A 57,671-nucleotide genomic window follows, 5' to 3' on the forward strand; every position below is an offset into this window, starting at 1 on the left:
TTCGATGCCTTTCTTGCGGAAGACTTCAAGGTGCGGGCTGTTCTTAACCTGAGCGTAGGATTCGCCGGTCAGGTAGTAGATCTTGTCCTGACCCTCCTTGGCGCGAGCCAGGTACCCGGCCAGGGAAACGCTCTGCTCGCCGCTCTCGTCGGAGGTAGACGCGAAACGCAGCAGGCCGGCGATCTTCTCCTTGTTGGCGAAGTCTTCTGCCGGGCCTTCCTTGAGGACCTGACCGAAATTCTTCCAGAAACCCTTGTATTGCTCGGGCTCGTTCTTCGCCAGCTTTTCCAGCATGTCGAGGACGCGCTTGGTCAGCGCCGACTTCATCGAGTCGATGATCGGGTCTTTCTGCAGGATCTCGCGGGACACGTTCAACGACAGGTCATTGGAATCGACCACGCCTTTGATGAAGCGCATGTACAGCGGCAGGAACGACTCGGCCTGATCCATGACAAATACGCGCTGCACGTACAGCTTCAGGCCACGTGGTGCTTCGCGCTGATACAGGTCGAACGGTGCGCGGGCCGGTACGTAAAGCAGCGAGGTGTACTCCAGCTTGCCTTCGACCTTGTTGTGGCTCCAGCTCAGCGGGTTCTCGTAGTCGTGGGCGACATGCTTGTAGAACTCCTGATACTCCTCGTCCTTCACTTCGGAACGGGAACGGGTCCACAGCGCGCTGGCGCGGTTGACGGTTTCCCACTCAAGCGCCGGTGCCTCTTCGCCTTCTGCCGCTGGAGCCTGCTCTTTCGGCAGCTCGATAGGCAGAGCGATATGGTCGGAGTACTTCTTGATGATGTTGCGCAGACGGTAGCCGTCGGCAAACTCATCTTCGCCGTCCTTCAGGCGCAGGACGATGCGGGTGCCGCGCTCGGCCTTGTCCAGGGTCGCGACTTCGAACTCGCCTTCACCCTTGGAGGACCAGTGCACACCTTCGCTGGCCGGCAGGCCCGCACGACGGCTGAACACTTCAACCTGATCGGCGACGATGAACGCCGAATAGAAACCGACGCCGAACTGACCGATCAGGTGCGAGTCCTTCTTCTGGTCGCCCGACAGGTTTTTCATGAAATCAGCGGTACCGGATTTGGCGATGGTCCCCAGATGGGTGATCACATCGTCACGGCTCATACCAATGCCGTTGTCTTCGAGCGTAACGGTCTTCGCGTCCTTGTCGAAGCTCACGCGAATCTTCAGCTCTGCGCCGCCTTCCAGCAGCTCAGGCCTGGACAGCGCCTCGAAACGCAATTTGTCGACCGCGTCAGACGCGTTCGAGATCAATTCGCGAAGGAAGATTTCCTTGTTGGAATACAGCGAATGGATCATGAGGTGAAGCAACTGCTTTACCTCGGTCTGGAAGCCCAGGGTTTCCTTTTGAGTTTCCACACTCATGGTCATCAAACTCCGATCTGGATGGCATAAGCCGCCACAGCGAGGCATGAGCCTGTGTAGCAGCGCGTAGTCATCAAAGTGGGGGCTGGGCGAGGGATTTCAAGAGCACAGGAATCAATCGATGCGTTCCGACTGTCGACCGGGCTGTGAACTTCTTTGTCGTCGCGGATCGGCACCGCGTATGCGTAATAGCATCGGCCGCTGCTTGCAAGCTGTTTCAGCCAGAAGAAACATGAATAAAACAGCGAGGTTAAATAATATACCGAACTGTCTGGAACTTAATTTACACGGGCATGCTCTTAGGCACGTGGATACTCAATAAGGAGAAATACCCCATGCGTAAATCTTTAGCCTATGCCTTGATGCTTTCTGCCACTCTGGGTCTTGCTGCCTGCGACAAAAAATCCGAAAACACTCAGCAAGATGCCAACAAAGCTGCTCAACAGTCCCAGGAGTCGATGGAGAAGGCTCAGGAAAAAGTGAACGACGCGGCCAAGGAAAGCCAGGAAGCTGCTCAGAAAAACGCTGAAGCCGCTCAACAGCGCGCGACCGAGAACGCCAACCAGGCTCCGGCCCCGGCGACTGAAGCAGCACCTGCAACCAAGTAAAGCCATCGGCTTGCAGAACTACACATAATAAAGCCCGCTTATGCGGGCTTTATTATTGCGCGTTTAGTTATATGATCGACTTCATGCCAACGCTTCGCTGCGTTTGCCTTTTATTCTGTCGACAATGATTGCACCCGCCAATGTTATAACCGACGGAATCAACCAGGCCAGACCCTGCTCACTCAATGGCAAGTTAGCCAACGCCTTTGGCAAAGAGTCGGTGAAGCCTGCGCCTTTTATCGCATCGATCAGCCCGAAGATCAGCGACACCAGCATGACCGGTGCCACCACTCGACCCTGACGTTGCCAGAATCCCTTGCAGAAGCTCAACGCAACCAGAACGATGCAGGGCGGATAGATCGCGGTCAGTACCGGGATCGAGAACAGGATCAGCTTGGTCAGGCCCAGATTCGACACCAGCAGCGAGAAGACAGCCAGCATCACCACCAGCGTCCTGTAGGACAGCGGCAGGATCTTGGCAAAGTATTCGGCACAGGCGCAGGTCAGACCTACCGCTGTCACCAGACACGCCAGGGAAATCAGCACCGCCAGAAAGCCGCTGCCCAGCGAACCGAAGGTGTGTTGCACGTAAGCGTGCAGCACCACCGCGCCATTGGTTGCACCCGCAGCCACCGAGTGACTGCCGGAGCCCAGGCGAAACAGACTGATGTACACCAGCGCCAGCCCTACCCCTGCAATCAGTCCGGCGATGATCGCGTAACGCGTGATCAGCCGCGGCGATTCGACGCCCCGCGAGCGAATGGCATTGACGATGACAATGCCGAAGACCAGAGCCCCCAGGGTGTCCATGGTCAGATAGCCATTGATGAAGCCCTGCGAGAATGGCGCTGCCGTATAAGCAGGCTCTGCGGTACCAATGTCGCCTGCTGGCAGAGCAAAGGCTGCGATACCCAGAATCGCCAGTGCGAGTATCTTGAGCGGCGCGAGAAAGCGCCCTACCGTGTCGAGCAGTCGCCCCGGATACAGCGACACCCAGAACACCACCAGGAAATACACGAGGCTATACAGGGCCAGCGCCATCGGACCGTCACCGGTCAACGGCGCAAGCCCGACCTCGAAGGAAACCGTGGCCGTGCGCGGCGTGGCGAACAAAGGGCCGACGGCGAGGTAACACACTGCAGCGAGAATACCGCCCGCGACCTTGCCGATCGGGCTGCTCAACGCATCCATCGCGCCACCGACCCTGGCCAGGGCAATTACCGTGACCACTGGCAAGCCCACTGCCGTAACCAGAAAGCCCAGCGCGGCGATCCATACATGGGGACCGGCCTGCAGGCCCACGATAGGCGGGAAGATGATATTGCCCGCCCCGACGAACAGGGCGAACGTCATGAAACCAAGTGCCAGGATGTCCTGGCCTTTCAACACTTTCATTGCGAAGGACCACACAAAATCGAGATAAGGGAAATGACGTCACCCGTGAATGAGGTGAACGCAGCCCGTCAGCGTAAGACGTGGCAGTACCTTGCGACGTGCCCCTTGTGAGGGCGACGCAAAAACGGTCGACAGGGTAGCGAATCCGGCCAATAAATGCACTATTGAAGGGCGAGCTTCCGATATACGCACTTTATAAGCGCAGGAATTTATAGCCACAAACACTCGATTGTGGGAGGCGCCACCACGCCTTCGACGTGACGGGTCTGTCACAAAAAAATCCTGTTTCTTTAGTAGCTTGCGAGTGGCGTGGCCGCGATTGATTTCCCAACCCCAGAATGCACAAAGGCCACCCGAAGGTGGCCTTTGCTGATTGCTCGAAAAAGTAAGCGAGGCTTACTTCACCGGCCAACCGGTCAGCTCGGCCAAGGCCTTGCCGATGTCTGCCAGGGAACGAACGGTTTTGACGCCCGCGTCCTGCAGTGCAGCGAATTTCTCGTCTGCAGTACCTTTACCGCCGGAGATGATTGCGCCCGCATGGCCCATGCGCTTGCCCGGAGGAGCAGTCACACCAGCGATGTAGGAAACAACCGGCTTGGTCACGTGTGCCTTGATGTAGGCAGCCGCTTCTTCTTCAGCCGAACCGCCGATCTCACCGATCATGACGATCGCTTCGGTCTTCGGGTCTTCCTGGAACAGTTTCAGGATGTCGATGAAGTTGGAGCCCGGGATCGGGTCACCACCGATACCGACGCAGGTGGACTGACCGAAACCGGCGTCAGTGGTCTGCTTCACAGCTTCGTAGGTCAGGGTGCCGGAACGCGACACGATACCGACCTTGCCTGGCAAGTGAATGTGACCTGGCATGATGCCGATCTTGCACTCGCCCGGAGTAATGACGCCTGGGCAGTTAGGGCCGATCAGGACCACGCCCAGTTCGTCACACTTGACCTTGGCTTCCAGCATGTCGATGGTCGGGATGCCTTCGGTGATGCAGACGATCAGCTTGATGCCGGCGAATGCAGCTTCCAGGATCGAATCCTTGCAGAAAGGAGCCGGAACGTAGATAACCGAAGCATCGGCGCCAGTGGTAGCAACCGCTTCTGCAACAGTGTTGAACACCGGCAGGTTCAGGTGAGTGGTGCCACCCTTGCCTGGTGTCACGCCGCCAACCATTTTGGTGCCGTAGGCAATGGCTTGTTCGGAGTGGAAGGTACCCTGCGAGCCAGTGAAGCCCTGGCAGATAACCTTGGTGTCTTTATTGATCAGGACGCTCATTATTTGCCCTCCGCAGCTTTGACGACTTGTTGAGCAGCGTCGGTCAGGCTGGTAGCCGCGATGATGTTCAAACCGCTTTCTGCCAGTACTTTAGCGCCCAGTTCAGCGTTGTTGCCTTCAAGACGAACAACAACCGGGATTTTCACGCCGACTTCTTTCACTGCACCGATGATGCCTTCGGCAATCATGTCGCAACGAACGATGCCGCCGAAGATGTTGACCAGTACTGCAGCGACGTTGGTGTCGGACAGGATGATCTTGAACGCTTCGGTAACGCGTTCCTTGGTAGCGCCACCGCCAACGTCAAGGAAGTTTGCAGGCTTGCCGCCATGCAGGTTGACGATGTCCATGGTACCCATGGCCAGGCCGGCACCGTTGACCATGCAGCCGATGTTGCCTTCCAGTGCCACGTAGTTCAGTTCGAACTTGGCAGCGTGGGCTTCGCGCGGGTCATCTTGCGACGGATCGTGGAAAGCCTTCAGCTTTGGCTGACGGTACATGGCGTTGGCGTCGATGTTGATCTTGGCGTCGAGGCAATGCAGGTCGCCGTCAGCCTTGATCACCAGCGGGTTCACTTCCAGCAGGGCCAGATCGTGGTCCTGGAACAGTTTGGCCAGACCGGTGAAGATCTTGGCAAACTGAGTGACCTGCTTGCCTTCCAGACCCAGCTGGAATGCCAGATCGCGACCCTGGAACGGCTGAGCGCCAACCAGTGGATCGATCGTGGCCTTGAGAATCTTTTCAGGAGTGTCGTGAGCGATCTTCTCGATGTCCACGCCACCTTCGGTGGAAGCCATGAACACGATACGACGGCTGGAACGGTCTACAACAGCGCCCAGGTACAGCTCTTTGGCGATATCGGTGCACGACTCGACCAGGATCTTGGTCACTGGCTGACCATTGGCGTCAGTCTGGTAAGTCACCAGACGCTTGCCCAGCCACTGCTGTGCGAACGCTGCAGCGTCTTCCTTGCTGCGAACCAGCTTTACGCCGCCCGCTTTACCGCGACCACCTGCGTGAACCTGGGCTTTGACGACCCACTCGGTTCCGCCGATCTTGTCGCAGGCTTCTGCTGCTGCTTCGGGGGTGTCTACTGCGTAGCCTTTGGATACTGGCAGGCCGTATTCAGCGAACAGCTGCTTACCCTGATACTCGTGAAGATTCATGCTTATTACCGTCTTCGTTTAGGTACTGCGCATTCGGTGCTGCACGTCAGCGTGCCGCACCACCTGTGACCGCTACTCCGGGTGGACTCCAGAAAGGCCGTCGGGCCTTCCTGAAGCCGCCTGAGAGGTCGAGTCCGACGCAGATTCCGCGGTGATTCCTGCTGGCAGGATTCACGACGGGCACTGCGTCGTGGTTTCTTGTTGTCTCAGCGTTTCTTGCGGTTCTGGATGTGGATGGCGCCGCCATTCACTGCCAGGGCCGCTTCGTGCAGCGCTTCGGACAGAGTCGGGTGCGAGAAGACCATCATGCCGATGTCTTCGGCGCTGGTGCCGAACTCCATTGCAATAGCACCCTGCTGTACCAGTTCGGCAGCGCTCGGGCCAATCACGTGAACACCCAGAACGCGGTCGGTCTTGGCATCGGCGATGATCTTGACGAAACCGCCAGTATCGTTGGCTGCCATGGCACGGCCGCTGGCTGCGAACGGGAAGGAACCGACGTTGACTTCAACGCCTTCGGCCTTCAGGGTCTGCTCGGTCTTGCCTACCCATGCAATTTCCGGGTGGGTGTAAATGACCGAAGGAACCAGATCGTAGTTCATCTGGGCCTTGTGACCCTTGATGCGCTCGACAACCATGATGCCCTCTTCCGACGCCTTGTGCGCCAGCATCAGACCACGAACCACGTCGCCGATCGCGTAGACGCCCGGAACGCTGGTGGTGCAATGGTCATCGACGAAGATGAAGCCGCGCTCGTCGATGTCGACGCCGCTGTCGGCTGCCAGCAGATCAGTCGTCACAGGACGACGGCCTACGGCAACGATCAGGCGGTCGAAAACGATCTTCTGTTCGCCGGAAGCGTCGGTGTAGGTGACTTCAACTTCTTCGCCGTTGACTTTCGAGCCGGTCACGCGAGCACCCAGCTTGATGTCCAGACCCTGCTTGGTGAAGGTCTTCAGCGCTTCCTTGGAAACCGCTTCGTCAGCTGCTGGAATGAATTTTTCCAGTGCTTCCAGAACGGTCACCTGAGCACCAAGACGCGCCCATACGGAACCCAGTTCCAGACCGATCACGCCTGCGCCGATCACGCCCAGGCGTTTTGGCACCTGTTGGAATTCCAGAGCACCTGTCGAGTCGACGATGACTTTCTGGTCGACCGGAGCCGGCGGAATATCGATCGGACGCGAACCGGAAGCCAGGATCACGTGATCTGCTTCGATGATTTCGACTGTGCCATCAGCACCGGTCAGCTCGACCTTCTTGCCGGCCAGCAGCTTGCCGTGGCCTTGCAGAGTGGTCACGCCATTGGCCTTGAACAGGCTGGCAACGCCGCCGGTCAGGCCTTTGACGATGGTGGACTTGCGACCGATCATGGCCGGTACGTCGATGCTCACTTCGGAGGTCGAAATACCGTGGACCGCAAAGCCGTTCTTGGCTTCGTAGAACTTCCAGGAGCTGTCCAGCAGCGCCTTGGACGGAATGCAACCCACGTTCAGGCAGGTACCGCCGAGGGCCAGTTTGCCCTCCTTGTCCTGGTATTTCTCGATGCAGGCAGTCTTGAGACCAAGTTGCGCAGCCTTGATGGCGGCAACATAACCGCCAGGGCCTGCGCCAATCACTACCACGTCGAATTTCTGGGACATAAAAAGATTCCTTTTTAGCTGCGAGCTTCAAGCTGCAAGCTGCAAGCCGCTCTGCCTTGCGGCGTCGCTGGCTTGCGACCAATTCATAAGATGCAACACACCAGCCTCAGGCTGCACATCGACCTGATCGCTCAAGCCCGACACGTGCAACCTGTGGCCGCTTCATCAGATATCCAGCAGAAGACGCGCTGGATCTTCCAGCAGGTTCTTGATGGTAACGAGGAAGGTTACAGCTTCTTTACCGTCGATCAAACGGTGATCGTACGACAGTGCCAGATACATCATTGGACGGATCACGACCTGACCGTTGACTGCCATGGGACGCTGCAGAATGTTGTGCATGCCCAGGATGGCTGCCTGCGGCGGGTTGACGATCGGCGTCGACATCATCGAACCGAAAGTACCACCGTTGGTGATGGTGAACGTGCCGCCAGTCATCTCGTCGATGGACAGCTTGCCGTCGCGCGCCTTCTTGCCGAAGGTGGCGATGCCGCCTTCGATTTCAGCCAGGCTCATGTGCTCGGCGTTACGCAGAACCGGTACAACCAGACCACGGTCGCTGGAAACCGCAACACCCACGTCAGCGTAGCCGTGGTAAACGATGTCGGAACCGTCGATCGACGCGTTCACAGCCGGGAAGCGCTTCAGTGCTTCGGTAGCCGCCTTGACGAAGAACGACATGAAGCCCAGACGTACGCCGTTATGCGACTTCTCGAACAGGTCCTTGTACTTCGAGCGCAGCGCCATGACTTCAGTCATGTCCACTTCGTTGAACGTGGTCAGCATGGCCATGTTCGACTGGGCTTCAACCAGACGCTTGGCCACGGTTGCACGCACACGGGTCATCGGCACGCGCTTCTCGGTGCGGTCGCCAGCGGCGACCACAGGAGCGGCGGCAGCAGGCTTGGCAGCAGGCGCGGCGGCTGGAGCGGATTTCTTCGCTTCAATCGCAGCAACCAGGTCTTCCTTGGTGATACGGCCGTCTTTACCGGTGCCCTTGACGCTGGCCAGGTTGATACCGTTTTCTGCAGCCAGCTGGCGTGCGGCAGGCGCAGCAATCGGGTCTTCATCGTCAGCGGCGGGTGCAGCAGGCGTCGATGCAGCAGGAGCAGCGGCAGCAGCAGCTGGAGCAGCCGATGCAGTTGCACCGGCATCCAGGGTTGCAATCAGTTCATTGGACAGGACAGTGTCGCCCTCGCCTTTAACGATCGATGCCAGCACGCCGTCAGCTTCGGCCAGAACTTCGAGGACAACCTTGTCAGTCTCGATGTCGACCAGCAGCTCGTCACGTTTTACCGCTTCGCCCGGTTGCTTGTGCCATTTGGAAATGGTGCCGTCGGCAACGGATTCCGGGAAAGAGGGGGCTTTGATCTCGATAGCCATTATCTGTAATTCCTTAATTCGGTTTCTAATGCTCGAAGGCGTTAAACAGTGAAGGCATCTTGCAGGAGTTTTTCCTGCTGCTCGGCGTGCATCGAAGCGTAGCCACAGGCTGGAGCGGCAGAAGCATCACGACCTGCATACTCGAGAACGAGTTCGCGCTTGTGGTTACCCACACTGCGACGCAGATGATGCTGACTGCTGTACCAGGCACCCTGGTTCATCGGCTCTTCCTGACACCAGACTGCATGCTGCAGGTTGGTATAAGGCGCGATCGTTTCCATCAGGTCATCTTCCGGGAACGGATACAGCTGCTCGATACGAACGATGGCGATATCTTCACGACCTTCGGCACGGCGTTTTTCCAGCAGGTCGTAGTAGACCTTGCCGCTGCACAGCACCAGACGTGTGACCTTGGCCGGGTCGAGGGTATCGATTTCCGGGATCACGGTCTGGAACGAGCCTTCGGCCAGTTCTTCGAGCGTCGAAACCGCAAGCTTGTGACGCAACAGCGACTTGGGCGTCAGCACAATCAGTGGCTTGCGCAGCGGGCGGATCACCTGACGGCGCAGCAAGTGGTAGATCTGGGCCGGCGTGGTCGGCACACATACCTGAATGTTGTGCTCGGCACACAATTGCAGGTAGCGCTCAAGGCGTGCGGAGGAGTGCTCCGGGCCCTGCCCTTCATAACCGTGAGGCAACAGCATGGTCAGACCGCACAGACGGCCCCACTTGTGCTCGCCGCTGGTGATGAACTGGTCGACAACCACCTGGGCACCGTTGGCGAAGTCGCCGAACTGGGCTTCCCAGATGACCAGCGCGTTGGGCTGGGTGGTCGAATAGCCGTACTCGAATGCCAGCACCGCTTCTTCCGACAGGAACGAGTCATACAGGTCAAAGCGAGGCTGACCGGCGTACAGGTTCTGCAGCGGAATGTAGGTGCCTGCATCCTTCTGGTTGTGCAACACGGCGTGACGGTGCGAGAACGTACCGCGACCGATGTCCTGACCCGTCATGCGGATCGGGTGACCTTCGAACGCCAGCGTGGCATACGCCATGGTTTCGGCATAGCCCCAGTTGATCGGCAAGCCACCGGCCTGCATCTTCTGGCGATCCTCGTAGATCTTCTGGACCTGACGCTGCACGACGAAGCCTTCCGGCAGCTCCATCAGTTTGGCGGACAGTTCCTGCAGGGTCTTGAGATCGAAACGCGTGTCGTGACGCGCAGTCCAGGCGTGGCCCAGATACGGACGCCAGTCGACGAACAATTCCTTGTTCGGCTCCTTGACCAGGCTTTTCACCACGTGCAGACCATTGTCCAGCGCGCTGCGATAGTCGTCGACCTTGGCCTGAACACGGGCCTCGTCGAGAACGCCGGTCTTGATCAGACGCTCGGCATACAACTCGCGGGTGGTGCGCTGCTTGGTGATCTGCTGGTACATCAGAGGCTGGGTGCCGCTCGGCTCGTCAGCTTCGTTGTGACCGCGACGACGGTAGCAGACCAGGTCGATGACGATGTCACGCTTGAACTGCATGCGGTAGTCGATCGCCAGCTGGGTCACGAACATCACGGCTTCAGGATCATCGCCATTCACATGGAGAATCGGTGCCTGAATCATCTTCGCAACGTCGGTGGCGTACTCGGTGGAACGCGAGTCCAGCGGGTTGCTGATGGTGAAGCCTACCTGGTTGTTGATGACAATGTGGATCGTGCCGCCCGTCTTGAAGCCGCGGGTCTGCGACATCTGGAAGGTTTCCATCACAACGCCCTGGCCTGCGAAGGCAGCGTCGCCGTGAAGGGAGATCGGCAGAACCTTGTCACCGTTCGGATCGTTGCGACGATCCTGACGCGCGCGCACCGACCCCTCGACCACCGGAGATACGATCTCAAGGTGGGACGGGTTGAATGCCATGGCGAGGTGAACTTCGCCGCCTGCGGTCATGACGTTGGAAGAGAAGCCCTGGTGATACTTGACGTCACCGGAACCCAGTTCCACTTTCTTCTTGCCTTCGAACTCGTCGAACAAGTCGCGCGGGTTCTTGCCGAAGGTGTTGACCAGTACGTTCAGACGGCCACGGTGGGCCATGCCGATCACGACTTCCTTGGTGCCGTAGGAGCCGGAACGCTGGATCAGCTCGTCGAGCATCGGAATCAGGCTTTCGCCGCCTTCCAGGCCGAAACGCTTGGTGCCCGGGTATTTGGTACCCAGGTATTTTTCGAGGCCTTCGGCAGCGGTTACGCGCTCGAGCAGATGGCTCTGGATGTCAGCCGAAAAGACGGGACGACCGCGTACGCTTTCCAGACGCTGCATGAACCAGTTGCGCTGCTCGGAATCCACGATGTGCGTGAACTCGGAGCCGATGGTGCGACAATATGTCTGCTGCAACGCTTCGTGGATTTCGCGTAGGCTCGCTTCCTCTTTGCCGATGAACAAGTCGCCGGCGCGGAAAGTCGTATCCAGATCGGCATTGGTCAAGCCGTAGTGATTGATCGACAGATCGGCGGGTGCAGGACGCTGCCACAGACCCAGCGGATCGAGCTGGGCGGCCTGGTGGCCACGCATACGATAAGCCTGGATCAGTCGCAGTACTTCAACCTGCTTCTTCTCGTGCTCGCTGCTCACACTGCCGGCGGACACCGGTTGAGCGCGGCGCTGGTTTTTGGCCAGCAACACGAAATGATCGCGAATGGTCGAATGCGATACATCAGTGGCAGAGCTGCCATCAGCTGGCAACTTCTGAAAGTAGGTGCGCCATTCTTCTGGCACAGCGTTAGGGTCGTGCAGGTAAAGCTCATAGAGCTCTTCCACATAGGCAGCGTTACCACCGGATAGGTGGGCACTGTTCCACATGCGCTGCATCACGCTTTCTTGCATGCTTGGTCACCCTCGGTAAGGGGACACCACCGGCGAAGACACCAGAGCAATCCTGAAATAGTCGTGTGCAGCGACTGTATCAAGTCACCAGGGAATCACGCAGATAGTCCGGGTACCAGCCCGGATGCCCCTGCTGGTCTCATTTCTTCAAAATAAGAGCCGCAGCCTTGCGAGCTACTGCTCAGGTTAAAACCACGGCGCCGGTTGAAGCCTGCGCCGCGGCCATTTCAGTGCAACGGTGTTACAGGTAAAGCGTTGAATCAGACGCCGTTCTGCAGAAGCATGTTGCGTACGTGACCGATAGCCTTGGTTGGGTTAAGGCCTTTCGGACAAACGTTGACGCAGTTCATGATCCCACGGCAGCGGAAGACGCTGAACGGATCGTCCAGTGAAGCCAGACGCTCACTGGTCCGGGTGTCACGGCTGTCAGCCAGGAAACGGTAGGCTTGCAGCAGTGCAGCCGGACCCAGGAACTTGTCGGGGTTCCACCAGAAGGACGGGCACGATGTCGAGCAGCAGGCGCACAGAATGCACTCGTACAGGCCATCGAGCTTTTCGCGCTCTTCCGGAGTCTGCAGACGTTCGATGGCCGGAGCCGGCGTGTCGTTCTGCAGGAATGGCTTCACCTTCTCGTACTGCTTGTAGAAGATGCTCATATCGACAACCAGGTCACGAATGACCGGCAGGCCCGGCAGCGGACGTACGATCAGCTTGCCCTTGGCAACCACAGCAGACACTGGCGTGATGCAGGCCAGGCCGTTCTTGCCGTTCATGTTCATACCGTCGGAACCGCAGACGCCTTCACGGCACGAGCGGCGATACGAAAAACCTTGATCCTGTTCTTTGACCAGGGCCAGCACGTCCAGCACCATCAGGTCCTTACCACCGGTATCGACCTGAAACTCCTGCATGAACGGCGCAGCGTCCTGCTCAGGGTTGTAACGATAAACACTGACTTGCAACATATCGGCCACCCCTTAATAAGTCCGAATCTTAGGTTCAAAAGTCGGAACAGTTTTCGGCGAGAAGTTCACGGCACGCTTGGTTACGCGCTTGTCACCCGGGAAGTACAGGGTGTGGCACAACCAGTTCTCGTCGTCGCGATCTTCAAAGTCTTCACGGGCGTGAGCGCCGCGGGACTCTTTACGATGCTCTGCGGCAATCGCGGTAGCTTCTGCGACTTCCAGCAGGTTTTGCAGTTCAAGCGCTTCGATACGGGCAGTGTTGAACGCCTGGCTCTTGTCGTTGATCTTGACGTTGGCGATACGACCACGCAGGTCTGCCAACTGGGCAATACCCTTCTGCATGTATTCGCCGGTACGGAATACACCGAAGTAGTTCTGCATGCAGCTTTGCAACTCTTTACGCAGCGAGGCAACGTCTTCGCCTTCGGTGCGCTCGTTCAGGCCGGCAAGACGCGCCAGAGCGGCGTCGATGTCGGACTGGGAAGCACGGGCGTAATCAACACCTTCACGCAGGGCCTGCTCCAGGTGGATACCCGCAGCACGACCGAACACCACCAGATCGAGCAACGAGTTGCCGCCCAGACGGTTGGCACCGTGAACCGATACGCAAGCCACTTCACCTACAGCGAACAGACCCGGAATGATCTGATCCGTTCCAGCCGCGTCCTGAGTGATTGCCTGACCGTGAATATTGGTGGCAACGCCGCCCATCATATAGTGGCAGGTCGGTACCACAGGGATCGGCGCGGAAGCCGGGTCAACGTGTGCGAAGGTCTTGGACAGTTCCATGATGCCTGGCAGGCGGCTGTGCAGCACTTCCTCACCGAGGTGATCGAGCTTGAGCATCACGTGGTCACCGTCAGGACCACAGCCGTTACCGGCAATGATTTCCTTGACCATGGAACGCGCAACGACGTCACGACCGGCAAGGTCTTTCGCGTTCGGAGCATAACGCTCCATGAAACGCTCGCCGTGCTTGTTGATCAGGTAGCCGCCTTCACCGCGGCAGCCTTCGGTAACCAGTACACCTGCGCCAGCAATGCCGGTCGGGTGGAACTGCCACATCTCGATGTCCTGAACCGGCACACCGGCGCGCAGCGCCATGCCGATACCGTCGCCAGTGTTGATCAGGGCGTTGGTGGTCGAAGAGTAGATACGGCCTGCACCACCGGTCGCCAGTACAGTTGCGTTGGCGCGAATGTAAGAGGTCTCACCGGTTTCGATGCAGATGGCGATGATGCCGACGAACGCGCCGTCCTGGTTCTTCACCAGATCCACTGCGTAGTATTCGTTCAGGAATACGGTGCCGGCCTTCAGGTTGGCCTGATACAGGGTGTGCAACAGTGCGTGACCGGTACGGTCGGCCGCGGCGCAGGTACGTGCAGCCTGACCACCCTTGCCGAAGTCCTTGGACTGGCCACCAAACGGACGCTGATAGATACGACCCTGTTCGGTACGGGAAAACGGCAGGCCCATGTGTTCGAGCTCGAAGACCGCTTCCGGACCTACGGAACACATGTACTCGATAGCGTCCTGGTCGCCGATGTAGTCGGAACCCTTGACGGTATCGTACATGTGCCAGCGCCAGTCATCGTTCGGGTCGGCCGAAGCGATTGCGCAGGTGATGCCACCCTGTGCGGATACAGTGTGCGAGCGGGTCGGGAAGACCTTGGTGACCACGGCGGTCTTGTGACCACCCTGAGCGAGCTGCAGCGCAGCGCGCATGCCTGCACCGCCACCACCAATGATGATGGCGTCGAAAGAAAGCGTATTTGTGTTAGCCATGGATCAGATACCCCAAAGAATCTGCACGCCCCAGACGAAGTAGGCGAACATCAGAACGCCGCATACCGCCTGGAACAGGAAACGGACTGCAGTCGCGGACTTGCCCAGCGCCATCGGCGTCAGGTAGTCGGTCGCGATGGTCCACATGCCGACCCAGGCGTGAGCGCCGAGGGCAACGAGGGCCAGCAGACTGAAGATGCGCATCCAGTTGTTCGCGAACAGATCATGCCATTGGGCGTAGCTCAGACCCGGGTGAAAGACCATGTATCCGATCAGGAATATGAAATAAGCCGCGAGCACGACCGCAGAAACACGCTGCGCCATCCAGTCATAGAGGCCCGAACGTGAAAGGTTGGTGACGTTGGTTACCATATCCATACTCCTGCCAGAAGAATCAGTACCACGGAAACCGCGATAACGATTTTGGAGCCCAGCTTGCCGCCTTCCAGCGTCTCGCCCACTCCCGTGTCCATGATCAGGTGACGGATACCGGCCACCAGGTGATACAGCAGGGCAGACAGCAGCCCCCAGATGACAAGCTTGGCCAGCGGGCTGGTCAGACACGCCTTTACTTCACCGAAGCCCTCTTCGGATGCCAGCGACTTGTCCATTGCGTACAGCATGATTGCAATACCGACAAAGAGGATGACACCGGAGATACGGTGAAGGATGGACGTGTAAGCAGTGACTGGGAGCTTGATGGTCCTTAGGTCTAGATTTACAGGTCGTTGGCTATTCACGGCTTTTTTCACACTGAAGAGCCCCTAACAATCAGGGCAAGTTGTTGGGAAGTGCACTGGTCAGGTACCCACCACCCAGGAAGTGACGACCCCCTTCGAACAGGCCCAAAAGCCCCCGGCGGTCGGACGCCGAGTATAGACAGTTAGGTTACTAATGACAACGCACAGACTTACCGCCAATAGCGGATTGCGCTCGTCACGTAAAAGGCGTAAACGGCAGGAAACGGGCCTTGAAAAATATGCAGGAAGGCCTTCTGGAGCGCGACTTTAGCCAAATTGACTTTAGAATTTATCTCACTATAGTGATGCGGGCCCTGCGTGGGGGGCCTGTCTGATGATTTGAAGCATAAATAGGAGGCCACATGGCTGACAAAAAAGCGCAGTTGATCATCGAGGGCGCTGCCCCCGTCGAGCTGCCAATTCTGACCGGTACAGTGGGTCCGGACGTGATCGACGTACGCGGTCTCACCGCCACCGGCCGCTTCACATTCGACCCTGGCTTCATGTCGACCGCCTCTTGCGAGTCGAAGATCACCTACATCGATGGTGACAACGGAATCCTGCTGCACCGCGGCTACCCTATCGAACAACTGGCCCAGCACTCCGACTACCTGGAGACCTGCTACCTGCTGCTCAACGGCGAATTGCCGACCGCCGAGCAGAAAGCCCAGTTCGTCGCCGTGGTCAAGAACCACACGATGGTCCACGAACAGCTCAAGACCTTTTTCAACGGCTTCCGTCGCGACGCCCACCCGATGGCCGTCATGTGCGGCGTGGTCGGCGCGCTTTCAGCGTTTTACCACGACTCGCTGGACATCAATAATCCGCAGCACCGCGAGATTTCCGCCGTGCGCCTGGTCGCCAAGATGCCGACCCTGGCCGCCATGGTTTACAAGTACTCCATGGGCCAGCCCATGATGTACCCGCGCAATGACCTCAGCTACGCCGAAAACTTCCTCCACATGATGTTCAACACCCCGTGCGAGATCAAGCCGATCAGCCCGGTGCTGGCCAAGGCGATGGACAAGATCTTCATCCTCCACGCCGACCACGAACAGAACGCCTCGACGTCCACAGTGCGTATGGCGGGCTCTTCGGGTGCCAACCCGTTCGCCTGTATTGCCGCAGGCATTGCAGCGCTCTGGGGCCCCGCTCACGGCGGCGCCAACGAGGCTGTACTGACCATGCTCGATGAAATCGGCGATGTTTCGAACATCGACACCTTCATCGCCAAGGCCAAGGACAAGAACGATCCGTTCAAGCTCATGGGCTTCGGTCACCGCGTCTACAAGAACCGTGACCCACGCGCCACCGTGATGAAGCAGACCTGCGACGAAGTGCTGAAAGAACTGGGCATCACCAACGATCCTCAGCTCGAACTGGCCATGCGCCTTGAAGAGATCGCCCTGACCGATCCGTACTTCATCGAGCGCTCGCTGTACCCGAACGTCGATTTCTACTCGGGCATCATCCTGAAAGCCATCGGCATTCCGACCAGCATGTTCACCGTGATCTTCGCCCTGGCGCGGACCGTCGGCTGGATCTCGCACTGGAAGGAAATGCTCTCGAGCCCTTACAAGATCGGCCGCCCACGCCAGCTGTACACCGGCAACGTGCAGCGCGACATTGTCGAGCTCAAAGACCGCAAGTAAGCCGTACTGCAAAACGAAAAAGGGCTGCCAATGGCAGCCCTTTTCAGTTATCGCATCAAGACCGTGACGTTATTGCGCTGCCCTCTCCCGCAACGCCTTCAGAGTGTTGAAAGGCGCGTCGACCACGAACTTGTTGGCCAGCATGGACGGCACGCTGCCGCCGGGCTCGGTGTGCACCTGATACGTTACCTCAGTCTGGTTGGGCCCTTTGGGCACCAGCTTCCAGAAACCTTCGACCTCCGCCACACGTACATAACCTTTCTCTTCGGGGATGTAGTCAGGCTGTTCCTGAATATTTCGGGTAAGACTGCCGTCAGCCCCCTCTTGCGTGGTAATCAGCAGCACCGAATCACGCGGCGTAACAGGCCAGGGCGTATTGAAACGCGTATAAGTCCAGGCCTTGTTGCCTTCATGCTTGAGCACCTTCTGTGACTGGCACTCATGGATCCAGGCACAGGCACCCGCCACGTCTTCCTGCAGCGCGCGCAACTTGCTCACGCTGGCATTGATGATCGCCACCCCGCGATACGCCTTGTACTTGGAGCCCGGCACATCACTGAGCGAAACCTTGATGCCGTCTTCGTCCTTGGCGACCTGCCAGTCTTCAGCCTGAACAGCCCCCACCAGCATTACAGTCAAGCCACAAGCGACAGCCATGCGATACAGCGGACCCATTGTCTTATTCCTTATTGTTGAGATGCCGACGAAACCATCATGTAGAACAGCTTGTTCAGGCAACTGCGGTCATTTTTTCCCACCATCCGATCAGACGGATCGCATCAGCCTGATCGACGCCACACACATCCTCCGCCGCCTTGAACTGACTGCAGACCGCTGGCCGTTCGGGATTACCGAACAACCCGCAAAGAAGCTCGATGGAAAGATGCAGACAGCGCTCCCCTGCCGGCTTGCCGTTCGGCATGCCCGGTATGGGAGACGTGATGGAAGGCGCGATGCAGCAGGCACCGCAACCAGAGCGGCAGTCCATGACCCGAACCCTTGCTGAATGATTGAAAGAAGCAGGATAGTACTCATCAATACGCCCGTTTGAAAACTGCGTTCCGGACGATGATGATGCCTTACTGGTGAAATTTGAAGTCCAGCGCTGCACCTTCGACGTCGCGACGGTTGTCATTACGCATCTGCAGCTGCATTTCATTGGACAGCAGTCGGCCATTCAACTCGAAGGCCCCTGAGTCCGAAGGCGAATCCTTGCCGCCGAACATCTGCGGCAATATCGGCTTTCGTTTGGCCGTGATGACATTGGCAGGTGGATCGAGCGCCTTGACCATCTCGGGAGGCAGGCTGAGGTCCAGCTTCGGCGGATTGAGACGCACGTCCCTGGCCTTGACCTCTTTGCCAGTCTTGGCAGCCACCTCACGCTTCACGGCTGTCGACTTTGTCGCCGCCGCTTTCACAGTCGGCCGGGGTTTTTCAACTGCCTCGAGGATAGGACGGGGTGCCACGGGCTGAGACGACTCCTTGCCAGCCACCACCGGCTTCACCGGAATATTGGGCATCAACTCGTGCATCGTCACGGGCGACTTCTCGGATGCCGAATCGGTGACCACAGACTCGCGTGGCGAATCGACCGTGGAACGCGCCTCGGCAGCGACTGGAGCCTGCGCCGCCGCAGGCGCGCTACTTTCGGTCTTTGGTTTGGGCACCGGCGTTTCCCGAGCGTCACACGCGCTCAGTAAAACGATCACGCAAAGCCCCAGACAGCGAAACATATTCATAGGCAAAAATCAGACAAGACAGTGGCAAAGCCGAAAGAGCTACATGCTGTGCTTTTGAGGCATGCATGACAAGCCAAGAGTTCCGAACATTTGACGAAAATCGGCTGGCATTCAGTAGGCTGGCGAAACTTCCTGACACAACTGTCTGGCCAACATTCCCAATGTCATCAATGCACGCTCCGCCTCCCTGTTCCAGGGCATTCCGCAATTGAGTCGAATACAGTGGTTGAATTGCTCGGTGTTACTGAAAATAAGCCCCGGCGCAATACTGATGCCCTGCTCCAACGCCCGGACATGAAGTTCCTGAGTATTGACCCGTCCAGGCAGGCTGACCCAAAGAATAAAACCGCCCGCCGGCCTGCTCATCTGCGTGCCTTCGGGAAACGATTGCTGAACCGCAAGTTGGTAGGCACTCAGATTCTTGCGGTATTCCAGCCGTATAAACCTGAGGTGCCGGTCGTAGCCGCCATTCTCCAGGTACGCGGCAACCGCCATCTGCGTCACACTGCAGGCCGAATGGGTGCTGAAGGTTTGCAGGCGCTGGATTTCGGCCTGGTACTTGCCGGCGATCATCCAGCCGACGCGCACGCCCGGTGACAGCGTCTTGGAGAAACTCGAGCAATAAATCACCCGCCCCAGCCGATCAAAAGCCTTGAGCGCCTTGGTGCGCCCCACCTCGAACATCAACTCGCCATAGACATCATCTTCGACGACCTGAATGTCGAAATCCGAAGCCAGTCGCAGAAGATTCTTCTGCCGCTCCTCAGGCATGGTGCCACCCAGCGGATTACTCAGCCGGGAGGTCAGCACCAGCGCCTTGATCGACCACTGATTGGCGGCAAGCTGCAAGGCCTCAAGACTGATGCCGGTGGCCGGATCGCTTGGAATCTCGATGACTTTCAGGCCGAGCAGGTCAGCCAGTTGAAGCAGGCCGTAGTAGGCTGGCGACTCGGCGGCAATCAGATCGCCGGGACGAGTCAGGACGCGTAATGCCATCTGCAGCGCATCGACACAACCGTGTGTGATCACCACTTCAGACGGATCGACCACCACGCCCGCATCACGCATTCGAATAGCCACCTGCCTGCGCAACGGCTCGAAACCCGGGCTGAACATGTAACTGAATGCCCGCGGACTGTGAAAACGCGTGACCTTGGCGAGCTGCTGATGCAGCGCGCGAACAGGCAGATAGTCCACATGAGGCACCGCTGCACCCAGCGCGAAGACCCCTTCTCGGCGCGACTCCTCAAGCACTTGTTGAATGATGCTGCTACGCGTGACCAGACCCGGACGCTCGACGCGGGCGATGTCAGGCGTGGAGGCCGTCAACGCAGGCGTCTGATGCACGTAATAGCCGGACTGCGGCCTGGCCCGGATCAACCCTTGATCTTCAAGGTTCGCGTAAGCCTGCAAGACCGTGGCATGACTGACGTTGAGCTGCGAACTCATCTTGCGCACCGACGGCACACGCTCGCCGGGCTGATAAACACCACGACGAATGTCTTCAGCCAGTTGCTGAGCGATGCGCTGATAAAGCAAAAGATTGGTCATGACCACAGCCTCATGAGGGTCGGCCATTTTTTTATAAAACAGATTGGTGGTGGCCGACCATTGTCATGAAGTGTACTGGAACAGTTTGAGCACGGGCCAGCGAATGCGTGGGGTGCGAAAAATTAATGAGCGCACGCTCAAGCCAGCCACGCTCGAGAGCGGACGCGGAGCGTCCTGAGCGGCGTTACCACTCAGGAGCGTAGGCATGTCGCCCGTGACGCTCCGCGTCACAAATGGCACAGACTGCGGATTCCGTAAGCCGAGCGCACGACTCAGGTCATCCTTCCCCCTAGGCAACTTTGACGGAGCAAAGCCAGAACCCAGCCTTAACGAGCCGCGCCAAGCTGACCCTTCTCGTCGGAAAAGACGATTTCAACGCGACGATTCTGAGCGCGCCCACGTTCGGTTGCGTTCACGTTGACCGGGAATTCCTGACCATAACCCTCGACCTTGATTCGCTTTTCATCGATCCCAAGGTCCATCAGCACGTCAGCAACGGCCTGTGCCCGATCACGGGACAGCTTGAGGTTTTCCTGACGATCACCGGTGCTGTCGGTATAGCCCTCGATCCTGACGATCCGGCGCGGGTTGATCTGCAGGAACTGCACGACCTTGAGCACGGTGCGACTCGCAGAATTCTTCAGCTCGGCATGGCCCGCATCAAACAGCACATCGCCCAGGGTCATGACCAGCCCACGATCGGTCTGGGTTGTGGCGAGGCTGAGGATCTGGTCTTCAAGCCACCTGCCCTGCTGCTGGGCGCTGGCCAGCTTGGCTTCGCGCAAACCCAACTGCAGGCGCTGACGTTCCATTTCCATTTTCGCCAGACGCTCCTGGCTCAGCATGAGATTGCTGTGCTCACGGGCGATTTCGCTGTAGCGGCTGCTCAAATAGGCGTAATGATTCACGTCGGCGCCGCTGCCCAGGTAACTGGAGAGTCGCTCGGCACGAGCCAGTGACTCACCGGCACGAATCACGTCTTTCGGCGCACTGCGCAGCACATCGGTGTCTTCCTTGACCTTCTGGAAGTCCGCACTGGCCTGCTGCAGGGCCTGATCACTGTTCTGGTGGCCGGCGCAACCGTAAAGACCCGCAGAGCCCAGCAACAGGCAAACGCTCAGCGCACGTGGAATGCGGTTCATTGGGCGTCTCCCAGTTGCTTGCGCAAACGATTAAGGCGGGTGTTCAACTGCGTGATCTGCTCCTGGCTTTTCAGCGTCAGGACGCGCGCCTCTGCCAGACGGGCATCCAGCTCGGCCTGCTCGGCTTTCATGCGCGCGTCCTTGTAGGACTTGTCAGCCATGTCGGTACGGGCATCGGCGAACTTGGCCTCGGCCGTTTCCAGCTCGGGTTGCTCGTCAGCACCGACAGCCTTGGCCTGCTCAAGCGCCTGCTCGGTCAGCTTGAATTGCTCGGTCGGAACCGGATCACTGGCGCAACCGACCAGCATGGCGGCTGCCAGGGCGGCGATTGAAAAACGAATACTCACAAAAAACATCCCTACTTGGTTGAGGCGCTGGCACTGGCAGGCTGCAACAGCTGGGTTTTCCAGAGATCCAGATTGTGTCGGATCACTTCACCTGCAAGGCCGGAGGCGGCCGATTCTGTCATCTTTTTCGCCAGCTGTCCGCGCAACCATGGATCGTTGCAGGCCGAATTGAACGACAGCGCCAGGTAGAAACCGGGCCTGTCGAGAGGTAAAGGCTGGGCAACTACGTCAGCCGACAAGCCCAATGTCTGCACCATGACCATCCCCGCATAGCGACCGGCCAGCACGTAATCAACCTCGCCCAGCGCCAGTTTCTGGAATGCCGGGGTCAGACCGGAAACGCGCTCCAGCTTCAAATGCTGTCGGGTGGCCTCGTCGAAGTCAGGCGTCAGCCGCGTTTTGTCAGAGATGGCGCCGCTGTGACCATGAAGCTCGCTGAGCGTCGTCAGCGGAACAGCATGATCATGACGCGTCCAGATCACGATATCGTTCTGCGCGATGGCTGGATGGATGTAGTCAAGGGCATCCAGTTGTGCGGCATTCATGGGCGCATCGGCCAGCAGGTCCATGCGTCCGGTGCGTACCTCTTCGAGGGCCTGGCTGCGCTTGCCTGCGTACAGAAACTCGACCTTGATACCCAGCTCTCCGGCCGCCTGTTTCAACAGATCAGCGTTGGCGCCCATCAGGTGCCTGGGATCCTGAGGATCGCGCCACAGGTACGGCGGCGCGTCAGGGCTGCCGGTCACGATCAGCCGCTCACATTTACCCGCCGCAAAACCCAGCGCTGGCGACACAAGCAGCCCCAGCAGAAGCGAGCGCAGCAGTCTGGAATGGGGAACGGAATGGCGTTGCATGGACAGCCCTTTTCACAAGTCGATAAAAAACCCGTTCATCAGACTTCAAACACCGCAGACAAGCCTGACAGTGAATGAAGCCGAATGGAACGGGTTCTCTTTATAGTGGAAGAGGCTGGATCAGACCAGCTTCTCCAGCTCCGGGATTGCTTCGAACAGATCCGCTACCAAACCGTAATCGGCCACCTGGAAGATCGGCGCTTCTTCGTCCTTGTTGATCGCAACGATCACCTTGGAGTCCTTCATGCCCGCCAGATGCTGGATCGCGCCGGAGATACCGACCGCGATGTACAGCTGTGGCGCAACGATCTTGCCGGTCTGACCGACCTGCATGTCGTTGGGCACGAAACCGGCATCGACGGCAGCGCGCGAAGCACCAACCGCAGCGCCCAGCTTGTCCGCCAGCGCGTAGAGGTGCTTGAAGTTGTCACCGTTCTGCATGCCGCGACCGCCGGAAACGACGATTTTGGCAGCCGTCAGCTCTGGACGGTCGGACTTGGCCAGCTCTTCGCCGACGAAGCTCGACTTGCCGACGTCGTGAGCAGCCGAAACCGCTTCGACCGACGCCGAACCGCCTTCTGCAGCAACCGGATCGAAGCCGGTGGCACGCACGGTGATGACCTTGACCGAAGCAGTGGACTGCACGGTGGCAATGGCGTTACCGGCGTAGATCGGACGGGTGAAGGTGTCAGCCGATTCGACCGAGATGATTTCCGAGATCTGGTCCACATCCAGCTGCGCAGCGACGCGTGGCAGGATGTTCTTGCCATTGGACGTGGCGGCAGCCAGCACGTGGCTGTGACCGGCGGCCAGTTCAACGACCAGCGGCGCGACGTTTTCCGGCAATTGATGCGCGTAGGCGGCGTTGTCGGCCACCAGCACTTTTGCCACGCCAGCGATTTTCGCAGCGGCTTCGGCCACGGCGCTTACGCCGGAACCGGCCACCAGCAGGTGGATGTCGCCACCGATCTTCTGGGCCGCAGCGAGGGTGTTGAGCGTAGCCGGGGCTACGGTTGCATTGTCGTGCTCAGCGATAACCAGGATCGTCATTTAGATTACCTTCGCTTCGGTTTTCAGTTTCTCGACCAGTTCGGCCACCGATTTGACCTTGATGCCCGCGCTGCGCGCAGCCGGTGCTTCGACCTTGAGGGTCTTGTTGGTCGAGGCCGTGGAAACGCCCAGTGCGTCGGGTGTCAGCACTTCAAGCGGCTTCTTCTTCGCTTTCATGATGTTGGGCAGCGAGGCGTAACGTGGCTCGTTCAGACGCAGGTCTGTGGTCACGATGGCCGGCAGGCTCAGGGAAACGGTTTGCAGACCGCCATCGATCTCGCGGGTCACGGCAACCTTGTCGCCCGACACTTCGACCTTGGACGCGAAGGTGCCCTGCGGATAGCCGCTCAGCGCAGCCAGCATCTGGCCAGTCTGATTGTTGTCGCTGTCGATGGCCTGCTTGCCAAGGATGACCAGTTGCGGCTGCTCCTTGTCGACAACGGCCTTGAGCAGCTTGGCAACAGCCAGGGACGTCAGTTCTTCGGCGGACTCGACCAGCACGGCGCGGTCGGCACCCAGTGCCAACGCAGTACGCAGTTGCTCTTGAGCAGTGGTCGGGCCGATGGTCACAACCACGATTTCAGTCGCGACGCCCTTCTCTTTCAGGCGTACAGCCTCTTCCACGGCAATTTCGCAGAAAGGGTTCATGGACATTTTGACGTTGGCAAGATCGACGCCGGAGTTGTCCGCCTTGACGCGAACCTTGACGTTGTAGTCGACCACTCGTTTGACAGCTACAAGAACCTTCATGGATTCCTCACTCTCCGGTGAAAAGAAGTCGCCCGGCAATACCAGGCGATCGATATGTGTCCTCAACAAGCAATCGTATTCGTGCAGGCGAACATGCCTTGATGCAAATCCCGCCAAAAGCCCGATAAAAACAGGGCGTCACCCGTCATGCACCGGCAGGGTGTGTAAAATGCGCAGGGCGACACTGGCCGTTTACGTGACTGCCTGCACTGCATTCGCCTGATGCCTTTTTCCGGGTCCGCTGCAGATATCCGCAAGGGATGTCCGTGGAAGCCCGTTTCAGCCTACGGCAAACGCAAAACCGCCCGTATCTTGACCGCAACGCCTTTTCCGGTCAATACGCCAAATCGGCCAGTCATGAGTCGTGCGTCTTTGATTTATCTGGCCTGCGGCCGATTCAAACAAACGTTTGTATTGGACCGGCGCAGTGGTGTAGATATACTGCACGCCTTAAAAAGATATGCGGTCCAAGTCCGTATGTCGGTCCACCGTGACCCATAAAAAAATACCGTGAGCCTTGAGAGTAGGAGATAGCCTGTGGAACGCGAATACATGGAATTCGACGTCGTCATCGTCGGAGCCGGCCCGTCCGGGCTTTCAGCCGCTTGCCGCCTCAAGCAGAAGGCTGCCGAAGCCGGGCAGGAAATCAGCGTCTGCGTGGTGGAAAAAGGCTCCGAAGTCGGTGCACACATCCTGTCCGGTGCGGTGTTCGAACCCCGCGCCCTGAACGAACTGTTCCCTGACTGGCAGGCGCTGGGCGCGCCGCTCAACACGCCGGTCAAGCGTGACGACATTTATGTTCTGAATGACGCCGAGAAAGCCCGCAAGGTGCCGAACTTCTTCGTGCCCAGGACCATGCACAACGAAGGCAACTACATCATCTCGCTGGGCAATCTGTGTCGCTGGATGGCTCAGCAGGCCGAGAACCTGGGCGTTGAGATTTACCCCGGCTTCGCAGCTCAGGAAGCGCTGTTCGACGAAAACGGCGTCGTGCGCGGCATCGTCACCGGCGACCTGGGTGTCGACCGCGAAGGCAACCCGAAAGAAGGCCTGTACACGCCGGGCATGGAATTGCGCGCCAAGTACACGCTGTTTGCAGAAGGCTGCCGTGGCCACATCGGCAAGCAACTGATCAAGCGTTTCGATCTGGACAATGAAGCCGACGTGCAGCATTACGCCATCGGCCTCAAGGAAATCTGGGAAGTCGACCCGGCGAAACACGAGCAGGGTCTGGTGGTCCACACCGCCGGCTGGCCGCTGGACGACGCCAATCCGGGCGGCTCCTTCCTTTATCACCTGGAAAACAATCAGGTAGTGGTCGGTCTGATCGTTGATCTTTCCTACTCCAACCCGTACCTGTCGCCGTTCGACGAATTCCAGCGTTACAAGCATCACCCGGTCATCAAGCAATACCTGGAAGGCGGCAAGCGCATCAGCTACGGCGCCCGCGCCATCGCCAAGGGCGGCCTGAACTCGCTGCCGAAGATGGTCTTCCCTGGCGGCGCACTGATCGGCTGCGACCTGGGCACCCTGAACTTCGCCAAGATCAAGGGCAGCCACACGGCCATGAAGTCCGGCATGCTGGCTGCCGATTCGGTTGCCGAAGCGTTGCTGGCAGGCAAGGAAGGCGGCGACACACTGACTTCCTACGTCGATGCATTCAAGGCCAGCTGGCTGCATGATGAACTGTTCACCAGCCGCAACTTCGGCGTGGCCATTCACAAGTACGGCGCGATCAAGGGCGGTGCATTCAACTTCATCGACCAGAACATCTTTGGCGGCAAACTGCCGTTCACGCTGCACGACACCAAGCCGGACTACGCCTGCCTCAAGCTGGCCGCCGACTCGAAGAAGATCGACTACCCGAAACCCGACGGCAAGCTCAGCTTCGACAAGCTCAGCTCGGTATTCCTCTCCAGCACCAACCATGAAGAGGAACAGCCTTGCCACTTGAAGCTGACCGACCCGAGCATTCCGATCAGCAAGAACCTGCCGCTGTACGACGAACCGGCGCAGCGCTACTGCCCGGCGGGCGTGTATGAAGTGATCACCAAAGAAGACGGCGAGAAACGCTTCCAGATCAACGCCCAGAACTGCGTGCACTGCAAGACCTGCGACATCAAGGATCCCTCCCAGAACATCACCTGGGTGGCACCGGAAGGCGCTGGCGGTCCGACCTACCCGAACATGTAAGTGTTCCGGTCGCGACAACAATAAAGGCTCCCTCGGGAGCCTTTATCTTTTTCAGCAGCAGGTCAGGCGGGAACGCCCGGATACGCGCCCTCTTCGCCCGGACTGCGCTCGAAATAGCGTTTGTACTCGCGACTGAATTGCGACGCACTCTGATAGCCGACCCGCAACGCCACCTGCGCGACGCCCAGCCCTTCAGCCACCAGCAACTGCTGAGCCTTGAGCAGCCGCAGGCGCTTGAGGTACTGCACCGGTGACAACAGGGTGCTGCGCTTGAAGTGCTCATGAAAGGTCGAGGTGCTCATGTTCGCGCAACGTGCCAGCGTATCGACATTCAGCGCATCGGCGTAATGCTCATGCAAGTAGGTCACCGCAGATGCGATCCGTGCAAATTGCCCTTGCTGTTCGACCAGCGCCCGCAGCACGCCCGCCTGCGGCCCGCGCAGCGCGCTGTACAGCACATCACGAATCCGGGCCTGACCCATGGCCTGACACTCCAGCGGGTCGTGCAGGCAGCGCAGCAGGCGCTCGACACTGTCACGCATCCCGGCATCGATCAGTACCGAGGTCATGGACTCAGGCGTCTGCGGCTGGCAGTCCTGCAACGACAGCGAGCCCATCACCTGCACCAGTTCGCCGAGCAAAACCCGGTCGATCGACACCGACACGCCATACAGCGGCTTGTCCGGCGTGGCAAAGGTCTCGCATTTGAAAGGCACTGACAGTGCCTGAATCAGGTAGTGACCGGTGCCGTACTCGAACGTGCGCGTCCCCAGGCAGGCGATCTTGCTGCCCTGCACCACGATCATCAGGCTCGGCTCATACATCTGCGGGCTGCTCGCCACATAGCTGAACGCCGAGAGCACACGCACCTCTGGCAAGTGCGTGTCGACAAAGCCGGGACGCACCGCCAGCGGCTGGATCAACGAGACCAGAACAGCATTGCCATCGACAGGATGAGAGAGCGACATTAAGGAGTACCGGCAGAGAATCAGACAGCTCCATGATCGCAGATTTGCGCGCTTGAGCGGTACCCGGATCCGGCAGCCGGAGGAATAGGCATGAAACACGGAGGAATCACCCTAGCGACACACGCCCATCACGCGGACAATGATTCGCCTCTTCTCCGTATCATTTCGCGAGGTCATATTTATGTACACAGCCATCGGTTACGCCGCCCAGTCAGCCACCGCTCCCCTCGCCCCGATGACCTTCGAACGTCGCGCTCCGCGTGCCGACGACGTTGCCATCGAAATCCTCTACTGTGGCGTATGCCACTCCGACATCCACCAGGCGCGCAACGAGTGGGGCATTGCCGTCTACCCGTTGATGCCGGGCCACGAGATCGTCGGTCGCGTTACCGCCACCGGTGCCAACGCCACCCAATACAAGGTCGGTGATCTGGTCGGTGTCGGCTGCATGGTCGACTCCTGCCGTGAGTGCTCGGCCTGCAAGTCGGACCTTGAGCAGTATTGCCTGGAAGGTCCGACCATGACCTACGCCACGCCAGACCGCGTGGACGGCAGCAACACCATGGGCGGTTATTCCAACAGCATCGTGGTCAGCGAACACTTCGTCGTGCGCGTTCCCGAGAAGCTGGATCCGGCCGCTGCTGCACCGATTCTCTGTGCAGGCATCACCACCTACTCGCCGCTCAAGCACTACGGCGTGAAGGCCGGTGACAAGGTCGGCATTCTGGGCATGGGTGGTCTGGGCCACATGGGCATCAAGTTCGCCAAGGCGATGGGCGCCGAAGTCACCCTCTTCACCCGCTCCGCGTCGAAAGCTCAGGAAGCGCGTCGCCAGGGTGCCGATCACGTGATCGTCTCCACCGATGCCGAACAGATGAAAGCGGCCGCCGGTCATTTCGACTTCCTGCTCGACACCATTCCGGTGCAGCACGACCTGAACCCCTACCTGCAGACCCTGCGTTTCGACGGTGTGCACATTCTGGTCGGTCTGATCGAGCCGGTTGAACCGCCGGTCCACGCCGCCAACCTGGTGATGAGCCGCCGCGTACTGGCTGGCTCGCTGATCGGCGGTATCGCCGAGACTCAGGAAGTGCTGGATTTCTGCGCCGAGAACGACATCACCTGCGACATCGAGATGCTCGACATCCGCAACATCAACGAAGCCTACGAGCGCATGCTGGCCGGTGACGTGAAGTACCGCTTTGTCATCGACATGGCCACGCTCAAAGCCTGATTCAGGCGGCCCCGAGTTCGGCCGACAGTCCCGCCGCGATCTCCCTGATCAGCGGGACCAGTTCGGCCATCTTTTCCAGGGGCATGTACGGAACCGTACTGGCGACGCTGATGCCAGCCACAATCTGCTGGCTGGCATCACGCACCGGCGCCGCGACACAACGGATCGACGGTTCGTTGTCCTCCAGATCGAACGCGTAACCTCCCGCCACATATTCCTGCCTGCGCTGCTGCAGTTGCTCCCACGTCTGTTGCTCGTGATTGGGCCACAACGGATGCTTGCCTGACGCTGGCATGCTGACCTCGTAGAGACGAAGCCACTCGGCTTCAGGACTGTCCAGCAATAGCGCCTTGCCGATACCCGTGCGCACCAACGGCATACGATGCCCGACCCGCGAACGCATCTCCGGACCATTGCGGCCGGGATTCTTGTGCAGGTACAGCACGTCATCGCCTTCACGCACCGCCAGATGCACGGTGTCTCCGGTCAACGCCGACAGCCTGTCCAGAAACGGCCGCGCCAGAATCGCCAGCGGCACTTCCTCTCGCGCTTGAAAGCCCAGCTCGATCAGTTTCGGCCCCAACAGATAACCCACCTGAGGAACCACCCGAAGGTAGCGTTCGTCCACCAGACAACTGGCCAGACGATGGGTGGTGCTGCGTGTGGTGCCGATCAGGCGGGCGATTTCCTTCAGATCCCGGGCACCACTGGCCACGGCCTGAACCACACCCAGGCCGCGCAACAGGGTCTGGGTTCCGGCAGGTGCCGACTCTTTGCCTGGAGGATTTTCAGCGGGAAGCGGTTCGTTGTGCATGACAAGCCTTAATCAGATCGGGACGCTGGCGGCATTATCGTCGCCAGCGTCAGGACACGTCGATATCAGAGTTCGATGCGCTCGACTTTACCCACCAGCAGGATGTAGGACAGCGCACCCAGCAGTGCCAGCACCGAGATGTAGGTGATGGCGGGTGCAAACGAATCGCCCGAAGCCAGGAAGCCGATCACGATTGGCGTGGCGATGGCCGCCAGATTGCCGATGAAGTTGAAGGTGCCGCCTGTCAGCCCCAGAAGACGCGCCGGGGCCAGTGTCGACACCAGCGACCAGGTGATCGATGCCAGACCGTTGCCGAAGAACGCCAGCGCCAGAAACGCGATCACCAGCGGCGTGGATTCGACGAAGTTGGCGCCGATGATCGACGTGGAAATCAGCAGACCCGCAATGATCGGCAGCTTGCGAGCGAAGCCCACGGTGTGCCCGCGACGGATCAGCCAGTCGGAGAAGAACCCCGAACACAGCACGCCGACGAAGGCGGCCAGAAACGGCAGCGACGCCAGCAGCCCGGACTTGATGAAGTCCATGCCCCGGTATTTCACCAGATAGGTCGGAAACCAGGTCAGGAAAAACCACAGTGTGGAGTTCAGGCAGAACTGGCCGAGGTAAATACCCCACAGCTTGCGCCTGCTGAGGACGATGCCCAGGTCCAGCCAGCTGAAACCCTGCTTCTGCTTTTCGACGTCCTTCTGAATGTCCACCAGCCCGCCGCCTTCGCGGATCAGGTCGATTTCCTGCTGGTTGACACCCTTGAAGTCACGGGGCTCGCGGTACACCGCGTACCAGATCGCTGCCCAGAGCACACCGACGCCGCCGGTCGCGACGAACACCATGTGCCAGCCGTAATGCGCCTGCAGCCACGCCAGCACCGGCGTCAGAAACGCCAGACCGACGAACTGCCCGGAGGTGTAGAAACCAATCGCCGTGGCACGCTCGCGCTCGGGAAACCAGGTGGTCACTACGCGACTGTTGATCGGATAGGCGGGAGCTTCCAGCGCACCGACGGCCATGCGCAGCACGAACAGCGCAATGAAGCTGGCGGCAAAGCCAAGCATGATGGTGGCGATCGACCACAACGCCAGAGCCACGGTGTAGAGAATGCGCGGCGGCACGCGATCCACCAACCAGCCACCGGGCAACTGCATGGCCGCATAGGTCCAGCCGAACGCGGAGAAGATCAGACCTACATGAACCGGATCGATGCCCAGCTCGGACGTCAGCGCCGGTGCGGCAATCGACAGGTTGCTGCGGTCCAGGTAATTGATGACCACGGTGATGAACAGCAGCACCATGATAAAGAAACGTTTGCGGGACGGCGTCACCAGTGATGCCGCGCCCTCCATCGTACGAGTGCGCATGAAAATGTTTCCTCTTTTTGGATTTATTGAGGATGTGTGTTGTTGGCAAATCGCTTGGATCGTGCCTCACGCTCTGCGTGGGCACGAACAGGGGGCCTGCTCCGGATCAGATCACCACTCGGCAAAGCTGCCATCGGCATGACGCCAGATCGGGTTGCGCCAGCGGTGGCCGATGGCGGCGCGTTCCTTGACGTATTCCTCGTTGATTTCAATGCCAAGGCCCGGACCGTTGGGGATCTTGACCATGCCCTTGTCGTAGTCAAAGACTTCCGGGTGCTTGACGTAATCCAGCAGGTCGTTGCTTTCGTTGTAGTGAATGCCCAGGCTCTGCTCCTGAATGAACGCGTTGTAGCAGACCGCATCCAGTTGCAGGCACGCCGCCAATGCAATCGGCCCCAACGGGCAATGCAGCGCCAGCGCCACGTCGTAGGCTTCGGCCATGTTGGCGATCTTGCGTGTCTCGGTAATGCCACCCGCGTGCGATGCATCCGGCTGGATAATGTCGACGTAGCCTTCGCTCAACACACGCTTGAAGTCCCAGCGCGAGAACAACCGCTCGCCCAGCGCAATCGGCGTACTGGTCAGCGGTGCCAGCTCTTTCAGCGCTTCGTAGTTCTCGCTGAGCACCGGCTCCTCGATGAACATCAGCTTGTACGGGTCCAGCTCCTTCATCAGCACCTTGGCCATCGGCTTGTGCACGCGGCCATGGAAATCGACGCCGATCCCGACGTTCGGACCGACCGCGTCACGCACCGCCGCGACGTTGGCCAGGGCCAGATCGACCTTGTCGAAGGTGTCGAGAAATTGCAGTTCTTCAGTGCCGTTCATCTTCACCGCAGTGAAACCACGCTCGACCGCTTCCCGTGCCGCACGTGCGGTGTCGGCCGGACGGTCGCCGCCGATCCAGGAATAGACGCGAATCTTGTCACGCACCTGACCACCCAGCAGATCGCTGACCGATACACCCAGGGCCTTGCCCTTGATGTCCCACAGCGCCTGATCGATCCCGGCCAGCGCGCTCATGTGGATCGCCCCGCCACGGTAGAAGCCGCCGCGGTACAGCACGGTCCAGATGTCTTCGATGTTGCGCGGGTCCTTGCCGATCAGGTAATCGGAAAGCTCTTCCACGGCCGCGGCCACGGTGTGCGCACGGCCCTCGACGACCGGCTCACCCCAGCCAACGACGCCCTCGTCGGTCTCGACTTTCAGGAAGCACCAGCGCGGCGGAACGATGAAGGTGGTCAATTTGGTGATTTTCATGAGTACGGCTTCTCTTATTGGTTCTCTTGTCAGGCGGCTGCGTCTGGCCCGCCGATCCGTTTCAAAGCGATGAGGTGTGTTCTTTCCAGGCGGCCACATAGGCCTTGGCGCGCTCGGCGACGTCGGCAGCGTTCATGCCCGGCTTGAACAGCCCGGAACCGAGACCGAAACCTTTGACGCCCGCGTCGAGAAACACCTTCATGTTGTCCGGCGTGATGCCACCGACCGGCAGCAGGACCGTGCCTGCGGGCAGCACCGCCAACCAGGCCTTGACCACTGCGGGCGACATTTGCTCGGCCGGGAACAGCTTGAGTACATCAGCGCCCTCAGACAGTGCGGCAAAGGCCTCGGTCGGCGTGGCCACGCCCGGCGACAGGAACATGTTTGCCGCTTTGGCCGCCCGCAGTACCTTGGGGTCGCTGTGCGGCATGACGATGACCTGCCCGCCTGCGTCCTTGACCTGCGTCACCTGCTCGGGCGTCAGCACGGTTCCGGCGCCGATCAGGCAATCGGCAGGCAGGCGCTGGCGCAGCAGGCCGATGCTGTCGAACGGCTGAGGAGAATTGAGCGGCACTTCGATGACCCGAAAGCCCGCCTGATACAGCTCATCGCCAATCGCCGGGGCCTCTTCGGGACGCAGGCCGCGCAGAATCGCGACCAGGCCGTTTTCCTTCAATGCTTGCTTGAGCATGTCACACCTCTTGAACGTAATGGGACGACTGGCGCGCGACCAGACCGGCCTGAACTGCGACCTGCCAGAGGCCGCGCTCGGTCGCCTGGGCGGCCACTGTCACCCGGGGAAAGCCGCAGGCGGTCAGGCCACGCGCATAGCGCTGGCACAGCGACTCGCTGCCGATGAGAATCACCGCAGGCAGATGGCCGTGGGCGTCGTATTGAAGTCTGGCGAGCGAGGCCAGTTCATGGCCGATCAACAGACCGGACAGGTAATCGGGCTGGCTGCTCGCAGGTAACTGGCCAGTAAGGCCGAGCGTTCGGCAACTGAAGATGGTGGACAGAGGGCCGGCAGCGCCCTCCTCCGACTGTGCATTGGCGAGCCCGCGATCGAACGCGGCACTGTCGAACGTTTCGCTCGGCTGCATGGTGCGTCCGAGAATGGTATGGGCGCACAGCGCCGCGTAGACCTCGCCGGTCATGAAGGTATCGAAATGAACGATGCGATCCTGCGCCACCTGTACCCACTTGGAGTGGCTGCCCGGCAGGCCGATCAACAGCGGCTGGCTGGCCGACTGCTCGTCGAGTCCGGCGAGCACGCCCAGCACCTGAGTCTCTTCACCGCGCATGACATTGGGCAGCGTCGAACGCTGCAACACACCGGGGATGATGTGAACGGTCACGCCACGCACGCTGCGTACGGTCTGCAAAGCGGCGCTCAGCTCATCGACGCTGGCAGGCGCTTCACGATAGGTCGCCTCGCGCCAGCCTTGCGCGCTGCCAACCATGCCGCAGGCGATCACCGGCAGATCAGGCCGCGCGTCGAGCCAGTCGCCGCATGCTTCATCAAAGGCCAGCTCGAACCCGTCGCTGCACAGCGTGCCCGCGATCATCCGTGGGTTGTCCGGCAATTGCATGATGCCCGCGCTCAGGGCGCGTTGTTCCAGTACCTGGCCGTGTTCGCCAAGTCGATAAGCACGAAGTGAGGTCGTCCCCCAGTCGAGCGCGATCAAGTGCGCCTGCATTGCTTCACCTTTTGTATTTTTGGAAGTGAGTGCAGGACGGACTATAAACCCGAAATCGGAGTTATCTCAATATGTAAATTTCAATCCCATATATTGGGATATAAATTGCCTTATCAACGGGCAATAAAAAACCCGCGTCCTGGTCAGGACGCGGGTTCGGGGTGCAACGGCGTTTCGATCAACGTTCCAGCAGGATTCTCAGCATGCGGCGCAGCGGTTCGGCCGCTCCCCACAACAGCTGGTCACCCACGGTGAATGCGCCCAGGTACTGCGAGCCCATGTTCAGCTTGCGCAAGCGACCCACCGGAATGCTCATGGTGCCGGTCACAGCCGTCGGGCTGAGGTCCTGCATGCTGGCTTCACGGTTGTTCGGCACCAGCTTGACCCAAGGGTTGTGCTGGCTGATCAAGCCTTCAATGTCCGCAATCGGCACATCCTTGTTCAGCTTGATGGTCAGTGCCTGACTGTGGCAACGCATGGCGCCGATGCGCACGCAGATGCCGTCCACCGGAATCGGGCTCTTGAAACGGCCCAGAATCTTGTTGGTTTCGGCCTGGCCTTTCCATTCTTCACGGCTCTGGCCGTTCGGCAGCGCCTTGTCGATCCATGGAATCAGGCTGCCCGCCAGCGGTACGCCAAAGTTCTCGGTCGGGAACGCTTCGCCACGCATGGCTTCAGCCACCTTGCGGTCGATGTCCAGAATGGCACTGGCCGGGTTGGCCAGTTCATCGGCAACCGAGGCGTGCACAGCGCCCATCTGCTTGATCAGCTCACGCATGTTCTGCGCACCGGCACCGGAAGCCGCCTGATACGTCATGACGTTCATCCACTCGACCAGACCGGCTTCGAACAGACCACCCAGCCCCATCAGCATCAGACTGACCGTGCAGTTGCCGCCGATGTAGTTCTTGGTACCGGCGTCGAGCTGCTGATCGATGACCTTGCGGTTGACCGGATCCAGCACGATGACAGCGTCATCCTGCATGCGCAGGCTGGAAGCCGCGTCGATCCAGTAACCCTGCCAGCCCGCCTCGCGCAGCTTGGGGAATACCTCGTTGGTGTAGTCGCCGCCCTGGCAGGTCAGCACCACGTCCAGGGTCTTCAGCTCGTCGATGCTGTACGCATCTTTCAGTGGCGCAAGATCCTTGCCCACCGAAGGCGCCTGGCCACCGACATTGGAGGTAGTGAAGAACACCGGCTCAATGAGATCGAAGTCCTGCTCTTCCCGCATCCGCTGCATGAGCACGGAACCGACCATGCCACGCCAACCGATCAGACCTACACGTTTCATCGCAACACACCTAGAAAAAAAGTGGGACCGCTATTCTGCGGATGCACAGCAGAATAGCGGGCCAGAGAGATTACAGATTCCGCAGCGCGGCGACTACTGCGTCGCCCATTTCTTGCGTACCGACTTTGGTGTTACCCGTCGAAAAGATGTCGCCGGTGCGCAGACCCTGATCCAGAACCACGCTGACGGCTTTTTCGATGGCGTCGGCAGCGTCGGTCAGGTTGAAGCTGTAACGCAGCATCATCGATACCGAGAGGATAGTCGCCAGCGGGTTGGCGATGCCTTTGCCAGCGATGTCCGGTGCCGAACCGTGGCAAGGCTCGTACATGCCCTTGTTGTTGGTGTCCAGCGACGCGGACGGCAGCATGCCGATGGAGCCGGTCAGCATCGACGCCTGATCGGACAGGATGTCGCCGAACAGGTTGTCGGTCACGATCACGTCGAACTGCTTGGGCGCACGCACCAGTTGCATGGCGGCGTTGTCGACGTACATGTGGCTCAGCTCGACTTCAGGGTAATCCTTGGCGACCTGCTCGACGATTTCGCGCCACAGCTGGCTCGACGACAGCACGTTGGCCTTGTCCACCGAACACAGCTTCTTGTTGCGCACCATGGCCATGTCGAAACCGACGCGGGCGATACGACGGATCTCGCTTTCGCTGTAGGGCAGCGTGTCATAAGCCTCGCGCTCGCCGTTATCCAGCACACGAACACCACGTGGCGCGCCGAAGTAGATCCCACCGGTCAGTTCGCGCACGATCAGGATGTCCAGACCGGCGACGATTTCAGGCTTGAGGCTGGAGGCGTCGGCCAGTTGCGGATAGAGAATCGCCGGGCGCAGGTTGCCGAACAGGCCCAGTTGCGCACGAATCTTCAACAGGCCGCGCTCAGGACGGATGTCACGCTCGATGGTGTCCCACTTCGGGCCACCCACGGCGCCGAGCAGAACAGCGTCGGCTTTGCGGGCGCGCTCTAGAGTCTCGTCGGCCAGCGGCACGCCGTGCTTGTCGATGGCAGCGCCACCGATCACGTCGTGAGTCAATTCAAAACCCAGCTGATACTTCTCGTTGGCCAGTTCCAGCACCTTGACCGCTTCGGTCATGATTTCCGGACCAATGCCATCACCTGGGAGAATCAGAATCTGCTTGCTCATAACTTCCTCGATTTTTTATCGACGCCTCGGACAGCGCCCGTTTATAACGTTTCAAGCCGTAAAAAGATTAACGCTCGGCCCACAGCACCAGCACATCGGTACTGAATGAACCCTGCGAATCAATCTCGAAATACTGACGCACTTCATCGCCCATCGCCTGCTGCAATTCGCGTATGGCCACGCGCAACGGCTGCGGGGTGCGCATGCGCTCGACCCACGACGCAAACTCCAGATGCAGACGCTGACGAGTATGACTGCGGGTAAACAACCCCGCGTCGCTGACCTGATGCAGCCATTCGGCGGCGGAATAATCGCGCACATGGCTGGTGTCGCGCAGCACTTCAACCGTTTGCAGATAAGTATCCAGCAACGGACTGCCCGGCGACATTACATCGATGAACGCCGCCACACCGCCCGGTTTCAATACCCGGCGCACTTCACGCAACGCCAGAGCGAGATCGCTCCAATGATGAGCCGAATAGCGACTGAAAACGAAGTCGAACTCGCCGTCAGCGAACGGCAAGCTCTCGGCCGCACCGCATACCGTGCGGATGTTACCCAGACCCTTGTCGGCGGCCGCAGCGGCGACCACGTCGAGCATCTGCTGTGACAGGTCGTACGCGACCACTTCACCGACAGACGGCGCAACATTGAAGCTCACATGACCCGCCCCGCAACCCAGATCCAGCACCCGCGCATTCCCGCGCCCTTTGACAGCGTCCTGTAGCAGCGCAAACTCGGCACCTTGCGCGTGAACGGCGCTATTGAGGTAAGCCGAAGCCTGTTCGCCGAATTGGCGCTGTACGACCTGGGTGTGGACTGTGCTGGTCATGGGTGGTTTCTCTCAAGGTTCAGGGGTTGAACTGGGCCGCTCTTGAAGTTGCTTCTGCGAACACGCGATCCACTGACTGACACGCCGAAATATCCTGTGGGAGGCACCACCACGTCTTCGACGTAGCGCTGTCGCGCAGCAAACACCGAACCGTGGGAGGCGGCTTGCCGGCGATGGCGTCATTTCAGGCACTGAGATGTCCCCTGTAAATCGCATCGCCGGCAAGCCGTCTCCCACACGTGCTGCGTTACTCAGGAGACAGCCGCTACCCGCCTGTCAGTCGCGAAACAACCACGGTTGGCTTGCACGGTGCTTGCTCTCGAACGTCGCAATGGCATCGGCGTCCATCAGTGTCAGGCCGATGTCGTCCAGACCATTGAGCAAACAATGCTTGCGAAACGCGTCGATCTCAAAGCTCAGCACCTTGCCGTCTGGACGGGTCACGGTCTGAGCCTGCAGATCGATGGTCAGCTGATAACCCGGGCTCGCTTCAACCTGCTTGAACAGCTCATCGACTTCAGCTTCGGTCAGGATGATCGGCAACAGGCCGTTCTTGAAGCTGTTGTTGAAGAAGATGTCGGCATAGCTCGGCGCGATGATTGCGCAGAAACCGTACTCTTCCAGTGCCCATGGCGCGTGCTCGCGGCTGGAGCCGCAACCGAAGTTCTCACGGGCCAACAACACGCTGGCTCCCTGATAACGCTCGTGGTTGAGCACGAACTCATGGTTCAGCGGGCGCTTGGAGTTGTCCTGATACGGCTGACCCACATCCAGATAACGCCACTCGTCGAACAGGTTCGGACCAAAGCCGGTGCGCTTGATCGACTTGAGAAACTGCTTGGGAATGATCTGGTCGGTGTCGACGTTGGCGCGATCCAGAGGAGCGACCAGACCATTGTGCTGGGTAAAGGCTTTCATGCAGGTGTCCTCAGTGCTGGATCAAGTCGCGAACGTCGATGAAACGGCCATTGACGGCCGCTGCTGCTGCCATCGCCGGGCTCACCAGGTGAGTCCGGCCACCAGCGCCCTGTCGCCCTTCGAAGTTACGGTTGGACGTCGAGGCGCAGTGTTCGCCGGAACCCAGTCGATCCGGGTTCATCGCCAGACACATGGAGCAGCCCGGCTCACGCCATTCGAAACCGGCTTCGATGAAGATCTTGTCCAGCCCTTCCTGCTCGGCCTGCGCCTTGATGAGGCCGGAGCCCGGCACCACGATGGCCTGCTTGATGGTCGCGGCAACCTTGCGGCCCTTGGCGATATCGGCAGCGGCACGCAGGTCTTCGATGCGCGAGTTGGTGCACGAACCGATGAACACGCGATCCAGCTGAATGTCGGTGATCGGCTGGTTGGCCTTGAGGCCCATGTACTTCAAGGCACGCTCGATGGAGCCACGCTTGACCAGATCCATTTCCTGCGCAGGATCGGGCACGTTCTGATCGACAGCCAACACCATTTCCGGCGAAGTGCCCCAGCTGACCTGCGGTTTGATTTCCGCAGCGTCGAGCCTGACCACGGTGTCGAACACCGCGTCCGGGTCGGAAACCAGATCCTTCCACGCCTCTACCGCCAGATCCCACTCGGCACCTTTTGGCGCAAACGGACGGCCCTTTACGTACTCGACGGTTTTTTCATCGGTGGCCACCATGCCGACGCGGGCGCCTGCTTCGATGGACATGTTGCAGATGGTCATGCGGCCTTCGATGGACAGGTCACGAATTGCACTGCCAGCGAATTCGATGGCATAACCGTTGCCGCCTGCGGTGCCGATCTTGCCGATCACTGCGAGCACGATGTCCTTGGCGGTCACACCGAATGGCAGTTGCCCTTCGACCGACACCAACATGTTCTTCATCTTTTTGGCGACCAGGCACTGAGTGGCCAGCACGTGCTCGACCTCGGACGTACCGATGCCGTGAGCCAGCGCGCCGAAAGCACCGTGCGTCGAGGTGTGCGAGTCACCGCAGACCACGCTCATGCCCGGCAGGGTGGCGCCCTGCTCAGGGCCGATCACGTGGACGATGCCCTGACGCGGATCGTTCATCTTGAATTCGGTGATGCCGTATTCGTCGCAGTTGTCGTCCAGGGTCTGGACCTGCAGACGCGAAACCTGATCCTCGATGGCACCGATGCCGCCCTTGCGTTCCGAGGTGGTCGGTACGTTGTGGTCGGGGGTGGCGATGATCGAGTCGATGCGCCACGGCTTGCGCTTGGCAAGGCGCAGGCCCTCGAAGGCTTGTGGCGAGGTCACTTCGTGGATGATGTGACGGTCAATGTAGATCAGCGCCGAACCATCGTCGCGCTGTTTGACCAGATGCGAATCCCAGAGCTTGTCGTAGAGCGTTTTACCGGCCATTGGACGTACTTCCTCATCAGCTTTTTTATGCCTTGGGCTACGGACGTCCATGGGCCCTTGGCTTGTGTGACCATCCTATGGAATGTGCTTAAATAACTCCAATTCATATTTTTTATGCTTTGGATAACCAACTGGAATGTGACGATGGATCTCGCCAACCTGAATGCTTTTCTGGCCATCGCTGAGACCGGGAGCTTTTCCGGCGCGGGGGAACGCCTGCACCTGACGCAACCGGCCATCAGCAAACGAATCGCAGTGCTTGAGCAGCAAATCGGCGTGCGCCTGTTCGACCGCCTGGGCCGTGAGGTGAGCCTGACCGAAGCGGGCCGCGCTCTGCTGCCACGGGCCTATCAGATCACCAACGTGCTGGATGACACGCGTCGGGCGCTGACCAATCTGAACGGCGAGGTGTCCGGGCGTTTGAAACTGATCACCAGCCACCATATCGGTCTGCATCGTCTGCCACCTTTATTGCGCGAGTTCACTCGCACGTATCCGGCCGTGGCGCTGGATATCCGGTTCATGGATTCCGAAGCGGCCTATGACGAAATTCTGCACGGCCGCGCCGAGCTGGCCGTCATCACCCTCGCGCCGGAACCTCATGCACTGGTACGCGCCACTGCCGTATGGGACGACCCGCTGGACTTCGTGGCGGCACCGGAACACCCGCTGACAAACAGCGGCCCGATGAAACTGGAGGATATTGCCCGCTACCCGGCCGTGCTGCCCAGCGACAACACCTTCACCCACAAGATTGTCAGCAACCTGTGCGAGGCCCACGGCCTCAAGCCTGATATCGCGATGAGCACCAACTACCTTGAAACCATAAAAATGATGGTGTCCATCGGGCTGGCCTGGAGTGTTCTGCCACGCACCATGCTCGATGAACAGGTTGCGCGGATTCCGTTGACAGGCGTGCAACTGAATCGCCAGCTAGGCTACATCCTGCACACGGAGCGGACTCTATCAAATGCGGCCCGGGCATTCATGAAATTGTTGTAATGCGCGATACAGCGGTTGATAGTGTTTTTTTATGCGATACAGGATGCAGATCGATCGTTTTACTGGCTTTATTCATTAAAGGCTCGTGATCAATGCCCAACCTTCTGGACCCGACCATTCTGCTGGCGTCCGCACAGCCTGCAGCCGCGCCAGCGGCACAGGGCACTGTGGAACAGACCCTCAGGGAAACGCTGGATCGTCTGAATCTGGCGTTGAGTTCCGCGCAGATGGGGACCTGGGAATGGGACATTGCCACCGATCAACTGCACGCCTGCGCACGAGCCGCCCAATTGCATGGCCGCGAAGCCCGGTCACTCGATTACGACTTCACCCGCTTTCTGGCGGGCGTGCCAACGGTGGAACGTCATCGCATGCGCAGCGCCTACAAAGCGGTGGTCGCCGGTGAACAGGACACCTTCCAGCTGACTTACCGCTTTCAATTGCAAAACGGCCTGTCACGACTGCTCGAAAGCCGCGCCATCCTTTACCGCAACGCTGACGGCACGCCTTCGAGACTGGTCGGCACGCTGCTCGACATCACTCAGCAACAGGCCCAGGCCGCACTGGAGGCCAGCGAAGAGAAGTTTGCCAAGGCGTTCCACTCAAGCCCCGACTCGATCACCATCACCGAACTGGGCACCGGCCGGTACGTGGAGGTCAACGACGGTTTCTGCCGCCTCACCGGCTATACCGCGCCCGAAGTGCTGGGCAGGACGGTCCAGGAGATCGGCATCTGGACCGACCCTGATCAGCGCCAGAGCATGATCGATCAATTGCGCGACACTGGCCGCGTGCATCATCGAGAGATGGCAGGCCGCAACAAGAATGGCGATCCGCTGACCCTCGATGTGTCGGTGGAATTCATCACCCTGAACCAGACCGCCTGCCTGCTGATGAACGCCCGGGACATCGGCCAGTTGAAAAGCGCCCAGGCGCAGATCCAGCACCTGGCCTATCACGACCCGTTGACCGGCCTGCCCAACCGTGCGCTGCTCATGGACCGCCTGAGCCAACAACTGTCGCTGCTCAAGCATCACCGCCTGCGTGGCGCGCTGCTGTTCATGGACCTCGACCACTTCAAGCACATCAATGACTCCCTCGGCCACCCGGTCGGCGACAGCGTGCTGAATATCGTCTCCGCTCGGCTGGAGGCCAGCGTGCGCCTCGAAGACACCGTGGCGCGCCTCGGCGGGGACGAATTCGTGGTGCTGATCTGCGGTCTGGAAGGCTCACGTCACGAGGTGACCCAACAGGTTCAGGAGCTGTCAGACAACCTGCGCGAGCTGCTGGCGGAACCCATGTTCCTCGACGGCCATCGACTCCAGGTAACGCCCAGCATCGGCATGGTGCTGATCCCGGACGACGGTTCGACCCCTGCCGACCTGCTCAAGCGCGCCGATATCGCGCTGTATCGCGCCAAGGATTCAGGCCGCAACACCGCGCAATTCTTCCACAGCTCCATGCAAAAAGCGGTGAGCCAGCGCCTGCGCATGGAAAACGATCTGCGCCTGGCACTGACCCGTAACGAATTCCACCTGCACTTTCAGGCCCAAGTGGATTGCCGGAACCAGGCCCTCACAGGTGCCGAGGCACTGCTGCGCTGGCAGCATCCCGACTATGGCGTGCTGCCGCCCACTCAGTTCGTGCAGATCCTTGAAGAGAGCGGCATGATTCTTGAGGTGGGTAGCTGGGTGCTGGACGAGGCTTGCAAGACTGCCGGTCGCCTGCTCAAACAGGGGCTGATCGCGCACAACGGGTTCCTGATGGGCGTCAATATCAGCCCGCGCCAGTTCAGGCAGACCGACTTTGTCGCACGGGTGGAGCGCAGCCTGAAGCTGCATCAGCTGCCTGCAACCATGCTGAAACTGGAAATCACCGAAGGCATCGTCATCCAGAACCTGGAAGACACCATTGCCAAGATGCGCAGCCTGAAAAAGCTGGGGATCAGCTTTGCCATGGACGATTTCGGCACTGGTTATTCGTCGCTGACGTATCTCAAGCGTCTTCCGGTGGATACGCTCAAGATCGATCAATCGTTCGTGCAGGATGCCACCAGCGACCCCAATGACGCCGAGATCATTCGCGCGATTGTGGCGATGGCACAGAGTCTTAACCTCAATGTCATCGCCGAGGGCGTCGAAACCGTTGAGCAACTGGCGTTCCTCGAAAAACTGGGGTGCCACGTGTATCAGGGGTATCTGTTCAGCGAACCGCTGGGCGACTCGCAATTTGAAGCCCTGCTGCGACTCAAGCAGCCCGTTCGCCAGCCGAGCCTGCTCCCGGATCACTAAACGCAGAAAGGCGCCCGAAGGCGCCTTTCCGTTACAGCAGCGATCACTGCTCGATGGCTTTCTGAGTATTCAGCGGAATGCGCTTTGGCTTGGCCTCTTCGGGCACATTACGCACCAGATCGATGTTCAGCAGGCCATGGGACAGATCGGCACCCCGAACCTCGATATTGTCCGCCAGACGGAACGACAACTTGAATTCGCGCCGGGCGATGCCCTGATGCAGATAGGTCACGTTTTCGGCTTCGCGTTCGCGCTTGCCGCCAGTGACTGTCAGCACCCCTTTCTCGACCTGCAAATCAAGGTCTTCTTCCTGCATGCCTGCCGCTGCGATCACGATCCGGTACTGATCGTCGCTATGCCGCTCCACGTTGTAGGGAGGGTAGCCACTGGACGAATCATTGCGTGCCGCCGACTCGAAAAGGTCGTTGAAGCGGTCGAAGCCCACTGAGTGACGAAACAGTGGAGCCAGAGAAAATGCAGTCGTCATGATAATTCTCCTGTTAATCAGCGAGTAGTTTGCGCGACCCGGATTCGGCATCGCGTAATCCCCAAACTAGGGCCGGTCACTGACTTTTCAAGAGCGATTTTTTACGAAAAACACGACCGTTCGTCGGGCTGACTTTCGGCTGAATAACCCAGCAGAACACTGATCCGGTCGCAATCGGTTTCGCGGCGCAAGGCGTTGAACATCAGCGTCGCTTCCGGGTAACTCTTGGTCAGCAGCACCAGCCATTGCTTGAGGCGGCCCGGCGCCTGCACCAGGGTCATCTTGGCCAGGCAATCGCCCCAGAACGTGCGCAACATCGGTTGCAGCTCGGCCCAGGTCATCTCGACCACCTCCTCGCCCGCATGGGCCGCAGCAATCTGGCGGGCCAGATCGGGACGCGCTACCAGACCGCGACCGATCATGATGTCGCGGGCGCCACAGATCTCCTGACAGCGCCGCCAGTCCTCGACCGTCCAGATTTCACCGTTGGCAACGACCGGCACCTTGACCACTTCCTGAATGCGCGCGATCCACTCCCAGTGCGCCGGCGGCTTGTAGCCATCGACCTTGGTGCGCGCATGAACCACGATGCGTTCCGCACCGCCATCGGCCAGCGCCCGGGCACAGTCCAGGGCGCCGTCAGTGTTTTCATAGCCCAGGCGCATTTTCGCGGTGACGGGAATGTCGCGAGGCACGGCGCGCCGCACCTGACTGACAATGGAGTGCAGCAGGTCAGGCTCCTTGAGCAGAATCGCACCGCCCCGGGAACGGTTGACGGTCTTGGCCGGACACCCGAAGTTGAGGTCCATGACTGGCGCGCCCAGCTCACAGGCAAACGCGGCGTTCTCTGCCAGACAGACCGGATCGGACCCCAGCAACTGCAAGTGCAGCGGCACGCCTGCTGCTGTTTTGGCATCGGTGTGCAGTTCAGAGGCCATCTTGTAGTAATAGGTGGCAGGCATGACCCGCTCGGTCACCCGGATGAATTCGGTCACACACCAGTCGATGCCGCCGACGCGAGTCAGCACATTACGCAGGATGTCGTCGACCAACCCCTCCATGGGCGCCAGAGCAATTTGCATGGGTCACACTCGAAAAAAAGTCCGGCAGTTTACTGCTCGTCACCCGGATTGGGAACGCCGCCGTCCAACATTGCAGCGCCATAGCCTTCGATGAACTCTGACGGCATGCGCTTCGGGCGACCGGTGGACAGCTCGATGCAGACGAAGGTGGTTTGCGCCCGCAACAGTGTCAGGTTGTCTGAGGGACGTTTGAGCTGAAAGCAGCGCGTCATTTTCAGGCGACGATCCCAATCGACGATCCAGGTCGCGAGTTGCAGCTCATCGCCCTCGTAGGCACTGGCCAGGTAATCGATCTCGTGCCGGACCACAGCCATGGCGCGGTCCAGTCGGCGATACTCGCTGAGGTCCAGACCCAGATACTGCGAATGACGCCAGGCGCAACGCTCCAGCCAGGTAACATAGACCGCGTTGTTGGCGTGCCCCAGACCGTCGATATCATCGCTACCCACATTCAGATCGATGACGAAAGGCGTTGCCCGATCCCAGACCATGCTCGCTCCTGCTTGGGTAATTTCGTTGGCGGCAGTGTAGCTGGAATGCATGCGCGGCAAGGCATGTCTGGAGATTTTTGAAGGCAGGAGACGGGCTCGAAGAAAAAACAGAACCCTGAAAAAACAAAAGGGCCATTCAATAATCGAATGACCCTTGGTCCCGCAGAGCGGGAAATCGTGGCGTCCCCTAGGGGACTCGAACCCCTGTTACCGCCGTGAAAGGGCGGTGTCCTAGGCCACTAGACGAAGGGGACGCAAAACCTTCAGTCAGGTTCATCAGAGATGAACCCTGGCAAAATTGGTGGAGCTAAGCGGGATCGAACCGCTGACCTCCTGCATGCCATGCAGGCGCTCTCCCAGCTGAGCTATAGCCCCGGATTTATCGCCTCGCGGCGGAGTTAAACCTTCCGGCATCACTCGGTGAAACTGGCGTCCCCTAGGGGACTCGAACCCCTGTTACCGCCGTGAAAGGGCGGTGTCCTAGGCCACTAGACGAAGGGGACAAAACCTTCTACCTGATCAGAGTTGGGACTCTGATCGATTCAACACCCTGTTTTACCAGGCCTTGAACCTTGATTTTGGTGGAGCTAAGCGGGATCGAACCGCTGACCTCCTGCATGCCATGCAGGCGCTCTCCCAGCTGAGCTATAGCCCCACATCAGTGGACGGGGCGCATGTTAAGCGTGAGTCGCTAAGCTGTCAAATTTATTTTCGAGAAATTTGAAAGTTTTTCGTCGGCATAACAATCACTTACCGTTTCGGCCCGCAAATCCGAGGCCGAGTCAGCCACTGCCTGCCCTGCTCACGCAGGCACACAGTGGCTTCTTCACATCACTGATGGGTCAGGCAATGGCGCCCAGCAGTTTTTCCCACTCTTTGTTTTCTTTCTTCGAGACGCCGCCCAGCAGATCGATGGCCTGACGCAGACGAAAACGCGTCAGGTCCGGGCCGAGAATCTCCATCGCATCCAGCACCGAAACGGAGCTGGCCTGCCCGGTGATCGAGGCGAACATCAGCGGCATGGCGTCACGCAGCTTGAGACCAAGGTGCTCGACCACCGACTGGATGCAGGCGGTGATCGGGTCCTTCTCCCACTGACGCAGCGATTCCAGCTTCCACAGGATCAGTTGCATCAACTGGCGCACCTGATCGCCGGACAGCTTCTTGTGCTCGAACAATTTCACGTCCGGCGTGACACCACCGGCGAAGAAGAAGCTGGCCAATGGCGCGATCTGACTGAACGTCTCGACGCGGCCCTGCACGTGCGGTGCGATCTTCATCATGTACTCGGGGTTCAGCGCCCAGTTCTGCACACGAGCGGCAAACTCCTCGACCGGCAGCTCACGCAGCCACTGACCGTTGAGCCAGGACAGCTTCTCGATATCGAAAATCGGACCGCCCAGCGACACGCGGGACAGGTCGAAGTGCTCGACCATTTCCTGCAGCGAGAACTTCTCGCGCTCGTCCGGCATCGACCAGCCCATGCGGCCCAGGTAATTGAGCATGGCTTCAGGCATGAAGCCCATGCGCTCGTAGAAGGTCACCGAGGTCGGGTTCTTGCGCTTGGACAGCTTGCTCTTGTCCGGGTTACGCAGCAGCGGCATATAGCACAGCTGCGGCTTGTCCCAGCCGAAGTATTCGTACAGCAGAATCAGTTTCGGGGCCGAGGGCAGCCACTCTTCGCCACGCAGCACGTGGGTGATGCCCATCAGGTGGTCATCGACCACGTTGGCCAGGAAGTAGGTCGGCAGACCGTCGGTCTTCATCAGGACCTGCATGTCCATGCGGTCCCACGGGATTTCCACTTCGCCGCGCAGCAGATCCGGTACCACGCAGACGCCTTCGGTCGGCACCTTCATGCGGATGACGTGCGGCTCGCCAGCGTCCAGACGACGCTGCACTTCCTCTTTGGAAAGCAGCAGCGCACGGCCGTCATAACGCGGGGTCTCGCCACGGGCCATCTGCTCGGCACGCATTTCGTCCAACTCTTCTGCGGTGCAGAAGCACGGGAAGGCATGGCCCATTTCGACCAGTTGCCGGGCGTACTTCTGGTAAATCTCGCCCCGCTCGCTCTGCCGGTACGGACCGTGCGGTCCGCCAACGTCCGGACCTTCGCTCCACTCGATGCCCAACCAGCGCAATGCGTCGAAAATCTGCTGCTCAGACTCACGGGTCGAACGCAGCTGATCGGTGTCTTCGATGCGCAGGATAAACTCGCCACCGTGCTGCTTGGCAAAGCAATAGTTGAAAAGTGCAATGTAAGCCGTGCCAACGTGAGGGTCGCCCGTGGGCGATGGCGCGATGCGGGTACGAACGGTGGTCATGGAAAATCCCGAAATAAGGTCGATCAAGCGAGGAATGTTAACAGGCCCGGGGGGTTGGGCTCCAGCGCGGGTGCTGGCAGATCAGTGATCGTTACCACTCTGCGCTCATCGTTATACAAAGTCCGCCTCCACACTGATCGTGCCCATCGCTCCGCGTGGACATGCATCCCGTGACGCTCCGCGTCACAAATGGCACGGATTGCGGATTCAGTGAGCCGGGCGCATGAAGTGGATAACGCTGGAGCTTGGGCACACATCTGCGCCACATTCCAGAGCGGACGCGGAGCGTCCTGGGCGGCATTCCCACGCAGAGCATGGGAACGATCATTGCGCGATATTGATCGTGCCAATGCTCCGCGTTGGCATGCATCCCGTGACGCTCCGCGTCGCAAATGGCACGGATTATGGCTCCAGTAAGCCGGGTGCCTGACGTGGATAACGCTGGAGCTTGAGCACACATCTGCGCCACATCCCAGAGCGGACGCGGAGCGTCCTGGGAGGCATTCCTACGCAGAGCGCTCATCGTTATACACAAATCGACCTGAAGGAGTGCGGTATCTGAAAGTGGGAGCGGACTTGTCCGCGAATACTGCGTTTCAGACGCTGCATCTTCACCGTATGTACCAGCTTTCGCGGACAAACGGAACGCCGCCCGGTCCGCTCCCACGGTCGATATAATGCTCGCATCCAGATGCTCATTGCGACTTGTGTATAACGATGAGCGCAGAGCGCGAAAACGATCAGTGTGCAGCGAGCCGACGCTGCGTCACACCGCCAGCAAGCGCTCGCGCAGTTTGCCGATTTCGTCGCGCATCTGTGCTGCGGCCTCGAACTCCAGATCGCGGGCCAGCTGGTACATCTTCTCTTCCAGTTGACGGATGCGCTTGGTGATTTCGCTGGGCGAGCGCAGTTCGTTTTCGTACTTGGCGTTTTCCTCGGCGGCCTTGGCCATGCCTTTGCGCTTCTTGCTGCGCGAGCCCGGCACGGTGGCGCCTTCCATGATATCGGCCACGTCCTTGAACACACCTTTTGGCGTGATGCCATGCTCAAGGTTGAACGCGATCTGTTTCTCTCGACGACGTTCAGTCTCGTTGATCGCCCGCTCCATGGAGCCGGTGATCCGGTCGGCATACAGAATTGCCCGGCCATTGAGGTTACGCGCCGCCCGACCGATGGTCTGGATCAACGAACGGTCGGAACGCAGGAAGCCTTCCTTGTCGGCATCGAGAATTGCCACCAGCGACACTTCCGGCATGTCCAGACCTTCGCGCAGCAGGTTGATGCCCACCAGCACGTCAAAAGTGCCCAGACGCAGGTCACGAATGATCTCGACCCGCTCCACCGTATCGATGTCCGAGTGCAGGTAACGCACCCGCACGCCATGGTCGCTGAGGTAATCGGTCAGATCCTCGGCCATGCGCTTGGTCAGCGTGGTGACCAGCACCCGCTCGTCGATGGAGGCACGCTTGTTGATTTCCGACAGCAGGTCATCGACCTGGGTCAGCGCCGGGCGAATCTCGATCTGCGGGTCCACCAGACCGGTCGGACGCACCACCTGCTCGACCACACGCCCGGCATGCTCGGCTTCGTACTTGCCCGGAGTCGCCGAGACAAAAATGGTTTGCGGGCTGACGTTCTCCCACTCTTCGAAACGCATCGGCCGGTTGTCCAGCGCGGACGGCAGACGGAAACCGTATTCCACCAGGGTTTCCTTGCGCGAACGGTCGCCTTTGTACATGGCGCCGACCTGCGGCACGCTGACGTGGGACTCGTCGATCACCAGCAAGGCGTCCGGCGGCAGGTAGTCGTACAGTGTCGGCGGCGGCGCGCCGGTCGGGCGGCCCGACAGGTAGCGTGAGTAGTTCTCGATACCATTGCAGTAGCCCAGCTCCAGAATCATCTCCAGATCGAACCGGGTGCGCTGCTCGAGACGCTGGGCTTCGACCAGCTTGTTCTGGCTGCGCAGGTATTCCAGACGTTCACCCAGCTCGACCTTGATGCCTTCCATCGCGTCCAGCAGCGTTTCGCGGGGCGTGACGTAGTGGCTCTTGGGGTAGAAGGTGAAGCGCGGCAGCTTGCGAATCACCTCACCGGTCAGGGGATCGAACGCCGACAGGCTCTCGACCTCGTCGTCGAACAGCTCGACGCGGATCGCTTCCAGATCCGACTCGGCCGGATAGATGTCAATCACATCGCCCCGCACCCGGAAGGTCGCGCGCGCAAAGTCCATGTCGTTGCGGGTGTATTGCAGGTCAGCCAGACGGCGCAGCAAGGCGCGCTGATCCAGTTTGTCGCCCCGGTCGATGTGCAAGACCATGCGCAGGTAGGTTTCGGGGCTGCCGAGACCGTAGATGCACGACACGGTGGTCACGATGATCGCGTCCTTGCGTTCCAACAGTGCCTTGGTCGCGGACAGACGCATCTGCTCGATGTGATCGTTGATCGACGCATCCTTCTCGATGAAGGTGTCGGACGACGGCACATAGGCTTCCGGCTGGTAGTAGTCGTAGTACGAGACGAAATATTCGACGGCATTGTTCGGAAAGAACGCCTTGAATTCGCCATACAACTGCGCCGCCAGGGTCTTGTTCGGCGCCAGCACCAGGGTCGGGCGCTGCACCTGAGAGATGACGTTGGCGATGCTGAACGTCTTGCCCGAACCCGTCACACCCAGCAGGGTCTGGTGCGCAAGTCCGGCGTCAATCCCTTCGACCAGTTGGCGAATGGCCTCGGGCTGATCACCAGCGGGCTCAAAACGGGTAACGAGCTGGAACTCGGACATAACCTACCTCTTGAATTCGTTCGCGTCGGGGTTCGCGACAAGGACTCGTCTGCGCGGCCTGTGCCGGCAATGACGAAAACACCACCGACGACTCATCCCGTCAATGGGAGACGACGTGCGGCAGTGGCAGTGCTTGAAGTGATGCACATTAAATGGAGACGTTTGCGCATGTTTCAAGGCGCTCATTTCACCAGTGGCTACATCATTGAGGTTTCAACGGGACGAACGTTCTGCAAATAAACCGAAAAACCTTGAAAAAACCCGCCCTGCCCTGTCGCCCCTCAGGGGGATGCTCTTTATACTAGGTCCCCGTTTGTGCACCGCTTTGGCGCATTCGGCCGCGGCGTGCATACCCCTCCCTCCTTCATTCAGAGCTGCCGCAAAAATGAGCCTCTTCTCCGCTGTCGAAATGGCGCCCCGCGATCCTATCCTGGGTATCAACGAAGCATTCAACGCCGACACTCGCACCACCAAGGTCAACCTTGGCGTGGGCGTCTACTGTGACGAAGACGGGCGCATTCCTCTGCTGCGCGCAGTGGCTGAAGCCGAGAAGATCCGTGTTGCCCAGCACGCGCCACGTGGCTATTTGCCGATCGACGGTATCGCGGCCTACGACCTGGCCGTGCAGAAGCTGTTGCTGGGCGCCGACTCGCCATTGATCGCGTCGGGCCGTGTTCTGACCACCCAATCGGTCGGTGGCACTGGCGCGCTGAAGATCGGCGCAGACTTCCTCAAGCAACTGCTGCCAAACGCCGTTGTGGCCATCAGCGACCCGAGCTGGGAAAACCACCGTGCGCTGTTCGAAACCGCAGGCTTTCCGGTTCACAACTATCGCTACTACGACGCTGCCTCCCACGACGTGAACCGTGGCGGCATGCTCGAAGACCTGAAAAACTTGCCTGACCACTCCGTGGTCGTGCTGCACGCCTGCTGCCACAATCCGACCGGCGTCGACCTGAATCTGGAAGACTGGAAAAAGGTCCTGGAAGTGGTCAAAGCCAAGGGTCACGTGCCGTTTCTGGACATGGCCTATCAGGGTTTCGGCCAGGGCATTCAGGAAGACGCCATCGCCGTGCGTCTGTTCGCCGAGTCCGGCATGACCTTCTTCGCTTCCAGCTCGTTCTCCAAGTCGCTGTCGCTTTACGGCGAGCGCGTCGGTGCGCTGTCGATCATCACTGAATCGAAAGAAGAGACCGCCCGCGTCCTGTCCCAGGTCAAGCGTGTGATCCGCACCAACTACTCCAACCCGCCGACCCATGGCGCAATCATCTCCGCAGCTGTGCTCAACGACCCGGCGCTGCGTGCCATGTGGGAAGAGGAACTGGGCGAAATGCGCGTGCGCATCCAGGGCATGCGCAAGGCGATGGTCGAGCGTCTGGCCGACAACCCGGCCGGTCAGGACTTCAGCTTCGTCGGCCGTCAGTGCGGCATGTTCTCCTACTCCGGCCTGACCGCCGAACAGGCCCAGCGCCTGCGCAGCGAGTTCGGCATCTATGCGCTGGACACCGGCCGTATCTGTGTCGCGGCGTTGAACCAGAAGAACATCGACGTGGTGTGCGACGCGATCAAGAAGGTGTTGTAAGAGGGAACTGATAATGCTCACTCCGCGTGAGCATGCATCCTGTGACGCTGCGTCACATCACGGCCGGACGCGGAGCGTCCTGAGAGGCGTTACCACGCTGGAGCGTGGTAACGATCAGGGATCTCAAGCGCACTGATCGTGCCCATCACTCCGCGTGGGCATGCCGCCCGTGACGCTCCGCGTCACAGATGGCACGGATTGCGGATTCAGTGAGCCGAGCGCCCGACTCAGGTCACCTTTGCGCCCTTACGGCGCGCTACTTTGAGGGACCAAAGTAGCCAAAGTCCTTAGCTCCGGTTCCGGCCCCGGCTTCGCCGAGGTTCCTTCGTCCTGACACTGATTCGGGGGTCGCTGCAAATGGGCCATCCATGGCCCAGTGCAGCTCAATCGGCATCCATGCCGATTGCCCCCCGAATCAGCGCCAGGACTCAGCCTTCACCCACGTCGCAATCGGCGGTGTCCGCACTATCGCGTAAAAAAGCACGGCAGTGCCGCTGTCGAACTGGATAGCCAGACGACTTGTGAATAACAATGAGCGCTGGAGCGTGGGAACGATCAGGGATCTCAAGCGCACTGATCGTGCCCAGTCAGCCCGCATACCACTCGGCAATCCGATCGAACGATCCCTCTCCCCAAGACCTCGAAAGTCTGTCAGCCATTTATGAAGCAGACTTTCGAGGTATTCATGTCTACCGAACCGCAACGGCAAAAAGAACAGGCACCCGGTCAGCACACGCCGCCGGACCAGGGCACGGAACGCAACGATCCGGCCATCGATCCGCAAGAGCCGGATGCTGTACCGGATTCGAGCGAGCATGACGGTCAGCGTCAGAATCAACAGCAAAGTCAGAGCCAGAGCCAATCGCAAGGATCGTCTGAAAAAAGCGCCTACGTGCCTGACTATGAGCCGCAGGAGAAGCCTCAGACTCAACGTAATCATCAGCCGACTCAGGGCGTTGATGCCGATATCGATACTCAGGGCGGTTGAAGCCTTGTGCTTGGCAGGTGAATTGGGCCGTGCGGCCCAATCACTGCTATTGCCTGATTCAGCTTTTGACTAATCAATGCACGGGCGGGGAAAGTTGCTCCCTGATTTCCTGCACCTGATACGCCGGATCAGCCTTGATCTGCTGCTCGGTAAACGGCAGGTCAGCCCACCGCTTATTGGAGAACGCCTCGGTTTGATCCCGCGAATGCGCCGACTGCGGATTGCTCGATTCGGAGAACGCCAATAATCCCTTGGCCTGCGGTCCATTTTCGTCGAATGTCACCACTTGCAGGTAGCTGGTACCGCTGACCACTTCACGCTTGCCATCCTTGCCCGCCACTGTCTGCATGGCGTTGTAAACGCCCAGTACCGCAGGACCGCCGTGGATCGGAACCGATACACCGCTTTGGCTCGACACCTGAATATCACCCCAGGTCGTCTTCGCCGTCAGGCCCACCTTGCTCACCTCGTCCTGCGCCGTCAGCATGGCAGCGCGTAACGCCGTGGCGACTTCCGGGTACTCGATGGCCAGACCACGGGGCGTGTGAATCGGATCGTTGGCATCGAACACTACCCGCCAGCGCGAACCGACGGACTGCATCGCGGTCATGATTTTCTGGAAGTACACGAAGCCCACACCACTGCTCAGGTCGACTCGACCGTCCCAGGCTTTCAATGCCGTGCACAGCGGTGCCAGGCGCTTTTCGTCATCACCCAGTCCTGTCGCACAAAACTGCAAAAGATCAGGCAACACCTGCCCGGCCTGATACACCTCGTTGTCCATCACCATGGCCTGCAGGTTCTCGACACTGACCTTGCCCGCCTGCTGCAGCTTGCCGAGTCGATCCAGCGCAAAACGCGCACGCAGACCGAGCGGCTGGCCTTCCTGACTGATCAGCGGCGAAAAGTTTTTCTGCGGTACCGCCGGATTGACCATCCAGGCCGAGTCGTTGGAGTGCTGCACGAAGTCGGTCCGCAGCAATTGCGGCTGGCGCGACGAGGGATAGATGCCGGGCTGCGCGGCCTCGGGCACGACGTCCCAGTTACAGTCGCTGCGCGAACCGTCGAGGATGATCAGCTCGGTGCCGATGCGCGGGTCGCTGCACCTGGCAAGCTTGACCGCGTCGACATTCGGCACCACCGACAGGTTCATGTACAGCGCCTGACCCTTGGCATCCACCGCCACGGTGTTCACCCATGGGATGCCCTGAATGCTGCGTACCGAATCCTGAAATGCCTTGAGACTTTTCGCCTGATCCATGGCGTACCACTGCTGCAGCACGCGGTCATTTCCCAGGTTCGCATCGCGCAGGCTGAAAGCGTACTTATCGTCCCAGTCCAGCCTGCCCGGCCATTGCACCACAGGGCCAAATTTCGACGAATAGATCGTGCGGGTTACAGGCTTGATGCTGCCGTCCGCCTGTTTCGCCTCGACACTCACCTGTTGCTTGCCCATCGCCACTGATTTGCCGTCGAGCATGTAACGCGTCGAGTCCCTGGGATCGAGCGTCAGTCGATGCAACGTGAAGTGTCTGGACGTGTCGACGGTGTGAGTCCAGGCCAAGTGCTGATTGAAGCCGATGTTGATCAGCGGCAGACCCGGCAACGCCGCGCCCATCACGTCCAGTTTGCCGGGAATGGTCAGGTGCATCTGATAGAAACGCATGCCGCCGCCCCATGGAAAATGCGGGTTGGCCAGCAACATGCCGCGTCCGTTGGCAGACAGTTCGCGCCCTATCGCCACTGCATTGCTGCCACGCTCCAGCGCAAATTGTTCATTGCGCGCGGCAGCCAGTTGCAGGACCTGACGTTGCTCGTTCTGGAGGCTGGCCTGAGCACCCGCTTGCGGCGGTCTGGCGCCGGCCAGCGCTTCGGTGAACTGGCCGACGCCGCCCTCGACCAGCAATCGGCGGGTCAGGCGCACCAGATCGTCGGTACTGATCGGTCGTACCCATTCGGCGGCGCAGGCTGTGGGCAGACCTTTGGCATTCTGCTCGTCCAGCGAGCGGTTATAGCCAGCCGCGTAACCCTGCATCAATTGACGAATCTCGGGCGGCTGGGCCTTCCAGAAGTCCGCGAGTGCTTCAGGTGTGTTCAACCATTTGAACAGCAGGTCGCTGGCCATATTGTTGCGCTGTTCGAGGGTCGCCTTGTCCGGCCCGAAATAGCGGGAGCGCTCGCCATTGACCGTGACGATCTCGCTCGCCAGCAGGCACAGATTGTCCTGGGCATAGGCGTAACCGATGCCATAACCCAGCCCGCGTTCGTCAGCGGCCACGATATGTGGCACGCCAAATGTCGTGCGACGCACCTGCGCCGAAGCGTTCTGATGCTCGGGAGCAACCAGTGCCTGGGCGGGTAAAACCAGCCCGAACGACAGACCCGCGACAATAAAACCGGACAACGGTCTGGAAATGATCATGCTGACTCCACCTCGAAAGGAAAACGGAACACGGCTGGAATGAGCCGCTCCCCTTAAACGATTCGGCAGAACAAAATTTAGTGAACAAAGCCAATTAATTGACAGCGCTAAATTCCGCCGCACTCCCCTCGTCTTAATGACAGCCCCAGTAGCCGTCGCCCGTCGACCGGCCGATTTTTTCCAGGCAGGAACCCTGCATGAAACGCTCTCGACTCCCTCGACGCACTGTCCTCGCGGCACTGTGCCTGTTTCCGGTCATCGCGGTGTGCGCGTGGCAGATCCTGCCGGGCGACCACAACAGGACGCCCACCGTCACCGTCACGCGCAGCAGCATTGAAAACAGCGTGACGGCGCTGGGCACGCTGCAACCGCGCAGTTATGTCGACGTGGGCTCGCAGGCAACCGGGCAGATCATGAAGATCCATGTGCAGGTGGGTGATCAGGTCAAGGAAGGTCAACTGTTGGTCGAGATCGATCCGTCCACGCAAAAAGCCAGGCTCGATGCAGCGCGCTACGCCATCGACAACCTCAAGGCCCAGCTTCAGGAGCAACGCGCGCTGCACGAACTGGCGCAGCAGAAGCAGCAACGTCAACAACGTCTGGCGGCCGGAGGTGCGACACGGGCCGAAGACGTGCAGGCGGCCGAGTCCGAGTTTCGCGCTACTCAGGCCAGGGTCGACATGTTCAAGGCGCAGATCCTTGAAGCCCAGGCGGCGTTGCGCAGTGACGAGGCCGCGCTGGGCTACACCCGCATCTACGCGCCCATGAGCGGCACAGTGGTTGCGCTGGATGCTCGCGAAGGCCAGACCCTCAACGCACAGCAACAGACCCCGCTGATCCTGCGCATCGCCCGCCTGTCGCCGATGACGGTGTGGGCCGAAGTGTCCGAAGCCGACATTGGCCATGTGAAACCCGGCATGAGCGCTTACTTCACGACCCTGAGCGGCGGCAGTCGGCGCTGGAAAAGCACCGTAAGGCAGATCCTGCCTGTGCCACCCAAACCTCTGGAGCAGGCCAATCAGGGCGGCGGCAGCCCGAGCAGTTCGCGCAAGAACGGTGGCGGCCGAGTGGTGCTGTACACCGTGCTGCTGGACGTCGACAACGACGATCAGGCACTGATGGCCGAGATGACGGCGCAGATCTTTTTCGTTGCAGACAGCGCGCAGAACACCCTGACCGCGCCACTTTCCGCTTTGAAAAACGGTACGCAAGGCGATCTGCAGACCGCGCAGGTGCTGACCGCCAGCGGCGAAGTGCAGAGCCGTCAGGTGCGCACCGGGATCAGCGACCGGTTGCGGGTGCAGATACTCGACGGTCTTGAGGAAGGCGACCGTTTGCTGGTGCCCTCCTCGCCTGGCAGCGGAGGCTGAATGCAGACGCCGCTGATTGACCTGCGGGCCATTCGAAAATCCTACGGCGGAGGCGACAGCCCGCAGGTCAACGTCCTGCAGGGCATCGACCTGTCGATTCACGCCGGAGAGTTCGTCGCGATTGTCGGCGCGTCCGGCTCCGGCAAATCGACGCTGATGAATATTCTGGGCTGCCTGGATCGCCCTACCTCGGGTGAATACCTGTTTGCAGGCGAAAACGTCGCGGAGCTGGGCAGCGACGAGCTGGCCTGGCTGCGCCGCGAAGCGTTCGGCTTCGTGTTTCAGGGCTATCACCTGATCCCGTCCGGCTCGGCACAGGAAAACGTCGAGATGCCGGCGATCTACGCTGGCACACCCGCTGCGCAACGCCATGCCCGTGCCGCTGCCCTGCTGGACCGGCTGGGGCTTGGTTCGCGCACCGGCAATCGCCCGCATCAACTGTCCGGCGGCCAGCAGCAGCGAGTGTCCATTGCCCGCGCCTTGATGAACGGTGGCCATATCATCCTGGCCGATGAGCCGACCGGCGCACTGGACAGCCACAGCGGCGCGGAAGTCATGACGTTACTGGACGAGCTGGCCAGTCAGGGCCACGTCGTCATTCTGATTACCCACGACCGCGAAGTCGCTGCCCGCGCCAGGCGTGTCATCGAAATCAGCGACGGGCGAATCATCAGCGATACGCTCAGCGAGACCGCTGGGGATGCTCAGCCAACAGGCGCACTGCAAGCGGTGGATCTGCGGACGCGACTGGCCCAGGGCAGCAACGCCCGCAGCGCGTGGAAAGGCGAGTTGCTCGACGCCGTTCAGGCAGCGTGGCGAGTGATGTGGATCAACCGATTCCGCACTGCACTGACGTTGCTGGGCATTGTCATCGGCGTGGCCTCGGTCGTGGTCATGCTTGCGGTCGGCGAAGGCAGCAAGCGTCAGGTCATGGCGCAGATGTCGTCGTTCGGTTCCAACATCATTTACCTTAATGGCAAGGCCCCCAGCCCGCGTGCGCCGAAAGGCATCATCACGCTGGAAGAGGTCGCCGCGCTGGGCGATCTGCCCGAGGTCCGCATGATCATGCCGGTCAACGGCGGGCAGGCAGGTGTGCGCTTCGGCAATGTCGATCATTCCAGCTACGTGGGCGGCAATGACACGCACTTCCCGGCCATTTTCAACTGGCCGGTGGTAGAAGGCAGTTACTTCACCGAAGCCGATGAACAGAGTGCCGCGGCAGTGGCCGTGATCGGACACAAGGTCCGGCAGAAACTGTTCGGCGAGCCCATCGACCCCATCGGCCAGTACATCCTGATCGAGAACGTACCGTTTCAGGTGGTCGGCGTGCTTCAGGAAAAGGGCGCCAGTTCGGGCGATCTGGACAGCG

Annotated in this window: 47 protein-coding genes and 4 tRNA genes (2 of these 51 cut by a window edge); 10 read left to right on the plus strand and 41 right to left on the minus strand. The window is 59.7% G+C overall.

Annotation, left to right across the window (positions count from 1 at the left end):
- A protein-coding gene (htpG, locus tag QRN20_RS13245) for a molecular chaperone HtpG (protein WP_285360540.1) crosses the window boundary here: on the minus strand, positions 1-1,389 show its 5' portion. It extends 519 nt beyond the left edge of the window; 1,389 of the gene's 1,908 nt are visible here — the first part of the coding sequence; its start codon is at positions 1,387-1,389; its stop codon lies beyond the left edge, outside the window.
- A 335-nt stretch (positions 1,390-1,724) separates the two neighbouring features.
- On the opposite strand from htpG, the gene QRN20_RS13250 reads away from it, so the two are divergent.
- Positions 1,725-1,997, plus strand: coding sequence for a hypothetical protein (locus QRN20_RS13250; RefSeq protein WP_004882571.1), 273 nt, complete (start codon positions 1,725-1,727; stop codon positions 1,995-1,997).
- An 81-nt stretch (positions 1,998-2,078) separates the two neighbouring features.
- Here QRN20_RS13250 and brnQ read toward each other — a convergent pair whose 3' ends face one another.
- The 10 genes from brnQ to sdhC all read right to left on the minus strand — a co-directional run bounded on the left by brnQ (position 2,079) and on the right by sdhC (position 15,237).
- On the minus strand, positions 2,079-3,392 hold the full coding sequence (gene brnQ / locus QRN20_RS13255; protein WP_004882572.1) for a branched-chain amino acid transport system II carrier protein: 1,314 nt from the start codon (positions 3,390-3,392) through the stop codon (positions 2,079-2,081).
- 396 nt (positions 3,393-3,788) lie between these two features.
- The gene (gene sucD / locus QRN20_RS13260) at positions 3,789-4,670 is read right to left on the minus strand and encodes a succinate--CoA ligase subunit alpha (protein WP_004882573.1); all 882 of its coding nucleotides are present in this window, start codon (positions 4,668-4,670) and stop codon (positions 3,789-3,791) included.
- Positions 4,670-5,836: an ADP-forming succinate--CoA ligase subunit beta gene (gene sucC, locus QRN20_RS13265; protein WP_004882574.1), complete on the minus strand. Its 1,167-nt coding sequence runs from the start codon at positions 5,834-5,836 to the stop codon at positions 4,670-4,672. The genes sucD and sucC overlap by 1 nt, the downstream gene beginning before the upstream one ends.
- A gap of 206 nt (positions 5,837-6,042) precedes the next feature.
- The gene (gene lpdA, locus QRN20_RS13270; protein ID WP_029241480.1) at positions 6,043-7,479 is read right to left on the minus strand and encodes a dihydrolipoyl dehydrogenase; all 1,437 of its coding nucleotides are present in this window, start codon (positions 7,477-7,479) and stop codon (positions 6,043-6,045) included.
- Positions 7,480-7,644: 165 nt separating this feature from the next.
- The gene (gene odhB, locus QRN20_RS13275) at positions 7,645-8,862 is read right to left on the minus strand and encodes a 2-oxoglutarate dehydrogenase complex dihydrolipoyllysine-residue succinyltransferase (RefSeq protein WP_285360542.1); all 1,218 of its coding nucleotides are present in this window, start codon (positions 8,860-8,862) and stop codon (positions 7,645-7,647) included.
- 41 nt (positions 8,863-8,903) lie between these two features.
- Positions 8,904-11,735 carry a 2-oxoglutarate dehydrogenase E1 component gene (locus QRN20_RS13280; RefSeq protein WP_029241478.1) on the minus strand — a complete coding sequence of 944 codons (2,832 nt, stop codon included), beginning with the start codon at positions 11,733-11,735 and terminating at the stop codon, positions 8,904-8,906.
- Positions 11,736-11,995: 260 nt separating this feature from the next.
- Positions 11,996-12,700 carry a succinate dehydrogenase iron-sulfur subunit gene (locus QRN20_RS13285; RefSeq protein ID WP_004882578.1) on the minus strand — a complete coding sequence of 235 codons (705 nt, stop codon included), beginning with the start codon at positions 12,698-12,700 and terminating at the stop codon, positions 11,996-11,998.
- Between the two features lie 12 nt (positions 12,701-12,712).
- Positions 12,713-14,485, minus strand: coding sequence for a succinate dehydrogenase flavoprotein subunit (sdhA, locus tag QRN20_RS13290; protein WP_004882579.1), 1,773 nt, complete (start codon positions 14,483-14,485; stop codon positions 12,713-12,715).
- A gap of 3 nt (positions 14,486-14,488) precedes the next feature.
- A complete protein-coding gene (gene sdhD / locus QRN20_RS13295; RefSeq protein WP_004882580.1) occupies positions 14,489-14,857 on the minus strand; it encodes a succinate dehydrogenase, hydrophobic membrane anchor protein in 369 nt (122 codons plus the stop codon).
- A complete protein-coding gene (gene sdhC, locus QRN20_RS13300; protein WP_004882581.1) occupies positions 14,851-15,237 on the minus strand; it encodes a succinate dehydrogenase, cytochrome b556 subunit in 387 nt (128 codons plus the stop codon). Before sdhC ends, sdhD begins: the two co-directional genes overlap by 7 nt.
- A gap of 350 nt (positions 15,238-15,587) precedes the next feature.
- Between sdhC and gltA the strand changes: the two genes are divergently transcribed.
- Entirely contained in the window at positions 15,588-16,877 is a 1,290-nt protein-coding gene (gene gltA, locus QRN20_RS13305; RefSeq protein WP_004882582.1) for a citrate synthase, read from the plus strand.
- A 69-nt stretch (positions 16,878-16,946) separates the two neighbouring features.
- Here gltA and QRN20_RS13310 read toward each other — a convergent pair whose 3' ends face one another.
- From QRN20_RS13310 to QRN20_RS13350, 9 genes are all read right to left on the minus strand, one after another.
- Positions 16,947-17,552, minus strand: a complete 606-nt coding sequence (locus QRN20_RS13310; RefSeq protein ID WP_029241477.1) for an START domain-containing protein — start codon at positions 17,550-17,552, stop codon at positions 16,947-16,949.
- A 55-nt stretch (positions 17,553-17,607) separates the two neighbouring features.
- On the minus strand, positions 17,608-17,865 hold the full coding sequence (locus QRN20_RS13315; RefSeq protein ID WP_029241476.1) for a YkgJ family cysteine cluster protein: 258 nt from the start codon (positions 17,863-17,865) through the stop codon (positions 17,608-17,610).
- A 91-nt stretch (positions 17,866-17,956) separates the two neighbouring features.
- Positions 17,957-18,616: a hypothetical protein gene (locus tag QRN20_RS13320; protein WP_029241475.1), complete on the minus strand. Its 660-nt coding sequence runs from the start codon at positions 18,614-18,616 to the stop codon at positions 17,957-17,959.
- A 111-nt stretch (positions 18,617-18,727) separates the two neighbouring features.
- Positions 18,728-20,167 carry an aminotransferase-like domain-containing protein gene (locus QRN20_RS13325; protein ID WP_029241474.1) on the minus strand — a complete coding sequence of 480 codons (1,440 nt, stop codon included), beginning with the start codon at positions 20,165-20,167 and terminating at the stop codon, positions 18,728-18,730.
- A 326-nt stretch (positions 20,168-20,493) separates the two neighbouring features.
- Positions 20,494-21,309, minus strand: a complete 816-nt coding sequence (locus QRN20_RS13330; RefSeq protein WP_004882587.1) for an OmpA family protein — start codon at positions 21,307-21,309, stop codon at positions 20,494-20,496.
- Entirely contained in the window at positions 21,306-21,656 is a 351-nt protein-coding gene (locus QRN20_RS13335; protein ID WP_025996416.1) for a DUF4398 domain-containing protein, read from the minus strand. The genes QRN20_RS13330 and QRN20_RS13335 overlap by 4 nt, the downstream gene beginning before the upstream one ends.
- 11 nt (positions 21,657-21,667) lie before the next feature.
- Positions 21,668-22,510 carry a substrate-binding periplasmic protein gene (locus tag QRN20_RS13340; protein WP_122414148.1) on the minus strand — a complete coding sequence of 281 codons (843 nt, stop codon included), beginning with the start codon at positions 22,508-22,510 and terminating at the stop codon, positions 21,668-21,670.
- Positions 22,511-22,630: 120 nt separating this feature from the next.
- Positions 22,631-23,560, minus strand: a complete 930-nt coding sequence (locus QRN20_RS13345; protein ID WP_122414149.1) for an electron transfer flavoprotein subunit alpha/FixB family protein — start codon at positions 23,558-23,560, stop codon at positions 22,631-22,633.
- Positions 23,561-24,310: an electron transfer flavoprotein subunit beta/FixA family protein gene (locus tag QRN20_RS13350; protein WP_029241471.1), complete on the minus strand. Its 750-nt coding sequence runs from the start codon at positions 24,308-24,310 to the stop codon at positions 23,561-23,563.
- 537 nt (positions 24,311-24,847) lie between these two features.
- Here QRN20_RS13350 and QRN20_RS13355 point away from each other — a divergent pair.
- Complete coding sequence (locus QRN20_RS13355; protein WP_029241470.1) at positions 24,848-26,503, plus strand: electron transfer flavoprotein-ubiquinone oxidoreductase; 1,656 nt, start codon at positions 24,848-24,850, stop codon at positions 26,501-26,503.
- 62 nt (positions 26,504-26,565) lie between these two features.
- On the opposite strand, the gene QRN20_RS13360 is transcribed toward QRN20_RS13355, so the two are convergent.
- A complete protein-coding gene (locus QRN20_RS13360; RefSeq protein WP_122414150.1) occupies positions 26,566-27,471 on the minus strand; it encodes an AraC family transcriptional regulator in 906 nt (301 codons plus the stop codon).
- Between the two features lie 181 nt (positions 27,472-27,652).
- Between QRN20_RS13360 and QRN20_RS13365 the strand changes: the two genes are divergently transcribed.
- Positions 27,653-28,705, plus strand: a complete 1,053-nt coding sequence (locus tag QRN20_RS13365) for an NAD(P)-dependent alcohol dehydrogenase (protein ID WP_004882594.1) — start codon at positions 27,653-27,655, stop codon at positions 28,703-28,705.
- Position 28,706: 1 nt separating this feature from the next.
- Here QRN20_RS13365 and QRN20_RS13370 read toward each other — a convergent pair whose 3' ends face one another.
- The 10 genes from QRN20_RS13370 to leuC all read right to left on the minus strand — a co-directional run bounded on the left by QRN20_RS13370 (position 28,707) and on the right by leuC (position 39,481).
- Positions 28,707-29,519 (minus strand): IclR family transcriptional regulator, encoded by an 813-nt coding sequence (locus tag QRN20_RS13370; RefSeq protein ID WP_004882595.1) that lies wholly within the window; start codon positions 29,517-29,519, stop codon positions 28,707-28,709.
- 65 nt (positions 29,520-29,584) lie between these two features.
- A complete protein-coding gene (locus QRN20_RS13375) occupies positions 29,585-30,895 on the minus strand; it encodes an MFS transporter (RefSeq protein WP_004882596.1) in 1,311 nt (436 codons plus the stop codon).
- Positions 30,896-31,006: 111 nt separating this feature from the next.
- Complete coding sequence (gene dgoD, locus QRN20_RS13380; protein ID WP_004882597.1) at positions 31,007-32,155, minus strand: galactonate dehydratase; 1,149 nt, start codon at positions 32,153-32,155, stop codon at positions 31,007-31,009.
- Positions 32,156-32,216: 61 nt separating this feature from the next.
- Positions 32,217-32,846, minus strand: a complete 630-nt coding sequence (locus tag QRN20_RS13385) for a 2-dehydro-3-deoxy-6-phosphogalactonate aldolase (protein WP_285360546.1) — start codon at positions 32,844-32,846, stop codon at positions 32,217-32,219.
- A 1-nt stretch (position 32,847) separates the two neighbouring features.
- A complete protein-coding gene (locus QRN20_RS13390; RefSeq protein ID WP_004882599.1) occupies positions 32,848-33,852 on the minus strand; it encodes a 2-dehydro-3-deoxygalactonokinase in 1,005 nt (334 codons plus the stop codon).
- A gap of 178 nt (positions 33,853-34,030) precedes the next feature.
- Complete coding sequence (asd, locus tag QRN20_RS13395; RefSeq protein ID WP_029241467.1) at positions 34,031-35,143, minus strand: aspartate-semialdehyde dehydrogenase; 1,113 nt, start codon at positions 35,141-35,143, stop codon at positions 34,031-34,033.
- Between the two features lie 70 nt (positions 35,144-35,213).
- On the minus strand, positions 35,214-36,296 hold the full coding sequence (gene leuB / locus QRN20_RS13400) for a 3-isopropylmalate dehydrogenase (RefSeq protein ID WP_057408160.1): 1,083 nt from the start codon (positions 36,294-36,296) through the stop codon (positions 35,214-35,216).
- 67 nt (positions 36,297-36,363) lie between these two features.
- On the minus strand, positions 36,364-37,128 hold the full coding sequence (locus tag QRN20_RS13405; RefSeq protein ID WP_285360549.1) for a class I SAM-dependent methyltransferase: 765 nt from the start codon (positions 37,126-37,128) through the stop codon (positions 36,364-36,366).
- 276 nt (positions 37,129-37,404) lie between these two features.
- Positions 37,405-38,046: a 3-isopropylmalate dehydratase small subunit gene (gene leuD, locus QRN20_RS13410; RefSeq protein ID WP_004882606.1), complete on the minus strand. Its 642-nt coding sequence runs from the start codon at positions 38,044-38,046 to the stop codon at positions 37,405-37,407.
- A 10-nt stretch (positions 38,047-38,056) separates the two neighbouring features.
- Positions 38,057-39,481 (minus strand): 3-isopropylmalate dehydratase large subunit, encoded by a 1,425-nt coding sequence (gene leuC / locus QRN20_RS13415; protein ID WP_004882607.1) that lies wholly within the window; start codon positions 39,479-39,481, stop codon positions 38,057-38,059.
- 144 nt (positions 39,482-39,625) lie between these two features.
- Here leuC and QRN20_RS13420 point away from each other — a divergent pair, with 144 nt between their 5' ends.
- On the plus strand, positions 39,626-40,483 hold the full coding sequence (locus QRN20_RS13420) for a LysR family transcriptional regulator (RefSeq protein ID WP_088234948.1): 858 nt from the start codon (positions 39,626-39,628) through the stop codon (positions 40,481-40,483).
- Positions 40,484-40,575: 92 nt separating this feature from the next.
- Positions 40,576-42,774 carry a putative bifunctional diguanylate cyclase/phosphodiesterase gene (locus tag QRN20_RS13425; RefSeq protein ID WP_088234947.1) on the plus strand — a complete coding sequence of 733 codons (2,199 nt, stop codon included), beginning with the start codon at positions 40,576-40,578 and terminating at the stop codon, positions 42,772-42,774.
- A gap of 43 nt (positions 42,775-42,817) precedes the next feature.
- On the opposite strand, the gene QRN20_RS13430 is transcribed toward QRN20_RS13425, so the two are convergent.
- The 9 genes from QRN20_RS13430 to uvrB all read right to left on the minus strand — a co-directional run bounded on the left by QRN20_RS13430 (position 42,818) and on the right by uvrB (position 49,940).
- Complete coding sequence (locus QRN20_RS13430) at positions 42,818-43,261, minus strand: Hsp20 family protein (protein WP_004882612.1); 444 nt, start codon at positions 43,259-43,261, stop codon at positions 42,818-42,820.
- 101 nt (positions 43,262-43,362) lie between these two features.
- Entirely contained in the window at positions 43,363-44,343 is a 981-nt protein-coding gene (locus tag QRN20_RS13435; RefSeq protein WP_029242537.1) for a tRNA dihydrouridine synthase, read from the minus strand.
- 29 nt (positions 44,344-44,372) lie between these two features.
- Positions 44,373-44,834 (minus strand): acyl-CoA thioesterase, encoded by a 462-nt coding sequence (locus QRN20_RS13440; protein WP_058433012.1) that lies wholly within the window; start codon positions 44,832-44,834, stop codon positions 44,373-44,375.
- Positions 44,835-45,012: 178 nt separating this feature from the next.
- A tRNA-Glu gene (locus tag QRN20_RS13445) sits at positions 45,013-45,088 on the minus strand.
- 45 nt (positions 45,089-45,133) lie between these two features.
- Positions 45,134-45,209 (minus strand) — tRNA-Ala (locus tag QRN20_RS13450).
- A gap of 52 nt (positions 45,210-45,261) precedes the next feature.
- Positions 45,262-45,337: transfer RNA gene (locus tag QRN20_RS13455), tRNA-Glu, on the minus strand.
- Between the two features lie 76 nt (positions 45,338-45,413).
- Positions 45,414-45,489: transfer RNA gene (locus QRN20_RS13460), tRNA-Ala, on the minus strand.
- A 187-nt stretch (positions 45,490-45,676) separates the two neighbouring features.
- Positions 45,677-47,158, minus strand: coding sequence for a glutamate--tRNA ligase (gltX, locus tag QRN20_RS13465; RefSeq protein ID WP_029242539.1), 1,482 nt, complete (start codon positions 47,156-47,158; stop codon positions 45,677-45,679).
- A 766-nt stretch (positions 47,159-47,924) separates the two neighbouring features.
- Entirely contained in the window at positions 47,925-49,940 is a 2,016-nt protein-coding gene (uvrB, locus tag QRN20_RS13470) for an excinuclease ABC subunit UvrB (RefSeq protein WP_029241568.1), read from the minus strand.
- 385 nt (positions 49,941-50,325) lie between these two features.
- Here uvrB and QRN20_RS13475 point away from each other — a divergent pair, with 385 nt between their 5' ends.
- Both QRN20_RS13475 and QRN20_RS13480 read left to right on the plus strand, forming a co-directional pair.
- The gene (locus QRN20_RS13475) at positions 50,326-51,522 is read left to right on the plus strand and encodes an amino acid aminotransferase (protein WP_122412548.1); all 1,197 of its coding nucleotides are present in this window, start codon (positions 50,326-50,328) and stop codon (positions 51,520-51,522) included.
- Between the two features lie 685 nt (positions 51,523-52,207).
- A complete protein-coding gene (locus tag QRN20_RS13480; RefSeq protein ID WP_029242896.1) occupies positions 52,208-52,510 on the plus strand; it encodes a hypothetical protein in 303 nt (100 codons plus the stop codon).
- Positions 52,511-52,583: 73 nt separating this feature from the next.
- Here the strand turns inward: QRN20_RS13480 and pvdQ are convergent, their stop codons facing one another.
- A complete protein-coding gene (gene pvdQ, locus QRN20_RS13485) occupies positions 52,584-54,932 on the minus strand; it encodes a bifunctional acylase PvdQ (RefSeq protein ID WP_285360561.1) in 2,349 nt (782 codons plus the stop codon).
- 197 nt (positions 54,933-55,129) lie between these two features.
- Here pvdQ and QRN20_RS13490 point away from each other — a divergent pair, with 197 nt between their 5' ends.
- Together QRN20_RS13490 and QRN20_RS13495 are read left to right on the plus strand one after the other, a co-directional pair.
- A complete protein-coding gene (locus QRN20_RS13490; RefSeq protein ID WP_122412199.1) occupies positions 55,130-56,302 on the plus strand; it encodes an efflux RND transporter periplasmic adaptor subunit in 1,173 nt (390 codons plus the stop codon).
- A protein-coding gene (locus QRN20_RS13495; RefSeq protein WP_122418062.1) for a MacB family efflux pump subunit crosses the window boundary here: on the plus strand, positions 56,303-57,671 show its 5' portion. Its footprint extends 599 nt past the window's final position; only the first 1,369 of its 1,968 coding nucleotides appear in the window; its start codon is at positions 56,303-56,305; its stop codon lies off the right edge, out of view. It begins immediately after the preceding gene.

Source organism: Pseudomonas sp. fls2-241-TYG-175, assembly GCF_030209155.1.
GTDB lineage: Bacteria > Pseudomonadota > Gammaproteobacteria > Pseudomonadales > Pseudomonadaceae > Aquipseudomonas > Aquipseudomonas viridiflava.

Bases quoted from the DNA above. Each gene is read 5' to 3' on its own strand.
- QRN20_RS13250 (WP_004882571.1), top strand. From the start codon at position 1,725: ATGCGTAAATCTTTAGCCTATGCCTTGATGCTTTCTGCCACTCTGGGT.
- brnQ (WP_004882572.1), bottom strand. From the start codon at position 3,392: ATGAAAGTGTTGAAAGGCCAGGACATCCTGGCACTTGGTTTCATGACG.
- sucD (WP_004882573.1), bottom strand. From the start codon at position 4,670: ATGAGCGTCCTGATCAATAAAGACACCAAGGTTATCTGCCAGGGCTTC.
- sucC (WP_004882574.1), bottom strand. From the start codon at position 5,836: ATGAATCTTCACGAGTATCAGGGTAAGCAGCTGTTCGCTGAATACGGC.
- lpdA (WP_029241480.1), bottom strand. From the start codon at position 7,479: ATGTCCCAGAAATTCGACGTGGTAGTGATTGGCGCAGGCCCTGGCGGT.
- odhB (WP_285360542.1), bottom strand. From the start codon at position 8,862: ATGGCTATCGAGATCAAAGCCCCCTCTTTCCCGGAATCCGTTGCCGAC.
- QRN20_RS13280 (WP_029241478.1), bottom strand. From the start codon at position 11,735: ATGCAAGAAAGCGTGATGCAGCGCATGTGGAACAGTGCCCACCTATCC.
- QRN20_RS13285 (WP_004882578.1), bottom strand. From the start codon at position 12,700: ATGTTGCAAGTCAGTGTTTATCGTTACAACCCTGAGCAGGACGCTGCG.
- sdhA (WP_004882579.1), bottom strand. From the start codon at position 14,485: ATGGCTAACACAAATACGCTTTCTTTCGACGCCATCATCATTGGTGGT.
- sdhD (WP_004882580.1), bottom strand. From the start codon at position 14,857: ATGGTAACCAACGTCACCAACCTTTCACGTTCGGGCCTCTATGACTGG.
- gltA (WP_004882582.1), top strand. From the start codon at position 15,588: ATGGCTGACAAAAAAGCGCAGTTGATCATCGAGGGCGCTGCCCCCGTC.
- QRN20_RS13310 (WP_029241477.1), bottom strand. From the start codon at position 17,552: ATGGGTCCGCTGTATCGCATGGCTGTCGCTTGTGGCTTGACTGTAATG.
- QRN20_RS13315 (WP_029241476.1), bottom strand. From the start codon at position 17,865: ATGGACTGCCGCTCTGGTTGCGGTGCCTGCTGCATCGCGCCTTCCATC.
- QRN20_RS13320 (WP_029241475.1), bottom strand. From the start codon at position 18,616: ATGAATATGTTTCGCTGTCTGGGGCTTTGCGTGATCGTTTTACTGAGC.
- QRN20_RS13325 (WP_029241474.1), bottom strand. From the start codon at position 20,167: ATGACCAATCTTTTGCTTTATCAGCGCATCGCTCAGCAACTGGCTGAA.
- QRN20_RS13330 (WP_004882587.1), bottom strand. From the start codon at position 21,309: ATGAACCGCATTCCACGTGCGCTGAGCGTTTGCCTGTTGCTGGGCTCT.
- QRN20_RS13340 (WP_122414148.1), bottom strand. From the start codon at position 22,510: ATGCAACGCCATTCCGTTCCCCATTCCAGACTGCTGCGCTCGCTTCTG.
- QRN20_RS13345 (WP_122414149.1), bottom strand. From the start codon at position 23,560: ATGACGATCCTGGTTATCGCTGAGCACGACAATGCAACCGTAGCCCCG.
- QRN20_RS13350 (WP_029241471.1), bottom strand. From the start codon at position 24,310: ATGAAGGTTCTTGTAGCTGTCAAACGAGTGGTCGACTACAACGTCAAG.
- QRN20_RS13360 (WP_122414150.1), bottom strand. From the start codon at position 27,471: ATGTCGCTCTCTCATCCTGTCGATGGCAATGCTGTTCTGGTCTCGTTG.
- QRN20_RS13365 (WP_004882594.1), top strand. From the start codon at position 27,653: ATGTACACAGCCATCGGTTACGCCGCCCAGTCAGCCACCGCTCCCCTC.
- QRN20_RS13370 (WP_004882595.1), bottom strand. From the start codon at position 29,519: ATGCACAACGAACCGCTTCCCGCTGAAAATCCTCCAGGCAAAGAGTCG.
- QRN20_RS13375 (WP_004882596.1), bottom strand. From the start codon at position 30,895: ATGCGCACTCGTACGATGGAGGGCGCGGCATCACTGGTGACGCCGTCC.
- dgoD (WP_004882597.1), bottom strand. From the start codon at position 32,155: ATGAAAATCACCAAATTGACCACCTTCATCGTTCCGCCGCGCTGGTGC.
- QRN20_RS13385 (WP_285360546.1), bottom strand. From the start codon at position 32,846: ATGCTCAAGCAAGCATTGAAGGAAAACGGCCTGGTCGCGATTCTGCGC.
- QRN20_RS13390 (WP_004882599.1), bottom strand. From the start codon at position 33,852: ATGCAGGCGCACTTGATCGCGCTCGACTGGGGGACGACCTCACTTCGT.
- asd (WP_029241467.1), bottom strand. From the start codon at position 35,143: ATGAAACGTGTAGGTCTGATCGGTTGGCGTGGCATGGTCGGTTCCGTG.
- leuB (WP_057408160.1), bottom strand. From the start codon at position 36,296: ATGAGCAAGCAGATTCTGATTCTCCCAGGTGATGGCATTGGTCCGGAA.
- QRN20_RS13405 (WP_285360549.1), bottom strand. From the start codon at position 37,128: ATGACCAGCACAGTCCACACCCAGGTCGTACAGCGCCAATTCGGCGAA.
- leuD (WP_004882606.1), bottom strand. From the start codon at position 38,046: ATGAAAGCCTTTACCCAGCACAATGGTCTGGTCGCTCCTCTGGATCGC.
- leuC (WP_004882607.1), bottom strand. From the start codon at position 39,481: ATGGCCGGTAAAACGCTCTACGACAAGCTCTGGGATTCGCATCTGGTC.
- QRN20_RS13420 (WP_088234948.1), top strand. From the start codon at position 39,626: ATGGATCTCGCCAACCTGAATGCTTTTCTGGCCATCGCTGAGACCGGG.
- QRN20_RS13425 (WP_088234947.1), top strand. From the start codon at position 40,576: ATGCCCAACCTTCTGGACCCGACCATTCTGCTGGCGTCCGCACAGCCT.
- QRN20_RS13430 (WP_004882612.1), bottom strand. From the start codon at position 43,261: ATGACGACTGCATTTTCTCTGGCTCCACTGTTTCGTCACTCAGTGGGC.
- QRN20_RS13435 (WP_029242537.1), bottom strand. From the start codon at position 44,343: ATGCAAATTGCTCTGGCGCCCATGGAGGGGTTGGTCGACGACATCCTG.
- QRN20_RS13440 (WP_058433012.1), bottom strand. From the start codon at position 44,834: ATGGTCTGGGATCGGGCAACGCCTTTCGTCATCGATCTGAATGTGGGT.
- gltX (WP_029242539.1), bottom strand. From the start codon at position 47,158: ATGACCACCGTTCGTACCCGCATCGCGCCATCGCCCACGGGCGACCCT.
- uvrB (WP_029241568.1), bottom strand. From the start codon at position 49,940: ATGTCCGAGTTCCAGCTCGTTACCCGTTTTGAGCCCGCTGGTGATCAG.
- QRN20_RS13475 (WP_122412548.1), top strand. From the start codon at position 50,326: ATGAGCCTCTTCTCCGCTGTCGAAATGGCGCCCCGCGATCCTATCCTG.
- QRN20_RS13480 (WP_029242896.1), top strand. From the start codon at position 52,208: ATGTCTACCGAACCGCAACGGCAAAAAGAACAGGCACCCGGTCAGCAC.
- pvdQ (WP_285360561.1), bottom strand. From the start codon at position 54,932: ATGATCATTTCCAGACCGTTGTCCGGTTTTATTGTCGCGGGTCTGTCG.
- QRN20_RS13490 (WP_122412199.1), top strand. From the start codon at position 55,130: ATGAAACGCTCTCGACTCCCTCGACGCACTGTCCTCGCGGCACTGTGC.